Origin of the sequence: Cobetia sp. MMG027, from assembly GCF_027947415.1 — a bacterium.
Lineage (GTDB): Bacteria > Pseudomonadota > Gammaproteobacteria > Pseudomonadales > Halomonadaceae > Cobetia > Cobetia marina.
In genome coordinates this window covers 1-57,671 of the sequence record NZ_JAQJIO010000009.1, presented here as the reverse complement: position 1 = coordinate 57,671, position 57,671 = coordinate 1, and the positions used below count along the sequence as shown (strand labels likewise).

At 62.5% G+C, this 57,671-nt stretch carries 44 protein-coding genes and 2 pseudogenes (1 of these 46 running past the window's edge); 27 read left to right on the top strand and 19 right to left on the bottom strand.

Annotation, left to right across the window (positions count from 1 at the left end):
- The 3 genes from PJK54_RS13420 to PJK54_RS13410 form a co-directional block, all read left to right on the top strand.
- Positions 1-892: the 3' portion of an efflux RND transporter permease subunit gene (locus PJK54_RS13420; RefSeq protein WP_084207966.1), read on the top strand. 2,186 nt of this gene lie to the left of the window's left edge; only the last 892 of its 3,078 coding nucleotides appear in the window; its start codon lies beyond the left edge, outside the window; its stop codon occupies positions 890-892.
- A 321-nt stretch (positions 893-1,213) separates the two neighbouring features.
- Positions 1,214-3,844, top strand: coding sequence for a DUF1266 domain-containing protein (locus tag PJK54_RS13415; protein ID WP_271303146.1), 2,631 nt, complete (start codon positions 1,214-1,216; stop codon positions 3,842-3,844).
- Between the two features lie 354 nt (positions 3,845-4,198).
- Positions 4,199-4,714, top strand: a complete 516-nt coding sequence (locus PJK54_RS13410) for a C40 family peptidase (RefSeq protein ID WP_205632728.1) — start codon at positions 4,199-4,201, stop codon at positions 4,712-4,714.
- Between the two features lie 94 nt (positions 4,715-4,808).
- Here the strand turns inward: PJK54_RS13410 and PJK54_RS13405 are convergent, their stop codons facing one another.
- Entirely contained in the window at positions 4,809-5,726 is a 918-nt protein-coding gene (locus PJK54_RS13405; protein WP_176493515.1) for a LysR family transcriptional regulator, read from the bottom strand.
- Between the two features lie 265 nt (positions 5,727-5,991).
- Here PJK54_RS13405 and PJK54_RS13400 point away from each other — a divergent pair, with 265 nt between their 5' ends.
- Positions 5,992-7,332 carry an MFS transporter gene (locus PJK54_RS13400; RefSeq protein ID WP_271303145.1) on the top strand — a complete coding sequence of 447 codons (1,341 nt, stop codon included), beginning with the start codon at positions 5,992-5,994 and terminating at the stop codon, positions 7,330-7,332.
- A 96-nt stretch (positions 7,333-7,428) separates the two neighbouring features.
- Here the strand turns inward: PJK54_RS13400 and msrA are convergent, their stop codons facing one another.
- Entirely contained in the window at positions 7,429-8,106 is a 678-nt protein-coding gene (gene msrA, locus PJK54_RS13395; protein ID WP_141392648.1) for a peptide-methionine (S)-S-oxide reductase MsrA, read from the bottom strand.
- Positions 8,107-8,405: 299 nt separating this feature from the next.
- On the opposite strand from msrA, the gene PJK54_RS13390 reads away from it, so the two are divergent.
- From PJK54_RS13390 to PJK54_RS13370, 5 genes are all read left to right on the top strand, one after another.
- Positions 8,406-10,628 (top strand): FAD-dependent oxidoreductase, encoded by a 2,223-nt coding sequence (locus tag PJK54_RS13390; RefSeq protein WP_077375383.1) that lies wholly within the window; start codon positions 8,406-8,408, stop codon positions 10,626-10,628.
- A gap of 65 nt (positions 10,629-10,693) precedes the next feature.
- Positions 10,694-11,977: an ABC transporter substrate-binding protein gene (locus PJK54_RS13385; protein ID WP_271303144.1), complete on the top strand. Its 1,284-nt coding sequence runs from the start codon at positions 10,694-10,696 to the stop codon at positions 11,975-11,977.
- On the top strand, positions 11,953-13,713 hold the full coding sequence (locus tag PJK54_RS13380) for an ABC transporter permease (protein ID WP_271303143.1): 1,761 nt from the start codon (positions 11,953-11,955) through the stop codon (positions 13,711-13,713). Before PJK54_RS13385 ends, PJK54_RS13380 begins: the two co-directional genes overlap by 25 nt.
- A 44-nt stretch (positions 13,714-13,757) precedes the next feature.
- A complete protein-coding gene (locus PJK54_RS13375; RefSeq protein WP_271303142.1) occupies positions 13,758-14,405 on the top strand; it encodes a CDP-alcohol phosphatidyltransferase family protein in 648 nt (215 codons plus the stop codon).
- 89 nt (positions 14,406-14,494) lie between these two features.
- Positions 14,495-15,193, top strand: a complete 699-nt coding sequence (locus tag PJK54_RS13370; protein WP_271303141.1) for a DUF3047 domain-containing protein — start codon at positions 14,495-14,497, stop codon at positions 15,191-15,193.
- 219 nt (positions 15,194-15,412) lie between these two features.
- On the opposite strand, the gene PJK54_RS13365 is transcribed toward PJK54_RS13370, so the two are convergent.
- A complete protein-coding gene (locus PJK54_RS13365; RefSeq protein ID WP_065392558.1) occupies positions 15,413-15,895 on the bottom strand; it encodes an FKBP-type peptidyl-prolyl cis-trans isomerase in 483 nt (160 codons plus the stop codon).
- 624 nt (positions 15,896-16,519) lie between these two features.
- Here PJK54_RS13365 and PJK54_RS13360 point away from each other — a divergent pair.
- Complete coding sequence (locus tag PJK54_RS13360) at positions 16,520-16,804, top strand: hypothetical protein (protein WP_077375371.1); 285 nt, start codon at positions 16,520-16,522, stop codon at positions 16,802-16,804.
- A gap of 138 nt (positions 16,805-16,942) precedes the next feature.
- Here PJK54_RS13360 and PJK54_RS13355 read toward each other — a convergent pair whose 3' ends face one another.
- From PJK54_RS13355 to PJK54_RS13305, 11 genes and pseudogenes are all read right to left on the bottom strand, one after another.
- A complete protein-coding gene (locus tag PJK54_RS13355; protein ID WP_205632729.1) occupies positions 16,943-18,034 on the bottom strand; it encodes a lipid A deacylase LpxR family protein in 1,092 nt (363 codons plus the stop codon).
- Positions 18,035-18,485: 451 nt separating this feature from the next.
- Entirely contained in the window at positions 18,486-18,998 is a 513-nt protein-coding gene (locus PJK54_RS13350; RefSeq protein WP_077375365.1) for a glycine zipper 2TM domain-containing protein, read from the bottom strand.
- Positions 18,999-19,392: 394 nt separating this feature from the next.
- A complete protein-coding gene (gene aceA / locus PJK54_RS13345; RefSeq protein WP_077375362.1) occupies positions 19,393-20,703 on the bottom strand; it encodes an isocitrate lyase in 1,311 nt (436 codons plus the stop codon).
- Positions 20,704-20,895: 192 nt separating this feature from the next.
- Positions 20,896-21,669, bottom strand: coding sequence for a hypothetical protein (locus PJK54_RS13340; protein WP_191237593.1), 774 nt, complete (start codon positions 21,667-21,669; stop codon positions 20,896-20,898).
- A gap of 365 nt (positions 21,670-22,034) precedes the next feature.
- On the bottom strand, positions 22,035-22,466 hold the full coding sequence (locus PJK54_RS13335) for a GNAT family N-acetyltransferase (RefSeq protein ID WP_077375356.1): 432 nt from the start codon (positions 22,464-22,466) through the stop codon (positions 22,035-22,037).
- Complete coding sequence (locus PJK54_RS13330; RefSeq protein ID WP_084207975.1) at positions 22,463-23,716, bottom strand: cupin domain-containing protein; 1,254 nt, start codon at positions 23,714-23,716, stop codon at positions 22,463-22,465. The genes PJK54_RS13335 and PJK54_RS13330 overlap by 4 nt, the downstream gene beginning before the upstream one ends.
- Positions 23,717-24,057: 341 nt before the next feature.
- On the bottom strand, positions 24,058-25,425 hold the full coding sequence (gene purB / locus PJK54_RS13325; RefSeq protein ID WP_077375351.1) for an adenylosuccinate lyase: 1,368 nt from the start codon (positions 25,423-25,425) through the stop codon (positions 24,058-24,060).
- Positions 25,426-25,574: 149 nt separating this feature from the next.
- Positions 25,575-26,210, bottom strand: coding sequence for a high frequency lysogenization protein HflD (gene hflD / locus PJK54_RS13320; RefSeq protein WP_077375348.1), 636 nt, complete (start codon positions 26,208-26,210; stop codon positions 25,575-25,577).
- Entirely contained in the window at positions 26,207-27,388 is a 1,182-nt protein-coding gene (gene mnmA / locus PJK54_RS13315) for a tRNA 2-thiouridine(34) synthase MnmA (RefSeq protein ID WP_077375345.1), read from the bottom strand. Before mnmA ends, hflD begins: the two co-directional genes overlap by 4 nt.
- A 173-nt stretch (positions 27,389-27,561) precedes the next feature.
- A complete protein-coding gene (locus PJK54_RS13310; protein ID WP_136938838.1) occupies positions 27,562-28,011 on the bottom strand; it encodes an NUDIX domain-containing protein in 450 nt (149 codons plus the stop codon).
- A 227-nt stretch (positions 28,012-28,238) separates the two neighbouring features.
- Positions 28,239-28,820 (bottom strand): annotated as a pseudogene (locus PJK54_RS13305) (pseudouridine synthase); the annotation flags it as partial.
- Between the two features lie 100 nt (positions 28,821-28,920).
- Between PJK54_RS13305 and icd the strand changes: the two are divergent.
- From icd to clpA, 3 genes are all read left to right on the top strand, one after another.
- Positions 28,921-30,183, top strand: coding sequence for an NADP-dependent isocitrate dehydrogenase (icd, locus tag PJK54_RS13300; protein WP_065392420.1), 1,263 nt, complete (start codon positions 28,921-28,923; stop codon positions 30,181-30,183).
- 316 nt (positions 30,184-30,499) lie between these two features.
- The gene (gene clpS, locus PJK54_RS13295) at positions 30,500-30,901 is read left to right on the top strand and encodes an ATP-dependent Clp protease adapter ClpS (protein ID WP_077375336.1); all 402 of its coding nucleotides are present in this window, start codon (positions 30,500-30,502) and stop codon (positions 30,899-30,901) included.
- A gap of 33 nt (positions 30,902-30,934) precedes the next feature.
- Positions 30,935-33,199, top strand: a complete 2,265-nt coding sequence (gene clpA / locus PJK54_RS13290; protein ID WP_077375333.1) for an ATP-dependent Clp protease ATP-binding subunit ClpA — start codon at positions 30,935-30,937, stop codon at positions 33,197-33,199.
- A gap of 659 nt (positions 33,200-33,858) precedes the next feature.
- Here the strand turns inward: clpA and infA are convergent.
- From infA to aat, 3 genes are all read right to left on the bottom strand, one after another.
- The gene (gene infA, locus PJK54_RS13285) at positions 33,859-34,077 is read right to left on the bottom strand and encodes a translation initiation factor IF-1 (protein ID WP_024953359.1); all 219 of its coding nucleotides are present in this window, start codon (positions 34,075-34,077) and stop codon (positions 33,859-33,861) included.
- 351 nt (positions 34,078-34,428) lie between these two features.
- On the bottom strand, positions 34,429-35,232 hold the full coding sequence (locus PJK54_RS13280; RefSeq protein WP_084207979.1) for an arginyltransferase: 804 nt from the start codon (positions 35,230-35,232) through the stop codon (positions 34,429-34,431).
- A 120-nt stretch (positions 35,233-35,352) separates the two neighbouring features.
- Positions 35,353-36,075, bottom strand: coding sequence for a leucyl/phenylalanyl-tRNA--protein transferase (aat, locus tag PJK54_RS13275; protein WP_077375328.1), 723 nt, complete (start codon positions 36,073-36,075; stop codon positions 35,353-35,355).
- Between the two features lie 169 nt (positions 36,076-36,244).
- Here aat and PJK54_RS13270 point away from each other — a divergent pair, with 169 nt between their 5' ends.
- Positions 36,245-40,237: a DNA translocase FtsK gene (locus tag PJK54_RS13270; protein WP_271303140.1), complete on the top strand. Its 3,993-nt coding sequence runs from the start codon at positions 36,245-36,247 to the stop codon at positions 40,235-40,237.
- 196 nt (positions 40,238-40,433) lie between these two features.
- Positions 40,434-41,102 carry an outer membrane lipoprotein chaperone LolA gene (gene lolA / locus PJK54_RS13265; RefSeq protein WP_077375322.1) on the top strand — a complete coding sequence of 223 codons (669 nt, stop codon included), beginning with the start codon at positions 40,434-40,436 and terminating at the stop codon, positions 41,100-41,102.
- Between the two features lie 73 nt (positions 41,103-41,175).
- Here the strand turns inward: lolA and PJK54_RS13260 are convergent, their stop codons facing one another.
- Entirely contained in the window at positions 41,176-42,543 is a 1,368-nt protein-coding gene (locus tag PJK54_RS13260; RefSeq protein WP_271303199.1) for a replication-associated recombination protein A, read from the bottom strand.
- A 312-nt stretch (positions 42,544-42,855) separates the two neighbouring features.
- Here PJK54_RS13260 and PJK54_RS13255 point away from each other — a divergent pair, with 312 nt between their 5' ends.
- From PJK54_RS13255 to PJK54_RS13200, 12 genes are all read left to right on the top strand, one after another.
- Positions 42,856-43,404, top strand: coding sequence for a hemerythrin domain-containing protein (locus tag PJK54_RS13255; RefSeq protein WP_077375707.1), 549 nt, complete (start codon positions 42,856-42,858; stop codon positions 43,402-43,404).
- Between the two features lie 328 nt (positions 43,405-43,732).
- On the top strand, positions 43,733-45,250 hold the full coding sequence (locus tag PJK54_RS13250; RefSeq protein ID WP_375782205.1) for an NAD-dependent succinate-semialdehyde dehydrogenase: 1,518 nt from the start codon (positions 43,733-43,735) through the stop codon (positions 45,248-45,250).
- Between the two features lie 75 nt (positions 45,251-45,325).
- Positions 45,326-46,816 (top strand): aminotransferase, encoded by a 1,491-nt coding sequence (locus PJK54_RS13245; RefSeq protein WP_271303139.1) that lies wholly within the window; start codon positions 45,326-45,328, stop codon positions 46,814-46,816.
- Between the two features lie 3 nt (positions 46,817-46,819).
- Complete coding sequence (locus tag PJK54_RS13240) at positions 46,820-47,944, top strand: pyridoxal-phosphate dependent enzyme (RefSeq protein ID WP_271303138.1); 1,125 nt, start codon at positions 46,820-46,822, stop codon at positions 47,942-47,944.
- Between the two features lie 117 nt (positions 47,945-48,061).
- A complete protein-coding gene (locus tag PJK54_RS13235) occupies positions 48,062-49,051 on the top strand; it encodes a cyclodeaminase (protein ID WP_271303137.1) in 990 nt (329 codons plus the stop codon).
- Between the two features lie 156 nt (positions 49,052-49,207).
- Complete coding sequence (locus tag PJK54_RS13230; protein ID WP_271303136.1) at positions 49,208-50,080, top strand: HAD family hydrolase; 873 nt, start codon at positions 49,208-49,210, stop codon at positions 50,078-50,080.
- A gap of 4 nt (positions 50,081-50,084) precedes the next feature.
- Positions 50,085-51,095 (top strand): DMT family transporter, encoded by a 1,011-nt coding sequence (locus PJK54_RS13225; RefSeq protein WP_176493504.1) that lies wholly within the window; start codon positions 50,085-50,087, stop codon positions 51,093-51,095.
- Between the two features lie 263 nt (positions 51,096-51,358).
- Positions 51,359-52,846, top strand: a complete 1,488-nt coding sequence (locus tag PJK54_RS13220; protein ID WP_077375304.1) for a SulP family inorganic anion transporter — start codon at positions 51,359-51,361, stop codon at positions 52,844-52,846.
- A 244-nt stretch (positions 52,847-53,090) separates the two neighbouring features.
- Positions 53,091-53,981, top strand: a complete 891-nt coding sequence (locus PJK54_RS13215; protein ID WP_271303135.1) for a universal stress protein — start codon at positions 53,091-53,093, stop codon at positions 53,979-53,981.
- Positions 53,982-54,269: 288 nt separating this feature from the next.
- Positions 54,270-54,629 carry a RidA family protein gene (locus PJK54_RS13210; protein WP_271303134.1) on the top strand — a complete coding sequence of 120 codons (360 nt, stop codon included), beginning with the start codon at positions 54,270-54,272 and terminating at the stop codon, positions 54,627-54,629.
- Positions 54,630-54,711: 82 nt separating this feature from the next.
- Positions 54,712-56,022 carry an AAA family ATPase gene (locus tag PJK54_RS13205; RefSeq protein WP_271303133.1) on the top strand — a complete coding sequence of 437 codons (1,311 nt, stop codon included), beginning with the start codon at positions 54,712-54,714 and terminating at the stop codon, positions 56,020-56,022.
- Positions 56,022-56,969, top strand: coding sequence for a DUF4435 domain-containing protein (locus PJK54_RS13200; RefSeq protein ID WP_271303132.1), 948 nt, complete (start codon positions 56,022-56,024; stop codon positions 56,967-56,969). The genes PJK54_RS13205 and PJK54_RS13200 overlap by 1 nt, the downstream gene beginning before the upstream one ends.
- Here PJK54_RS13200 and PJK54_RS13195 read toward each other — a convergent pair.
- A pseudogene (locus PJK54_RS13195) lies at positions 56,966-57,671 on the bottom strand (hypothetical protein); the annotation flags it as partial. The gene PJK54_RS13200 and the pseudogene PJK54_RS13195 overlap by 4 nt on opposite strands.

The window sequence follows — 57,671 nt, the reverse complement described above, 5'->3', positions numbered from 1 at the left end:
TGCATTGCATGAGGCATTGCTGATCAACAGTGATGGCGAGAGCGTCGGCGTCTATCGCGAGGGCTCCGAACTGATCCCGATCCTGCTGCGCGGTGAGGAGCGTCAGCGCTTTGATCTCGACACCCTGGCCAGTCTCAACGTCTGGAGCGACGAACAGGAAACCTATGTGCCGGCGGGAGCGGTGATGGGCCCGCTCAAGGCCGAACTGCGTGATCCCCTGATCAAGCGGCGCAATCGCGAGCGCATGCTGGCGGTCTATGCGGAGCCGATGCCACTGTCCGGCGAGACGGCCGCCAGTGTATTGAGTCGCATACGACCCAAGGTCGAGGCCATCGAGCTGCCGGAGGGATATCATCTGGAGTGGGGCGGTGAATACGAGACGTCCACCGATGCGCAGAAGGCGCTGTTCTCCTCGCTGCCGATGGGGCTGTTGGGGATGTTCGTGATCACGGTGCTGCTGTTCTCCAACCTGCGCCAGGCGCTGGCCATCTGGTCCATCGTGCCGCTGACGCTGATCGGTATCGTCAGCGGGTTGATCGTGTTCGGGGCGCCATTCACCTTCATGGCACTGCTGGGCACCCTGAGCCTGGTCGGCATGGTGCTCAAGAACGCCATCGTGCTGGTGGAGGAGATCAACGTGCAGCTGACCGAACAGGAGGACCGCTTCCAGGCGGTGATGCTGGCGGCGGTCAGCCGCGTGCGGCCGGTCTCGATGGCGGCGATCACGACCATGCTGGGCATGATTCCGCTGTTCTCGGATGCCTTCTTCTCGAGCATGGCGGTGGCGATCGTCTTCGGTCTGGGCGTCGCGACGCTGCTGACGCTGGTCGTGCTGCCGGTGGCCTACTGTGCACTGTTCCGTATTCCGGCAGGCAAGCACGAGGCGGCGTAGTCACGTCCCCCATGGCCATCCTCCCGGGAGGGTGCCATGCCGTGATGCCAACCACTGATGCCAAGCACTGATGCCAAGCACTGATGGCAAGCACTGATGGCAAGAGCTGAGGCATGCCGTGCGCCCGATGACAGCGCCTGTCGTCGGGCGCACTGCCGTTGGCGAGTCAGCGGTGTTCTCACGCGTCATCGCGATGCAGTCGATCCCGCATGGGGGCATCGCCAACAGCGCCTTTCCGTTACACTATGCGCCGCCAGTGGTGTGTTTAGGGTCCGCTGCTGGCCCGTCGTCATCAAAACCTGTCGAGTCGTGAGGTGTGCCTTGGTCGAACCCCTGAGTGCCTGGTGGGGGCAGCAGCTGGTGTTGTGCGGTTGGCGTTTCAGTGCGACACCCGAAGCGGTATGGACATCCGAGGAGGCGCGTGCGCGCCTCAAGGCGCTGGAAGTGCCGGATGCCGGCGAGCTGGGCTGGCGCTTGCTGGAAGCGTTCCCCAGTGACATGCCCGACTCGCTGCGTCAGCTGGAAGCGCTGGAGCTGCTGGCGTTGGCGCGGACGGCTGGCTGGCTGTCCGAGGCGCGCACGCGTGCCTGGCTGGTGCGACTGCTCATGGCCATCGCATCACGTTTCACCTCGCTGGATGACTGGCTCAAGGCGCTGGCGCATTCGCGCAGCGATGCTGGCTGGACACGCGGCGATGACGGCTTCTTCGAGGCCAGTCTCGCGCTGTCCCGGCTGGAGCAGGAAGAGGCGGGCGTCACCTGGCCGCGTCTGCTGGAGGCGCTGGAAGGCCGTCAGCCGGTACCCGCCACCGAGCTGTGGCCGCAGGGTGAGCGTGACCGGGTGTGGATGGCGCGCGCCATCTTTGCGCCCTGGGTCGGCGGGACGACACTGACGTCGACGGATGACGGCCTCTGCGAGGCGAGTGACAGCGGTTTCGATGCGCAGGGTCACTGGCCCGACGTGCAACGCTGGCTGCGTGATACCTGGGCGATCCGCACTCGTGACGAATTGATCCGTCTGCTGTTGTGGCTGGCCTCGCAAGGGCATCGCTATGGCTGGGACATCGACAGCGCGCGCATGCTGTCGGCCAGTCAGGATGAGCGTGACAAGTGGCTCGACGAGCTGGAGTCTGACGCCGCCTCCGAGGAAGCCGAGCGCAAGGCTCAGGGGCTCGCCGGCACCCCGGCACATGCGGCGGCCAGTGCGGAGCTGGCGGCCGCTGCGGGTCTCGAACAGGGCCCGTCGCCCGTGGCCTACGGGGAGCTGCTGCTCCAGTATCTGGATCGTGGTGAGCCACTGGAATTCGCCGCCTGGGACTGGCTGCGGCTGGTGGATCTGGCCTTTGCCGGTCTGTGTGCCGGCTGGTTGAGTCGTGAGGAGGGCGAGGACTTCGCCGCGCATGGTATCGACCTGCTGGTGCGTCGCTACGCGGATTGGCAGGGCGTGGCGCGCGCTTATCAACGCGGACGCAGCCTGTTCGAGGGGGCGGATCTCACCGGCTCCACCGACAGTGACTGGCGGCCATTGATGGCCTCACCGGTGACGCCGCTGCGCTGCGAGCTGCACGCGTTGCTGCCGGAGGCCATCCGGGATCGCTCACGCACCGCCATGCGTCAATGGCGCAGTGACAGCCGCCACTGGGTGCTGGCCATTGCCAGCATTCGAGAGCCGGACCTGCTCTATCGTCAGGGGCTGCCTGCGGATGTGGCGGACGCGCGGCGTGAAGAGGCGCGTCAGTACCTCAACGAGACGCTGGCCCTGGATACCCGCGATGGCGTGGCCGGCATGGCGCGTTTCTGGCTGCCGGCGCAGGCCCATCACCTCAATCAGCTGGCGGCCGATGCCGCACGGGGTGGGCTGCCTGATCCTCAGACGCCTTTCGGTCGCGCCGATAGCGCCGAGCTGGAACGGCGACAGCGGCTGGCAGTCTGTCATCGTCATCCTGCCAGCATCGTGATGGCGGAGAAGTACGCGTTCTATCTGCTGATGGTGCAGGACAGCCGCGATTTCGATGCCGGTGAGCTGGCGCAGTGTGCCGAGCGCCTGCGCAGCGCACTGTGCCGCTTCTATCCGGACGCCGTCCGGCTGCTGGAGGCCTGGGCGGTATGGGAATCCGCGGTCCCGGAACTTGAGGACCACCCGCTGGTCAACGAGATCCGCTGGCATCTCGAGGACCCCGGCAGCCTGTTCCACTGGCTCGACTGGCGCGCCAGTGACTGGCAGGAGCCCGGCGAGCGCCCCAGTCTGGATCGTTTCACGGCGCTGGCACTCAGTGGCCCGCTCAATTCGCCGTGCTGGGGCGAGCCGATGGTCGAGCATGGCCGGGGAGTCGAGGAACTGACCGGCTGGCTGGAAGGTCATTATGGTCTGGCCAACGCCGAGATGCTGATCGGATTCCTCGATTTCCTGCGTGATGCCGGGGATCGGGACGAATATCAGATCAATTACGGCCCCTATACCCTCAATCGTGCGCGTCTGGACAACGAGATCGATGTGCTCGAGAGCGGTGAACGCGGCGAGGATGAGCAGGTGCACCTCGATCGCCTGCGCCGTGTGCGTGACAACGAGGCCCGCTGCAATGAGCTGGACATGGCAGCCTGGGACATCGCGCAGCTGGTGGATCTGGCGATTGCCGGCCGTCAGCTGGGATGGCTGGATGCGGCCACCTTCACGGCCTATCTGGACAGCGCCCATGCGATGGCGCGAGCACACTACGGCAGCTGGAAGGAATATGCGCGCGGGCTGTTCGCCGGCTATGCCTTCTTCATGGGCGATACCGATCAGCGTGACAGCTTCCTGCGCGGCTTCCGTGATGTATTGATCCAGTGGCTGACGGCGGCGCCGCCATTGGCCGGACCCTGGGCCAGTCTGGATTTCCCGGGCGCGCGTCCGGGGCATTGGCCGGCGCTGCATCTGGATACCCTGAGCGGTGATGCTCGTCTGCTGCATTGAGTATTTTCTGATGCTTTAGTCTATCTTGTGAGGCGATGGCATACGGATTGCGGCAATATGCACTACCCTGCTGCGAACGGCATTCAATTGCGTCACAGGTCTCAGGGCATGCCGTTGATCCTGTTGATTCACGTTTCAGGCATGCAGGCATCTCGTGATGACGGGATTCCTGCCGGCTTTCTGTCTTGTCATGCATCACCTGTTATCGCCGTCCGCAAGTGCTGATCACGTTTTGTCTCATGGCACCGGGCCCACGACGAGGAATGTTGGATGCGTCACACGTTATTGTGTTGTCTTTTACTGTTGCCGCTAGGTGTGGCGGGGTGTGCCAGCCATTCACAGCCTCCGAGTGACATGGCCTATTACGATGTCGATCTGCCGGAATTGCCCAAGCTCAAGCGTTACCGTCAGCAGGCCGGCCAACCGCAGGGCCCGGCAGAGCCGCAGCTGGCATCGGGTCCCAGTATCCGGGAAGTGTTGCTGGAAGAGCATGATCGCTGGGCGGGAACGCCCTATCGCCTGGGCGGCACCAACTCACGGGGCATCGATTGTTCCGCGCTGATGCAGCATGTGTTCAGTGACGGTTTCGGGATCGAACTGCCACGTACCACCCGTGATCAGGTCAAGCGGGGCAAGCGTATCGACAAGTCGCAGTTGAAGCCGGGGGATCTGGTGTTCTTCCGCCCGTCACGTCGTTACAACCATGTGGGCGTGTATGTGGGCAACGGCTATTTCCTGCATGCCTCCACGTCACGTGGCGTGAAGCTGTCGCGGCTGGACAATGTCTACTGGTCGCAGCACTACTGGCAGTCGCGGCGGCCCATGCCCCACGAGGCCATGCAGATGAAACTGGCCATGCGCAGTCAATGATGACACTCGCATGATGGACAACACCCGGCCCTGGCCGGGTGTTGTCGTTTTCGGCCCGCGAATTCTCGAGCCCCGCCATGTCCGGCAGCCCGCCTCATGGGCTTTCGCGTACCACGGAATGTTCGATCACGAAGTCGACGAAGGCCTGTTCGGCCCGCGACAGCCCGCGCTCACGTCGCCAGGCCAGCGACAGGTCCAGCCAGGCGGGTTCACTGAAGGAAATGGCGGTGAGGTTGTTTTCCTCACGGTCATCCTCCACCACGCGCTTGAGGAAGGTGGTGATACCGAAGCCGCGTGACACGATCGCCTTGTTGAGCGCGATCAGGTTGGATTCGAAGGCGATACTGGGAATCAGACCGTGCTGGCTTGCCAGACGTTCGATGAAATCGCGATGGAAATAACCGCGCTTGAAGACGACCAGCTCTTCAGCGAAGAACGCTTCGAGGCTGATGTGCTCCCGTGTCGCCAGTGGGTGGTCGTTGGGCAGGCAGACCACCATCTCTTCGCGCAGGAAGTGCTGGCTGACCAGCCCGCTGGTGGCGCTGCCGGGGTGTTCCTCGACGATGACGCCCAGATCCAGCTCGCCATTGTCGATCATCTTGCGAAGACTCAGGGTGCCGCCCTCGATCACGCTCAAGGTGATATCAGGGTGGCGCGCCTTGAAGGCCATCAACAGGGGCGGGAAATAGTAGGACCCCAGCATCGAGGACACGCCGATGCGTACCTCACCTTTGACCAGGCCATCCAGTTCGGCCATGGCCAGGGCCGCTCGCTGCGCCTGTTGCAGCAGAGAGCGTGCATGCACGAGCAATGTCTCACCGGCGGGTGTCAGACTCACGCCCTTGGTGCCACGTATCAGCAGCGGCTGGCCCAGCCGGGACTCCAGGTTGGCGATCGACTGACTGACGGCCGACTGGGCCAGTTGCAGCGCCATGGCGGCGGCGGTGAAGCTGCCGCGCTCCGTGACACTCACGAAGATCTCCAGTGCCCGCAGATCGAAGGGCAGTTTCATGTCGCGCTCTTCATGTCTGACGTCATCCTCATCCGTCTCCCTTGTCCCCGACCCTGACCGGCGTCCCTTGCGGCCATCACGCCGTCCAGTCCCCCGGACGTCATTCACCATGCGCAGGCGGTCTGACGGCGTGAGGCCTGCAGGCCGGTGGGTCAGGCTCATGGGTATCACTTTTGCTGATGGCTGGCATCATGTCGAGCTATTTTACTGATGGTGTTCGAGGGCGCAGACTCACGCCATCCCCATGATTGACTGCAGGTACCTGATGGCTTCATCGCTGAGTGCGTCTTCCACCGCCCCATCCGACTCGGGGCATCACGATACTGCCGGGCAGCCAGTGCTGCCGTCCCCTCTCAAGGCGCATGGCCGTGATTGGCGACGCATGACCCAGGCGTTGTGTCTGGGCTCCTTCGTCGTCTTCATCAATCTCTATGTGGTGCAGCCGATGTTACCGCTGCTGGCGACCGACCTTGGCCTGAGCTCGCTGCAGGCGAGTCTGTCGTTGTCGGTGACCACCCTCACGCTGGCACTGGCGTTGCTGGTCTTCGGCCCGCTATCGGATGCGCTGGGACGGCGACGTCTGCTGCTCTGGACATTGGCCGGGGGGGTGGCCTGCTCGGGACTTGCCTTGCTGGCTGAAGGTTTCTGGTCGTTGTTGGCAGTACGTGCGTTGCAGGGCTTTCTGCTCGGGGGCTTGCCGGCGGTCGCGGTCGCCTACATGAGCGATGAGATGGAACAGCCGGCGTTGATGGCTGCGGTGGGGCTCTATATCAGTGCCAATTCGCTCGGCGGCATCAGTGGGCGGGTCGCTGGAGGATTCGTGGCCGAGCACTGGGGCTGGCAGATGAGTTTCGCGGTGATTGGCGGTATCAGCCTGTTGCTGCTGGCGGCGCTGTGGCAGTTGCTGCCGCGTCAGCGACGTTTCGTGGCACAGCCCTTCCATCCGGCCAGCATGCTGGCAGGGCTGGGGCGCCATCTGCGCAATCCGCGGCTGTGGCCGGTGTTTCTGCTCGGTGGACTCAACTTCTTCATCTTCGTGAATCTCTACAGCTACATGACCTTTCGCCTGAGCGCGGCCCCCTGGTCTCTGGGGAGCCAGTGGTTGGGATTGCTGTTTCTGACCTATCTGGCAGGCACCTTCGGTGCCTCGCAGTCCGGCCGGTTGGCACAGCGTCTGGCCGCCGGGCGTGGGCAGTCACTCGTGCAGGGAGCGCAGCGACAGGAGGAGCAGGATGGTGCGCAACGCCGCGGCCAGGCACTGACCATGATGCTGGGCACCGCGCTCTTGATTCTCGGCACTCTGGTCACGCTGAGCCATTCGTTGATCGGCATGCTGGCCGGCCTGAGCCTGAATGCCTTCGGCTTCTTCCTGGCACATGCCACCGCGTCGGCCTGGGTCGGGCGCAATGCCGAAGGGGCGCGGGCCAGCGCCAGCGCGCTCTACCTGACGGCTTACTATCTCGGGGCGAGCCTGGGCGGCTTCTGGCTGGAGCCCTTCTGGCAGCAGGCAGGGTGGCCAGGGGTGGTGGTGGGTGGCGTCAGCGTTCTGCTTGTCACCCTGGGGTTGGCGATGCTGTGCTGGCGACGGGCCACGCCGCAGCATTGATATCCACCGTGAGATTCTTGCCTGACACGCAAACGGCTCGCCATCTGGCGAGCCGTTTGCGTGTCAGTGGCAGGCGAGGCGACTCGACGGTGAGACTCAGTGCGCCGGGGCGTCATCTCCCCAGATTTCCTCAAGACGGTCATCACGGCCACACCCCGCGCGATAGAAGCGATAGCGCACCGGGTTCTTCTGGTAGAAGTCCTGGTGATATTGCTCGGCGGCATACCAGGGGCCCGCTGCCTCGATCTCGGTGGCGATGCCTTCGGGGAATCTGTCCTTCAAGTCGTCGAGGCTCGCCTGGGCGGCGTCTTGCTGTGCTTCATCCACCGGATAGATGCCACTGCGGTATTGGGTGCCGGCATCGCAGAACTGACGATCCACCGCGACCGGGTCGATGTTGTGCCAGAAGACCTCCAGCAGGGTGTCATAGCTGACCTTTTCAGGGTCATAGACCACCTTGACCGCCTCCGTATGGCCCGTCCTGCCGGCCGAGACCTGCTTATAGGTGGGATTGTCCGTCTCGCCTGCCGTGTAGCCGGACGTCGTCGAGATCACGCCGTCAAGCTTGTCGAAGGGGCCTTCCATGCACCAGAAGCAGCCACCGGCGAAGATGGCGACCTCCTGGCCTTGAGTGACACCCTCGGCGACGCCTCTGGGCGCCTGTTCCGGGTCAAAGGCATTGGCGTGGCCGGCAATCAGCAGACCGCCAAGTAGGCTGGCAAGCGGTGTGAGACGTTTGAGCGCAGAGGAGGGGAATCGCGTGTATCGGGTCATGGTGTCTCCGGGAAAGGCGTCGTTCCTTCGAGGTGAGAACACGGAAATCTCCATGTCTCGATGGGCCGCGAGGTGGCTTGCCTTGCCATTCCCTCACTGCCTGTATCAGGGAACTACGCGAATCAACGCGGGATGGATGCGAAGATGTCGAATGAAACGGTACTGTTACCGTGATCATGATGAGGTCGTTCGCGTCATCATGACCTGATGAGTGCATCCAGTCAGCAACGCGTCTCGTAAGGACACGGTACATCCCAATGACATGCCCATGACGGCAGGAATCGAAAAGGAAATCGCCAGTGAATAAACGCAAGTTACTGCTTCTGGGCGCCATCGTCGCTGCCATCGTGGTCTTCTTTGCCAGTGGGGCACAGGACTACTTCACTCTGCAGAGCCTCAAGGCCAGTCAGTCGGAATTTCAGGCACTCTTCGAGGAATCGCCGTTCAAGGTCGCGGGTACCTTCTTCGTCGTCTACGTGGCAATGGCGGCACTCTCGCTGCCGGGTGCGGCATTGCTCACCCTGCTGGGCGGCGCTCTGTTCGGGTTTGGCTGGGGTCTGTTGTTGATCTCCTTCGCCAGTACCATCGGTGCCACCCTGGCCTTCCTCATCTCCCGCACGCTGTTGCGCGAAAGCATCGAAAAGCGCTTCCGTCGTCAGCTGGAATCCCTGAATCGCGGGGTCGAGCGTGAAGGCGGCTTCTATCTGTTCACGCTGCGTCTGGTGCCGGTCTTCCCGTTCTTCATCGTCAATCTGGTGATGGGCCTGACCCGCATGCGTGTGGTCACCTTCTATGTGGCAAGCCAGCTGGGCATGCTCGCCGGTACCGCCATCTACGTGAATGCCGGTCGTGAGCTGGGTCAGCTGGAGTCGCTGTCCGGCATCCTCTCGCCGGGGCTGATCGCCTCCTTCATCGCGCTGGGCCTCTTCCCGCTGATCGCCAAGAAGATCGTCGGCGTGCTGCGCAAGCGCAAGCAGCAGGCGGCCTTCGACAAGCCGAAGACCTTTGACTACGACATGGTCGTCATCGGTGCAGGCTCCGCCGGGCTGGTGACCAGCTATATCGCCTCTGCCGTCAATGCGCGTGTCGCGCTGATCGAGCGCCACAAGATGGGCGGTGACTGCCTCAACACCGGCTGCGTGCCCTCCAAGGCGCTGATTCGTGCCGGGCGTGCGGCTCATGAGATTCGTCAGTCCCAGCGCTTCGGGATCACCGCCAATGAGCCGGAAATCGACTTCGCCAAGGTGATGGGGCATGTGCAGGACGTGGTCGAGAGTGTCGAACCGCATGACAGTATCGAGCGTTACGAGAGTCTGGGCGTGGAAGTCCACACCGGCAACGCCAGACTCAGGACGCCCTGGGAAGTGGAAGTCGATGGTCGCGTGCTGACCACGCGCAACGTGGTGATCGCCACCGGTGCCCGCCCGCGTGTTCCTGCGATCCCCGGTATCGAGCTGATCACGCCGCTGACCTCTGACAATCTGTGGGATCTCAGGGTGCAGCCCAAGCGTCTGGTGGTGCTGGGCTCCGGCCCGATCGGCATGGAACTGGGGCAAAGCTTCGCGCGCCTGGGCAGTCACGTCACCATCATCGAGGGTGCCCCGCGGGTGATGCCGCGTGAAGACGAGGAAGTCAGCGCGCTGATGCACGAGCAGCTGGCCGGTGAGGGCGTCGATCTGCGCATCAATTCCACCGCCACGCGCATCGAGGTGCTCAAGGACAAGGACAGTCAGCCGATGCGCCATCTGGTCGTGAGTTCTCCCGACGGCGAGGAGAGCTGGATCGAGTTCGATGAGCTGCTGGTGGCCATTGGGCGCGAAGCCAACGTCGAAGGCTTCGGTCTGGAAGAGCTGGGCATCGCGGTCTCCGAGCGCGGCACCATCGATGTCTCCGAGTCGCTGCAGACGCTGCAGCCGAACATCTGGGCGTGTGGCGATGTCGCTGGCCCCTACCAGTTCACCCATGCGGCAGGTCATCAGGCATGGCACGCCGCGGTCAATGCACTGTTCGGCGGCCTGAAGACCTTCAAGGTCGATTACCGCATCATGCCGATGGTCACCTACACCGAGCCGGAAGTGGCGCGGGTCGGCCTCAACGAGACCGAAGCCAAGGCGCAGGGCTATGACTATGAAGTGACCCATTACGAGATGGGCGAGAGTGACCGTGCCCTGGCCGAGCGTGCGACGGAAGGCTTCGTCAAGGTGCTCACCGAGAAGGGACGCGATCGTATCCTGGGCGTGACACTGGTCGGTGCCTATGCGGGGGAATGGCTGGCGGAGTTCACCATGGCGATGAAGCATGGCATCGGTCTCAACAAGATCCTGTCCACCATCCATCCGTATCCGACACTGTCCGAGGCCAACAAGGCGGCAGCAGGCATGTGGAAGAACGCCCACAAGCCGGAAGGCGTGCTCAAGGTGCTGGATCGTTACTTCACCTGGCGCCGCAATGGACGCTTCGAGCCGACCAAGACACGCCAGGCGGATGACGCCACCCCTCCCGTGACGGTCGACAAGCACTGATCCTTTCCCATGCCGCGAACCTGCTCGTTCAGGGTCGCGGCATCTTGCTATCAGGAGAAACCTCCATGGCTACGACATGTCTGCCGGGGCGACGTCGCGCACTGGCATTGATGGGTGGGTCACTGGTGTTGATGGCCGGCATGAGTGCCATGCCCTGGGCCACGTCACTGGCGTACGCCGCCGATGCCGCCAAGGGGCGGGCAGTGCCGATGCTGGCTGCACTGGAGTGGAACGTGATCGCCGACAAGGCACGCGGTCAGCGCATCGACTTCCACGCCTGGGGCGGGAGTGAAGCCACCAACGCCTCTCTGCGCGCCCAGGCAGAGATCGCGGCACGTGAGCACGGTATCGAGGTGCGTCACGTCAAGATTGCCGATACCGCCGAGAGCGTCTCGACCTTGCTGGCCGAGAAGGCGGCGGGGCGCAGTGATGGCAGTATCGATGTCATCTGGATCAACGGCGAGAACTTCCGCGCGCTCAAGCAGGCCGAGCTGGTGTGGGGACCCTTCGTCGAACGCCTGCCCAACAGCGAGTATCTGCTCGAGGAGATCGGTGCGCGTGACTTCGGGCTCGCCACCGAGGGAATGGAGGCGCCATGGGGGCGTGCCCAGCTGATCTTCATGTACGACAGTGCCTTGCTGGAATCGCCGCCACGTTCGATGCGGGCGCTGCTGGACGTGGCGAAGGCCAACCCCGGGCGCGTGACCTACCCGCAGCCACCGAGCTTTCATGGCACCACCTTTCTCAAGCAGGCGTTGCTTGAGTTGATGCCAGGCGAGCAGCGTGAGCTGCTGGCTGCGCCGGTGGCGAGTGATGCTCTGTTCGCTGAGGTGACCGCACCGCTGTGGGACTATCTCGATGCACTGCATCCGCTGATGTGGGCGCAGGGCGAGCGACAGCCAGCCGGCGCCGAGGAGCAGATGAAACTGCTGGCTCAGCGCAGTGTCTGGATCGCGCTGAGCTTCGTGCCCCAGGAAGTGGCCAATGCCCGTCAGGAAGGGCGGCTGCCACCGACCATTGAGCCGTATATCCATGACGGCGGCACTCTCGGCAATGTGCACTATCTGGCGATTCCGGCCAGTGCGCCTCACAAGGCGGCCGCATTGGTGTGGGTCAACCAGCTGATGTCCGCCGAGGCACAGGCTGCCAAGGCGGACCCCTCACGCTGGGGTGACGAGACGGTGCTGGACGTGACGCGCCTGCCGGCGACACAGCGCGCTGCCTTCGACGCCTTGCCGGAGCTTGCGGGTGGCATGTCGCCCGAAGCGCTGGGCACGCCGCTGAGCGAGCCGCATCCCAGTTGGACCGATGCACTGGAGGCCGAGTGGGCGCGACGCTATCGCAACTGACGCAATGGCTTGCCGAGCGCTGGCGCGCTGAGCGCCCGGCGGGGCGCCTGGCATTGACACCGGCTCGCCTGCTGCGCTGGGCGGTACTGCTGTTGTTGCTCGGCCCCACGGCGCTGGGGCTGGCAGGACTGGTCGCACCGGCCTTCGGGCTGTGGCCGGCGCTTGGCTTCGAGGAGGTCTCGGCGATCGCCTGGCAGCGCTGGTGGGCCTTGCCGGGACTGGCCGACGGACTGCGCCTGACCCTGGTCAGCGGGATCGGCGGCACGCTGCTGGCGGTACTGCTGACCATGGGCTGGCTGGCCGCGGCCGCCGGTACCCGTTTCGGCGAGCGCCTCGAACGTTTGCTGGCACCGGTGCTGGCGATGCCGCATCTGGCGCTGGCACTGGGGCTCTTGTGGCTGGCCGCTCCCAGCGGCGTGCTGATGCGACTGCTGCTGGCACCCTTCGAGGTGCTGGTCCCCCCGCAATACCCTCTGCCGGACGCGCATGGCATCACGCTGGCGCTGGGACTGGCACTCAAGGAAGCGCCGTTTCTGATGCTGATGGCCCAGACGGCGCTCTCGCGTCTGCCGGTCACCGCGCAACTGCAGGCGGGCCAGGCGCTCGGCTACAACATCCCCCAGCTGCGCTGGCGAATTCTGATGCCGCAGGTGATGCGGGCCATCGCCCTGCCCATCGGTGCCGTGCTGGCCTATTCGCTGGCGGTGGTGGATGTCGCTCAGGTACTGGGGCCGACACGTACGCCGACCCTGGCGGTGCGTCTGGTCGAACTGTGGCGTGACAGTGACCCGAGCTCACGTCTACCGGCCAGTGTCGGGGCACTTCTGCTGGCACTGCTGGTCATCGTGGTGATGGCGCTGGGTGCCGCTGTGGGACGTTATCTGTTGAATCGCCATCGTGACTGGGTGCTCGACAATCCTGCACCTCGGGCGGCAGCACGCCCGGGGCGCAAGGGGCAGCGCGGGCGCGTGATCCGCGTCCTGCTCGGCACGGTGACGGCAGTCTCGCTGCTGGCCTTTGCCGTGATCGCCGTTCAATCGCTGGCCAGAAGCTGGTTCTTCCCGTCACTGCTGCCGGCTCGCTGGGGGCTGGAAAGCTGGCAACAGGCGCTTTCAGGACTGGGTGGAGCCTTCAGCAACAGCCTGTGGCTCGCCGTGCTGGTCGCCACCCTGGCGGTGATGCTCAGTGTGGCGGTCTTCGAGCGTGAGCGTGAGGTGGGTCGCCTGCGAGGCTTCGTGGTGTGCCTCTACCTGCCGTTGCTGCTGCCTCAGGCAAGCTTCCTGTTCGGTTTCCAGGTCGGCTGGCTGAGCCTCGGCGCGGATCCGGGCTGGGTGGGGGTGGTGATCGGCCATCTGCTGTTCGCCTTGCCCTATGCCTGGCTGACGCTGGCCGGCCCCTGGGCCCGCTTCGACGTGCGCCTCGAGCAGGCAGCACGACTGCTGGGGCGCTCGCGGCTTGAGGTGCTGATCGGCATCCGGCTGCGCTTGATGCTCAGGCCTCTGGCCATCAGCTGGGCAGTGGCCTTCGCGGTCAGCATCGCGCAGTACGTGCCGACGGTGGTGCTGGGCGGTGGACGCGTCCCCACCCTGACCACCGAGACGCTGGCGCTGGCCACGGGGGCGGATCCTCGCCTGACGGCGGTCGCGGCCTGTCTGCAGGCCTGTCTGCCGCTGCTGATCTTCCTGCTGGCGAGAGCCGTGCCTGCCGGGCGCGCGCTGGCACCGATACGTGGCTGATGCCTGACACCTTCCCCATTCAATCATTCTGGAGTCGATGAAGCATGCTGGACAAGTGGACCTCACGCTGGGTACAGCCACCCCTGAAGCGCCTGGCACGTAGCGCAGCGGAACGCGGTCTGCATCCTGACCAACTGACGCTGGCTGGCTTCGTCATCGGCATGCTGGCATTGCCGCTGCTGGCCTATGGGCAATTCGGACTGGCACTGATCGCGATCCTGATCAATCGGGTGGTGGATGGGCTGGATGGTGCCCTGGCGCGTCATGCGGGCTTGAGCTCGGACGCCGGCGGCTTTCTGGATATCTGTCTTGATTTCCTGTTCTACGCCGCCGTGGTGGTGGGCTTTGCACTGGCAGACCCGACCACCAATGCCATGCCGGCCGTGGCGTTGCTGTTCGCCTTCGTGGGCACGGGATCCAGCTTTCTGGCCTTTGCCATCATGGCGGCCAAGCACCAGCTGGAGCGCCCCAACTTCACCCGCAAGGCCTTCTATTATCTGGATGGCCTGACAGAAGGCACCGAGACGATCGGCTTCTTCGTGCTGGCCTGTCTGATGCCGCACCATTTCGCATGGCTGGCGTGGATCTTCGCGGCGGCATGCATCCTGACCACGCTGACGCGCGTATGGGGAGGGTATGTCACCTTGCGGGCCCAGGACCGCAGCGAGCAGCACGGCACCGACCCGGACTGATGCGTGCCAAGCGCGGTACCTGGCCCTGCAGGTGACTCGTCCCGTCATCTTTTTTCATCGCGTTGTTCAAGCGCTCCGGAGTCTTGCCAATGAAAACCACTTCCCGTCAGTTGTCTTGCTTCCTCCCCATGCTCGCGGCAGTCGCCTCCAGTGGCCTGCTGGCGGCGGCGATGCCCTCCGCGGCGCTGGCGGCTGACCAGACCTTCACGCCGGCCGAGATTCTCGCCTGGGGCGAGAAGACCTTCGAAGGCCAGACCGTGTATCGCGTGGTGGAGCGCGAAGGCCGGCCCGCTCTCGAGGCGCGTGCTCAGGGGCAGGCCTCCGCACGCTATCTTGAGGAAGATATCTCGCTCGAGGAGACGCCCTATCTGAAGTGGTGCTGGCAGGTGGACAGCATCTATCCGGGCGTAAACGAGAAGACCAAGGGAGGGGATGACTACCCGGCGCGCCTCTATGTGGTCAACAAGACCGGCATCCTGCCGTGGCAGGTAGAGGCCATCAATTACGTCTGGTCCAGCAGTGAAGCGAAGGACAGTCATTGGGACAATGCCTTCACTGACCGCGCCGTGCTGCTGGCGGTGGAGTCCGGTGACCAGAAGGTGGGGCAGTGGGTCGCCGAGGTACGCGACCTGCGTGCCGACTACTCGGCGCTGTTCGGTAGCACGCCAGACGAGATAGCCGGGCTTGCGTTGATGGCTGACGGTGACAATGCCGGAGGCGACGCCACGGCGCTGTTCCGTGGGCTGAGCCTTTCCAGTGATGCCACGCCGCCCAGCTGCGGCGCCTGATCTGCAGAGCGAGCCTTCGGGAAGCCTCATCACAGACAGCATCATCAGAACCGGGCTTCAGAACCGGGCCTCAGAACTGGGCCTCAAAACCAGGTTTCAGACATGAAAAAGCCCCGCGACCGAGAATTCGGTGGCGGGGCTTCAGGTTCAGGCGTCACACATTCTCGTGTGAAGCACTCATCAGGCGACAGAACCACCCGATGAGGGAAGGGGCGGAGCTTAGTGCTCCACGCCACCTTCACCGTGAACGTGGCCGTGTTCCAGCTCTTCGGCGGACGCTTCGCGCACGTTGGTGATCTCGACGTCGAAGTTCAGGGTCTCACCGGCCAGCGGGTGGTTGCCATCGACAGTGACGGTGTCGCCTTCGACCTTGGTGACGGTGACCATCAGCGGGCCACCCTGGGTCTGTGCCTGGAACTGCATGCCGGCTTCGATCTCTTCGACGCCCTGGAAGGCTTCACGCGGCACTTCCTGCACCAGCGCTTCCTGGACATCACCGTAACCTTCTTCCGGAGAGACAGCGACTTTCAGCTTGTCGCCGGAAGTCTTGCCATCGAGTTCCTTCTCGAGGCCCGGAACGATGTTGCCGGCACCGTGGATGTAGGCCAGCGGCTCACGGCCTTCGGAGCTATCCAGCACTTCACCTTCGTTGTTGGTGAGGGTGTAGTGGAAGGATACGACGGCATTCTGGGCGATTTGCATGTTGAGGGCCTTTCGATAGGTATATGAACGGTCAATGGTAACGTGACCCTGAGGTGGCTGTCAGGGGGCTACGAGGAAAAATCCCGCGTATCGCGTGGCTTGCAGCTTGTTGAACAGCCATCCTGCAGGGCATGTCATCCACGTCACCGTGTCTTGAAATACTAGGTGACGCCCTGAAGGAGACTTTTCAACCCGGTCCCCGAATTTTTTCTTGCCTGTTGCCCCGGGTGAGACTACACGCCTGCGCGAGCTTCCAGGGCGGGAAGGCGACGGGCATGGAGGAGAGAGGGGCTTGAGGAAAGATTGAGGGAAGAAGGAAAGGGGGAGGAACAGGAGAGAAGAAAGAGGAGAACACGAGAGAAGAAAGGGGGAGCTGGCCGCGCTTCGCTGTACGAGGCAGGGCAACTTCAGGCGCCAATCACGGTCTCATGACCAATGACCGACAATGGTTGGTGCTGTCCGCTTGCGAGGGCATCGGGGGGCCGTTACTCTGCCTGTTCAGACTGCGAATTCTGACGTGGGCCTTTCGTTACCGGCTCCGCTCGCAAGGTCTGCCCCGTGGCCGCTGGCGGGAAACGACAATCACATGTTCCATGCGACCCTATCTTTCAGGAGAGAATTTCGATGACCGTGACACTGATCTGGCTGGTGAGCTTCGCCGCGCTCTTCATGCTGTGCTTGAACCGTTGGGAGGGCTCGCTGGGTGCCACCGTCAAGCGCATCCTGCCGGATGCCCTGAGCATCGACAGCGGTGATCGCTATGTCTGGGGCGCAGCGCTTGCCGTGCTGGGCGCTACTTTCATCGTCAACCCCATTTCCATGCTGATGGCGCTGATCATGCTGGCACTGATCGCCTTCATCGGCGGCAAGCTGATCTGCTGGGGCATGAGCAAGGTCAAGATGCACTGATCTGCCTTTATCATCCCGGGAGGCTTCAGTCCGCGTGTGACGCGCTGATCCGTTGCCTCCCACGGACACACGAAGGCCGGGCATCTGCCCGGCCTTCGTGTGTCTGGCACGCCTGTTCTCACCGTCGGTCTCTGGTCTTCACAGCCAGGTGGAGAGCGTGATGGAGCCGAACTGATCGCTTTCCTGTTGGGTCTCGAATTCGTGCGTGCGCCAGACGTTGACGAAGGCGAGCTGCCAGCGCTGCCAGCTCAGGGCAAAGCCGAGCTGGACATCTCCTACCAGCGGGCGACGGTCCACCGAGTCACTGTCCTCAAAGCTGTTGCCGTCCAGCAGCATGTTGCGCGCCACGGCACGGCCTTCCAGATTGGCGAACAGATACCAGGCGAATTCACCATCCGGCTCGAAATACTGACGCCCACTCTGGGAGGGAGCGACGGTCGGGATGCCGTAGCTGCGTGACAGTCCCTGGCCGATGCGCACACCGCCCCCCACGCCAGCGTAGGTATACAGGTTGCCCAGCGCCATCGAGGCAGAGGGGCCGTACTCCATTTCCAGGCCCCCCAGGCTTGCCGGCAGCCACAGCTGGCTCTGCCAGCCGGCATTGACCACGGCTTCATTGTGAAGCTGATGGTCCCAGCCCTGCGGGTCATCACTGCCGGTGATCTCGTGGACTCCCTTCTGCGCCTTCTCGGCACCTGAGGCGGGACCGACGATGCCGAGATCCAGATTGAAGGTATCGACCCGTCGCCAATCCTCTCCCTCTTCACCGGCGAACAGCGAAAGGCCACCGAACAGATAGCCCGCATAGGGGCGGTCATCCTCGTTTGGTTGCTCGCGCGTGATGTCGTTGGGGGTATAGATCTGCTGTCCGAAGCGATAGGCCGTGGCATCCAGACGTGCAGCGCTGAAACCGGGCACCCAGTCCGCGAAGGCGCGAGACCAATGCTGATCCGGTGTCGCGAAGGTATAGCTCAGCGCAAACCCATTGGTGTAGTGGCCGTCATCGCCGGAGGCGAGAAGGTCATTCTCGACCTTGAGAGACAGCACGCCACCCTCGTCCTCGTCAGCCTCCACGATGGGGGCCAGCGCCACCGCGCCGAGCATGATCAGCGCCAGCCCCAGCCGTCGCGTGGAGAAGGCGGGAGCTATCTGCGGGACATGGCGGGTGACGATAGTCGCGCACGGACTCTCATTACCATAACGGCGGTGTCCGTGGGAGGAACTGGTCAAGGATGACGCGCTGCAAGGCGTCTGGCGGGCGCTCTGAGGAGAATCTGTAGGACGGGCAGTGACGGGACGCATCGCAACTCCTGGGACGAAAAGTTGTACACAGAGTCTAGTTAAGCTGCATGTGTATAACTTTGCACAAAAAATCACGATTTCATAGCCTGTTAATCAATAGATGACCAATGGATCACTCCGTACGGCGCGCCGCTCATGCGTGAGGAAGAGAAAGAGAGAGCAAGGGAAAGAGAAAGAGAGAGGAAAATATCGATACGCCAGCGTCAGGCGCGTGCGAGGGACCAGGCAAGCGCATGAATACCGGGAAGGCGAGGGCAGCAAGCAAAGTCGCAAAACGGCAGGAGCCTCTTGAGTGCAGAGAGGCCTGCAACAGAAGTCGTTCAGGGAGGGAAGACACTGAATGGCTGGCACCCGGCAAGGGCACCAGCCATCAAGAGGATCAATACGGGGCGACGCTCAGGTTGGCACCGTAGCCGACCAGGCGGACACGCTGGCCAACCGAGAAGGCGGTATCGGCCTTCTGGACGACGATGAGGCTGTCGCCAGCATCGCGACGCACCTCGATCTCGTAGGCGTCGATCTGGTCGACGTTGTCAGCGATAGACTTGCCCGCGACGCTACCGCCGATGGCACCGGCGGCGGTGGCGATCGCGCGGCCGGAACCGCCACCGATCTGGCTGCCGAGCAGGCCGCCGACGACCGCGCCACCCAGGCCGCCAAGCACGCCGCTGCCTTCATCCTGTGCCTGGATCTGCACCGGGCGCAGCGAGGTGATGGTGCCGTAGCTGACGGACTGTGCGCGCTTGGCCTGATCGCCGGTGTAGACGTTGCCGGAATAGATATCGCTGTTCGCGCAGCCACCCAGTGTCAGCAGGCCAATGGCGATCACTGGCAACCAGCGTGCCGAGCGTTTCGCGTCAGGACGTCGTTGTGAGTGGGTCGGGAAGCTCATGATGTATTTCCTCGCAGGAAGCGGTGCAACATTCGGTTGTGATGAGGTCATGGGGTGTGGAGGCCGATGACGACGGATGAGAGAAGCTGGCTGGCACGTCCGTTGGCCGCCACCGTGTCGTTGCGCTGTCGAGGGCCGAGGCAATGCCCTCGTGACAGTGCAAGAACACTGTTTCCTAACAGTATAGACCACGTCGCCATTCTCGGGTTCCCCTGCACGCCATCCCGGGCGGGAGCACCCGTGCCACTGTTGCGTCGCGCCCCATGCACCGAATTCTGGAACGACGAAGACACGCAAGCCCGCGTGAACGGGCTTGCGTGTCTTCGGATGGTGACCCTCGGTCAAGTCTCTGTCTCGCCGAGGGTTGTCTGCTGTCTGCAGGGAAGTGCTGGGATCAGAACTGGTCTTCCTCGGTAGAGCCGGTGAGGGCGGTGACGGAGGAGTTGCCACCCTGGATGACATTGGTCATGTCATCGAAGTAGCCGGTGCCGACTTCCTGCTGGTGTGCCACGAAGGTGTAGCCCTTCTCGGCTGCGGCAAATTCGGCTTCCTGTACCTTCTCGACGTAGTGCTTCATGCCTTCGCCCTGGGCGTAGTCGTAGGCGAGATCGAACATGTTGAACCACATGTTGTGGATGCCGGCCAGGGTGATGAACTGGTACTTGTAGCCCATGTCCGAGAGTTCCTGCTGGAACTTGGCGATGGTGGCGTCGTCGAGGTTCTTCTTCCAGTTGAAGGAAGGCGAGCAGTTGTAGGCCAGCAGCTGATCCGGGTATTCCTTCTTGATCGCTTCCGCGAAGCGGCGTGCTTCCTCGAGGTCCGGCTTGGCCGTCTCGCACCAGATCAGGTCGGCGTAGGGCGCGTAGGCCAGACCGCGTGCGATGGCCTGATCCAGGCCGGCATTGACGCGATAGAAGCCTTCGTCGGAGCGCTCGCCGGTCAGGAACGGCTTGTCGTAGTCGTCGACGTCAGAGGTGATCAAGTCAGCGGCGTTGGCATCGGTACGCGCGATGACCAGCGTCGGCACGCCGGCCACGTCAGCGGCCAGACGCGCGGCGACCAGCTTCTGCACCGCTTCCTGGGTCGGCACCAGCACCTTGCCCCCCATGTGACCACATTTCTTGACTGACGCCAGCTGGTCCTCGAAGTGCACGCCGGAGGCGCCCGCGCGGATCATGGCGGTCATCAGCTCATAGCCGTTGAGTACGCCACCGAAGCCGGCCTCGGCATCCGCCACGATGGGCGCGAAGTAGTCGACGAAGCCGGCATCGCCCGGATTGGCCCCTTTCTGCCATTGGATCTGGTCGGCGCGACGGAAGGTGTTGTTGATGCGCTTGACCACGGTCGGCACGGAATCCACCGGGTAAAGGGATTGATCCGGGTACATGGCCTCGCTGGTATTGTTGTCAGCGGCGACCTGCCAGCCGGACAGGTAGATGGCTTCGATACCGGCCTTCACCTGTTGCATGGCCTGGCCACCGGTCAGGGCGCCAAGACAGTTGACGTAGCCCTTCTTGGCATCACCATTGACCAGTTTCCAGAGCTTTTCGGCACCACGCGTCGCCAGGGTGTTGGCTTCCTGGACGGAGCCGCGCAGGCGCACCACATCCTCTGCGGAATACGGGCGTGTCACGCCTTCCCAACGTGCATTTTCGGCCCAGTCCTTTTCCAGCGCTGCAATCTGTTCGGCACGTGATTGAGTCATGGTGCATCTCCTGATGGCTTCGTCGCAGGGCCTCGAGGGCGCCTGGCATGTCGTGGTGTCTTGTGTCTGTTGCCGTGTCATCTGGTGAATCAGGGCGGGACCTGGTCAGAGACTGGCGTGCGGAAATGTCGTGAGACCCTCCGGGCTGCCTGCCGCTCATCGCCGCCAAGCGCTATCCATCATTTGTCATTGTCATCGTGGGATAGCGAGATCATCGTTTGTTGTTGTGGGTCTTGAAGTCGTGTCGGTCAGGCGAGTTCTCTCGAGCAGTACCTGATGGCAGCCCTCGCGCATCTCAGGATGAGGCTGCAGAGTCAGACGCTCGAGCCAGGGCTGCAGGAAGTAGAGGCTGGCCTCCAGGACTGGCACCGTGCAGTTCGCAAGTCTTGCCGTGACGCGGGGAGGGCGGCCATCCGGCGCTCTGAGGCGCGCGATGAGCTCCCCCCAGCAGAGCGCCTCTCGCACACTGCCGATGTGAGCGATATCGAGCCCGGCATGGCGTTCGCCGCGATGCCGCGCGGCGGCCAGCGTCCAGAAGGCCAGCGGGAGGGGGCGTCCGGCGATCATGAGCCCCTTCACGGCTTGCTCGAGCCCGGGTAGCGCGAGGCGTGAATCAGCCGCCAGTCCGTCACCCTGACGTGCCACCTGCCAGGTGTCGTCGCGCAATCCCGGCTCCGGTCTCGTCGACGCGGGCTGCGAGGTCCCATCGAATCGTTGCCATTGCCAGTCGTTGCCTGCCAGGTGCCAGCGCTTGTCACGGCTCAGGTGACAGATCGTCTGTGCCTGTGCAGCGGTCGGTTCTGGTGGAACGCTGGGCAGGAGGTCGATCATCGGGCGAGCCAGTCTGGCGAGGCGTGCCTGCATCTCTCGGGAGTGCCACAGCTCACTCTGGGCTTCCTCCAGTGGCTTCCCCGTGATGCCACTGGTGGCGCTGCGTCCCGGCACATGGCTGCTGACGTTGGCCATGGAGCTCCCGCTGGATGTGGCAAGCGTTGCAGAGGGTATGCCATGCATGGGGAGGCCTCCTGATTGGCGATGCCGCAATGCAGCGTGATGGGGATGACTCCTAGCATCGCTGTGAATCATCGCGTTGTCTTTCATTCCTTGGTCGTATTAAAACGCCCGTTTCATACCGTTTCAACGCTGATGATAATTCGCATGACAAACGAGTGTTTTAATATTTTCAATATCATCATCATGTCAGGTTTCATGAGCCCTGGGGAATGATGACTTGGTCACGTTTCACGTTGTAGCCAGACTACAAGATATTTCAAGGCATAAAAAAACCGGCCCCCACAGGGAGCCGGTTTCTGGTGACACAACGTCGCTTTTCAGTTGAGAATCAAGCGCATGCTGCGGTGCGGTATCCCGGCATCGATGAATTCCTCACCGAAGGCCGTGAAGCCCAGGCGTTGATAGAATTCCAGAGCGTGGATCTGGGCATCGAGCAGTACCTCTGCGTGACCCGCCTGGCGAGCGGCATGAATGGCCGCCTCCATCAGGCGCAGACCAAGCCCCAGCCCCCGTGCCTGGGAGAGCACGGCGACGCGACCGACATGGCCATCCGGCAGCAGGCGAGCGGTCCCGACGGCACGCCCTTCAAGGCGTGCCAGGAAATGGACGCACTGCTCGTCGCGGCCGTCCCATTCCTCGTCCTGCGGGACCTGCTGCTCTTCGATGAAGACCACGCGACGGATTTCGCTGGCCTCATCGGCGAGGGTCTGCCAGTCACCGCGTTCCAGACTGATCATGGCGTCACTCATGCGTCATCTTCCTCCTCGTCCTCTTCGTCCTGCAGGTCGCATTCCAGAATCAGACTGCCGCGATTGACCAGTGCCGTGAGCAGGCTGACCACGGCCTTGCGATCAAGGTCGGCCGTCGTGTAGTCAAGCAACACCGCCGTCAGGCGTTCGCTGGAGGCCAGCGCTTCCGCGAGCGCCGGGGTCGCGGGGACGCCATCGCCATCGACGAACAGGGTGCTGGTGTCATTCTCACCGTGACGGAAGGCGAAGCGCGAGCCCAGCGAGCGCACCAGTACGCCTTCATCTTCCAGATACTCGACCAGTTCATGCGTCTTGAGCGCCGGCTCACGGGCGGCGAGCTGCTCCAGATACTTGGGCTGGGTCATGTAGCGACCGAACCACTGTGCCAGCTGGGTCGGATTGTCCAGCGTGCTGAGCAGCAATTCGCGCACACGCTCGAGCGAGGCGTCGTCCAGTTCGCCGGCATTGGCGACCGGTGCCATGCCCTGATCACGGTAGCGCAGCGATTCCGGCAGGCTGGCACCCAGATAGTCGGCGTAGGAGGTGACGACTTCATCGGCGGAAGGTGCACGGAAGCCGACGGAGATGGTCATGCAGTCATCGGACTGGCTGACGCCGTGGTGCGCCAGGCGCGGCGGCACGTAGAGCATGTCGCCGGGTTCCAGCACCCAGTCCTCGCCCGGCGTGACCTCGAAGTGCTTGAGGATGCGCAGGTCGATGCCATCGATGATCTCGGCGTCATCACCGTGCATGCCGCCCAGCTGCCAGTGACGCTGGCCTTGCGCCTGGAGCAGGAAGACATCGTAGTTGTCCAGGTGCGGACCGACGCTGCCGCCGGTGGGCGCGTAGCTGATCATGATGTCATCGAGGCGCCAGCGCGGCAGGAAGGTGAAGGGCTCGAAGAGGGCAGCGACGTCCGGGACATAGTGGTCCACTGCCTGCACCAGCAGGCTCCACTGGCTGTCGTCCTTGGCATCGAGGCGCGCAAAGGTGGCGTCATCGAAGGGGCCGTGGCTGACCTGCCAGGCCTTGTCGGGACCATGCTCTTCCACCAGGCGTGCCTCGATGCCGTCCTCGCAGGCCAGTCCCGCCAGTTCATCGGCTTCCAGCGGCGTCTCGAAATCCGCGAAGGCGCCGCGAATCAGCAGCGGCTTCTGCTGCCAGTAGTCGCGCAGGAATTCGCGGATGCTCAGGCCGCCCAACAGTGCCAGTGGCGTGTCGGTGTCGTGGGGGGCGGGGGATGTGCTCATGCAGAACCTCTCGAACGTGAGCCGCGGCCCTTGGTGGGCCTGCGTGTCTCGCGATGACGTCGGTGAAGCCGCTTCCGGTTGGCTGGCGGCAATGCGATCCATGCCGACCCGCGTGGGGCGTGACATGTCGTGCGCACTGACGTGGATACGTCAGTGGTCGTGAATTCATGGTCGTGAATACATGGTCGTGCAACGAGCGCCGCGTGCAGCGCGTCGCCTGATGTCTGATGTGTAATACGTGATACGTGATACGTGATACGTGGTGCGTAATGCGTAATGCGTAATGCATGACGCCGGAGCAGAGGCCCCGGCGTCATCTGACATGCAGTGCGCAATGTCGCTTAGAGCGCCTTGGCCTGTGCAATGGCGTTGCCGATGTAGCTGGCCGGGCTCAGAGCCTTCAGCTCGGTCTTGACGTCTTCCGGCAGTTCCAGCGTCTCGATGAAGGCGGCGAAACCGGCCTGGTCGATGCGCTTGCCACGGGTCAGCTCCTTGAGCTTCTCGTAGGGCTTCTCGATGCCGTAACGACGCATGACGGTCTGGATCGGCTCGGCCAGCACTTCCCAGCTGTTGTCCAGATCCGCGTTCAGGCGTTCCGGGTTGGCTTCCAGCTTGCTGATGCCCTTCAGGGTCGCCTGGTAGGCGATCAGGCCCTGTGCCAGACCGGTACCGAGATTGCGCAGCACGGTGGAGTCGGTCAGGTCACGCTGCCAGCGGGAGATCGGCAGCTTCTGCGCCAGATGGCCCAGCACGGCGTTGGCGATGCCCAGATTGCCTTCGGAGTTCTCGAAGTCGATCGGGTTGACCTTGTGCGGCATGGTGGAGGAGCCGATCTCGCCGGCCACGGTGCGCTGCTTGAAGTAGCCCAGCGAGATGTAGCCCCAGACATCACGATCGAAGTCGATCAGGATGGTGTTGAAGCGGCAGACGGCATCGAACAGCTCGGCGATGTAGTCGTGCGGCTCGATCTGGGTGGTGTACGGATTGAAGGTCAGGCCGAGGCTCTCGACGAAGGTTTCGGCATTGGCCGCCCAGTCGATGGCCGGGTAGGTGGTCAGGTGGGCGTTGTAGTTGCCCACGGCACCGTTGATCTTGCCGAGCATCTCGATGCGCTCGATCTGGGCCAGCTGACGACGCAGACGCGCGGCGACGTTGGCCATTTCCTTGCCCAGGGTGGTCGGGCTGGCAGTCTGGCCGTGGGTACGCGACAGCATCGGCTGTTCGGCGTGCTGGTGGGCCAGTGCGACGATGGCCTCGGTCACTTCACGCATCTGCGGCAGCAGCACGTTGTCCAGACCGCCACGCAGCATCAGGGCGTGAGACAGGTTGTTGATGTCTTCACTGGTGCAGGCGAAGTGGATGAATTCGGTGACGGCGTTGAGCTCAGCGTTGCCCTCGACCTTCTCCTTCAGGAAGTATTCGACCGCCTTCACGTCGTGATTGGTGGTGCGTTCGATGTCCTTGATGCGCTGGGCATCCTCGACACTGAAGTCGCTGACGATGGCGTCCAGTACGGCGTTGGCTTCCTTCGAGAAAGCCGGCACTTCAGCGATCTCGGCGTGGGCGGCCAGGCGCTGCAGCCAGCGCACCTCGACGGTGACACGGGCACGGATCAGGCCGAATTCACTGAAGTGCTCGCGCAGGGCCTCGGTCTTGGCGCCATAACGGCCATCGACAGGAGACAGAGCGGTGAGGGCGGACAGCTGCATGATGAGAATCTTCCGATGGTGGCAGGACAGGACGTGCTGCCAGTTCAAGTGTCTCGGAACCCGCTTGACGGGTTCCAGCGTTGTTGAAGCGAATTCGGGGTGCGCGCGGTGTTGCCTGGCGGGCGTGCTGCCGGCCAGGCGAGCCGGCATCAGTCCAGCTGGCGCAGGGATTTCTTGAGCGCGGAGCGCTGGAAGATCAGCTTCCAGCGACGGCCGCCCTGCTGGTCCCACAGCAGCGCGAAGCGTACGCCGGCCAGCAGAGCGCAACGGATGCGCTCTGGCATCATGCGTTGCTGCAGCAGACCGGGATCGCCCTGCACCACGATCCGGTAACGGAAGGTGGAGAGGGTCTGCTGGTAGAGCTCGCCGAGGCTTGCGATCACGTTCTCGTGGGTCGGCCCGAAGTGCTCGGCCTGGCCCTGGATTCGCGTCAGTCCTGCCCCCAGCTTGTCCAGCATGTCCGGGTCCTGCTTGAGCTTGCTCATCAGCATCACCAGCGAGAAGCCATAGCGCATCACCACGGGGGAGACCTGACGCCGATCCATCACCGCACTCACGGTGTCGATGCCCAGGCGCAGGCGGTTGTGATGCCCGCCGTAGATGGCCTCGAAGCTTTCCGGGTTGGTGTCCAGAGTGGCGTTGACCAGGGTTTCCCAGGCGCGCTCATCGCACTGGCCATGACGGGCGAGCTCATCGACCAGCGCGGCCGCCTGGAAGACGCCCGCCAGCGAAAGCGCCTGGCGGGTGGTGGTATCAGTGACGGGACGGATCGGCACGCTGGTCATTGCGCGGCAGACTCCTCGGGGCCAGAGAGCGGGGCGGCGGCCATGCTGCTGGCCGCTGCCGGAAGTTTCCAGGCGGCATCGATCACGCCGCCACCCAGACAGATGTCGCCGAGATAGAAGACGGCTGACTGACCGGGCGTGACGGCACGTTGTGGCTCATCGAAGCGTACCTCGACACGCTGGCCGTCATTGACGATCAAGGTCGCGGCCTGATCTTCCTGACGGTAGCGATTCTTGCAGCGGATACGCAGTTCGCCGTTGGCATCGGCCGCGGGCGGCTCGCCCGCCACCCAGTCGACGGACTCGGTGCTCAGGACCTGGGTGTAGAGCAGCTCGTGGTGCTTGCCCTGCACGGCGATCAGCACGTTGCGCTCCAGATCCTTGGCACAGACGAACCAGGGAGCATCCGGATGGTTGCGCAGTCCGCCGATGCCCAGGCCCTGGCGCTGGCCGAGGGTGTAGTACATCAGGCCCATGTGCTCGCCGATGACCTCGCCGTCAGGTGTCTCGATCTTGCCCGGCTGGGCTGGCAGGTACTGCTTGAGGAAGTCGGCGAAGCGTCGCTCACCGATGAAGCAGATACCGGTGGAGTCCTTCTTGCGAGCGGTGACAAGCTCATGCCTTTCGGCGATGGCCCGCACTTCGTGCTTCTCCAGTTCTCCCACCGGGAAGAGGGTGCGCGCGATGGCGGACTCCGGCACGGCGTGCAGGAAGTAGCTCTGGTCCTTGTTGGTGTCCAGGCCCTTGAGCAGGCGCGCACGACCGTCACGCACGCCGCCACGCACGTAGTGGCCGGTGGCGATCAGCTCGGCACCCAGCATCTCGGCATACTCGAGGAAGACCTTGAACTTGATCTCCCGATTGCAAAGGATGTCGGGATTCGGCGTGCGACCGGCCTTGTACTCGGCCAGGAAGTGCTCGAAGACATTGTCCCAGTACTCCGCGGCGAAGTTGGCGGTATGCAGCTTGATGCCGAGCTTGTCGCACACGGCCTGGGCATCGGCCAGGTCTTCGATGGCGGTGCAGTATTCGCTGCCGTCATCTTCGTCCCAGTTCTTCATGAACAGGCCTTCGACCTGGTAGCCCTGCTCCATCAACAACAGGGCAGAGACAGAGGAGTCGACACCGCCGGACATGCCGACGATGACCTTGGTTCCGGTACCGGTTTCAGCGGTCATCAGTTCTCTCGTCACCCGCGTGGCCGCGAGTCGTCACAAACAGGGGAGGCGGCGGATACGTCATTCTGGCACCGCTTGATTGACCGCGATTATACCTGAAGGCGTGGGTGGGATTCACCCCGCCTGCAGCCTCTGACGCACGGCAGGCGCCTGAGCGGTCACGATGGCGCGCGTCAATCGTGGATGACGTCGAGCGGGAAGCGCTTGCCACGCAGGCTGTCGCGGATACGGCGGGTCACCAGCGGGCTGCGCAGGCGCCCCATGGCCTCCAGCTGCTCGATTTCCTCGAGAGTCAGCCAGTGGGTCCTGACGATGTCAGGGTCGAGTGGCGTGTTCAGGTGCTCCAGCGCCGCTGCCTCGAAGCCATGCGAGTGGAAATGGGTGCCATCCTCGGCGACGTGCACGTACAGGCCAAGATAGCCCGTCAGCAGGATACGCCAGGCCGTTTCCTCACGTACCTCGCGCTGCACGCCATCAATGATGCGCTCGTGGGGCTCGAGGTGGCCGGCCGGCTGGTTGAACAGCGTCGCGGGGCCGCCCTTGTCCTCTTCGACGATCAGATAGCGCCCGGCGCGTTCCACGACACAGGCAACGGTGGCATTCGGGGTCCAGCGTGCAGCCATCAGGATTTTCTTCCTTTCTTGTGGGAGGGGGGGCGTGAGGAGGAGGGACGCGAAGATCCGCCGCTGCGTTTGCCTGCGGCTGCCTTGCCCGACGCTGGCTTGCCGTCGGCATGGTGGCCGGCCTGCCTGTCGGACTGTCGAGGCTTGCGCTTGTCGGCACCCCTGGTGCGCTGCTTCGGCCCCGAGCCGTTCTTGCGCTCCCCGGAGCCGCCGCCAGCGTTCCTGCCACGAGCGGGCGGGCGCGCCTGGCGTGGCGGCACGGGCATCTCGACCTCCTCGCTGCGCCACTCGCCGGGTGCCAGGCCATCGAGCTTCCAGGGGCCGATGGCGGCTCGGACAAGGCGCAGTGTCGGCAGACCGACATGTGCGGTCATCCGGCGTACCTGGCGATTGCGACCCTCGCTGATGATGATCTCGAGCCAGTGGGTGGGAATGCTGGCACGAAAGCGCACGGGAGGTTGCCTTTCTGGCAACGCCGGTGGGTCGATGAGCCTGACCTGGGCCGGTCGGGTCATGCCATCCTTGAGCTCCACACCGGCTCTCAGCGCGGCGATGGCCTGCTCATCAGGGGCACCTTCCACCTGCACCCAGTAAGTCTTGGGTTGCTTCTTCTTCGGATGTGCGATCTGGTGGGAGAGCGCGCCATCACTGGTGAGCAGCAGCAATCCTTCCGAATCGTAATCGAGGCGTCCGGCGGCATAGACATCCGGCACGTCGATGAAGTCCGCGAGGGTCTGACGGCCCTGATCGCGGTCGGTGAACTGCGTCAGAACGCGGTAGGGCTTGTGTAGCAGATATATGAGAGACATGGTTTAGACTTTTGTCGCGGCTGCCGTATAAGCCTACTGTGAGAAGCGGCACGGGTGCTATACTCGCGCCTCCACTGAATCCATGACAGGGGAGTTATCAATGGGGTTCCAGAAGATTGTCGTCCCGGAAGGCGGTGCCAAGATCACCGCAAATTCCGACAATACCCTCAACGTTCCGAATAATCCGATCATCCCGTTCATCGAAGGCGATGGTATCGGCGTGGACGTGACTCCAGCCATGAAGATTGCCATCGACGCTGCTGTCGAAAAGGCCTATGGCGGTGAGCGCAAGATTCACTGGATGGAAGTCTACGCCGGTGAAAAAGCCACTCACGTCTATGACGCTGACACCTGGCTGCCGGAAGAGACTCTCGAGGCTGTCAAGGATTACGTCGTTTCCATCAAGGGTCCGCTGACCACTCCGGTGGGCGGTGGCATTCGCTCCCTGAACGTCGCGCTGCGTCAGAAGCTTGACCTGTACACCTGCCTGCGCCCGGTGCGCTGGTTCACGGGTGTGCCGAGTCCGGTCAAGAAGCCGGCCGACGTCGACATGGTCATCTTCCGCGAAAACTCCGAAGACATCTACGCAGGTGTCGAATGGAAAGCGGGAACGCCGGAAGCCGACAAGGTCATCAAGTTCCTGCGCGAAGAGATGGGTGTCACCAACATCCGCTTCCCGCAGAACTGCGGTATCGGCGTCAAGCCGGTGTCCGAAGAAGGTACCAAGCGTCTGGTCCGTCAGGCTGTCCAGTACACCATCGACAACGACCGTGAGTCGCTGACCCTGGTGCACAAGGGCAACATCATGAAGTTCACCGAAGGTGCCTTCAAGGACTGGGGCTACGAAATCGTCAAGGACGAGTTCGGCGGCGAGCTGCTGGATGGCGGCCCGTGGATGACCTTCAAGAACCCGAACAACGGCAAGGACATCGTGGTCAAGGACGTCATCGCTGACGCCATGCTCCAGCAGATCCTGCTGCGTCCGGCGGAATACGATGTCATCGCTACCCTGAACCTGAACGGTGATTACCTGTCCGACGCTCTGGCGGCGGAAGTGGGTGGTATCGGTATCGCGCCGGGTGCCAACCTGTCCGACACCGTCGCCATGTTCGAAGCGACTCACGGTACTGCACCGAAGTACGCCGGTCAGGACAAGGTCAACCCGGGCTCCGTCATCCTCTCCGCCGAGATGATGCTGCGTCACATGGGTTGGGTCGAAGCCGCGGATCTCGTGCTGAAAGGCGTCGAGAAGGCCATCGCCAAGGGCGAAGTCACCTATGACTTCCATCGCCTGATGGACGATGCCAAGCTGCTCAAGTGCTCCGAGTTCGGTCAGGCTGTCGCTGACAACATGGATGCCTGAGATCCGACACTTGTCTGACCGGGACTGACGTTCCGTTTCAGGCAGTGCAGGGTTCTCAGAAGAAGGCCCCCGGACGTGTCCGGGGGCCTTCTTGCGTCTTGAGATGTCGTTTCGTCTTCCAGGAGACGACATTCCGGCGCGCTTTGCGCCCGCTCGTGAGCACACTTGAGCGCAGGGCGCTTGCATCATGCGCGACATGCCCTCATCTTTTCCTTATCCCATCAACGTCAATGCCCGGCGATGGAAGTGGCCTTCCGTCGTGGCGCGTTGAGGCAATCAGCTTCGCCACTGCTTGTGTTCACCGGATCAGCCCCTTATGTTCAAGACAGACACATCGTGCAGCAGCTTCTCTTTCTCGCAGCTGTTGCGGATCAGGAATCAGGCTCCCTCGGCACAGGAGCCGTCGCACCAGGAGGATCAGGATGGCGATCTGGCGTTCGCTACCGCTGAGCCCGAACTGGCGCCACCGCCCATGTACAAGGTCGTTCTGCACAATGATGACTTCACGCCGATGGATTTCGTCGTGGAGGTGCTGACCACCTTCTTCAACAAGGATCAGGAGCAGGCAGTACAGATCATGCTCGCTGTCCATCATCAGGGAAAAGGAACCTGTGGCATCTTCAGCCGCGACATCGCGGAAACGAAATGCCACCAAGTGAATCAATATGCTCGAGAGTGCCAGCATCCGCTGCTGTGCGACATCGACCGGGCGGAGTGATCCGTCCAAGACGCGGCCTAGAGGGGACTTGCCATGTTGAGCAAAGAACTTGAACTGACCCTGAACACGGCCTTCACCGTGGCACGTTCCAAGCGCCACGAATTCATGACCGTGGAACACCTCCTGCTGGCACTGCTCGACAATGCCTCCGCTTCGGACGTCTTGCGCGCCTGTGGCGCCAATCTGGACAAGTTGCGAGTCGACCTTCAGGACTTCATCAACTCCACCACCCCGCTGATTCCTGAGGAGCAGGAAGACCGCGAGACGCAGCCGACGCTGGGCTTCCAGCGCGTGCTTCAGCGTGCTGTCTTCCATGTCCAATCCTCCGGCAAGAGTGAAGTGACCGGCGCCAACGTGCTGGTGGCCATCTTCTCCGAGCAGGAAAGCCAGGCGGTCTACTTCCTCAAGCAGCAGAATGTCGCGCGGGTCGATGCGGTCAACTACATCGCCCACGGCATTTCCAAGGTGGCGGGTCACACCCAGGCGCCTCAGGCGTCGGTCGAGAGCGAGGAAGGAGAGGAGAGCAGCAGCGAGAGCGGCAACAGCCCGCTGACCAACTACGCCACCAACCTCAACGACCAGGCACGTCTGGGCAAGATCGATCCGCTGATCGGCCGTGATGAAGAACTCGAACGCGTGGTGCAGATTCTGGTGCGCCGTCGCAAGAACAACCCGCTGCTGGTCGGCGAGGCCGGTGTCGGCAAGACCGCCATCGCAGAAGGTCTCGCCAAGCGAATCGTCGAGGAAGACGTCCCGGAAGTCATCAAGGAAGCCGTCGTCTACTCGCTGGATCTCGGCGCGCTGCTGGCGGGTACCAAGTACCGCGGGGATTTCGAGAAGCGCCTCAAGGCTCTGCTGGCGGAGCTGCGCAAGGAACCGAACTCGATCCTGTTCATCGACGAGATCCACACCGTCATCGGGGCGGGAGCGGCGTCCGGTGGCGTGATGGATGCCTCCAATCTGCTCAAGCCGCTGCTGTCTTCCGGTGAGCTGCGCTGCATCGGTTCCACCACCTTCCAGGAATTCCGCGGCATCTTCGAGAAGGACCGTGCGCTGGCACGTCGCTTCCAGAAGGTGGATGTCATGGAGCCGTCGGTGGACGACACCATTCGCATCCTTAAGGGGCTGCGAGGTCGCTTCGAGGAACACCATGCCCTCAAGTACACCGATGCGGCGCTCGAGACGGCAGTGCGACTGGCGGATCGCTACATCAACGATCGTCAGCTGCCTGACAAGGCCATCGACGTGATCGATGAAGCCGGTGCTCACCAGCGTCTGCTGCCCGAGAGCATCCGTGTCGATACCATCGACACCGAGCAGGTCGAGGCGATCGTGGCGTCCATCGCGCGCATTCCGCCGAAGACGGTCTCCAGCTCCGACAAGAAGCTGCTGTCCAATCTCGAGCGTGATCTCAAGATGCTGGTGTTCGGTCAGGACGATGCCATCACCGGTCTTTCGGCAGCCATCAAGCTGTCGCGTGCCGGGCTCAAGGCGCCGGACAAGCCGGTGGGCAGCTTCCTGTTCGCGGGGCCGACAGGTGTCGGCAAGACCGAGGTCGCGCGTCAGCTGGCAGCGTTGATGGGGATCGAGCTGGTGCGCTTCGACATGTCCGAGTACATGGAGCGTCACACTGTCTCGCGCCTGATCGGGGCACCGCCGGGCTATGTCGGTTATGACCAGGGCGGGCTTTTGACCGAAGCCATCACCAAGCAGCCGCATTGTGTGCTGTTGCTGGATGAGATCGAGAAGGCACACCCGGAAGTCTTCAACCTGCTGCTGCAGGTGATGGACCACGGCCGCCTGACCGACAACAACGGTCGCGAAGCGGACTTCCGCAACGTCATCCTGGTGATGACCTCCAATGCAGGGGCCGAGCAGGTGGCGCGTCGCTCCATCGGCTTCAAGCATCAGGATCACTCCACCGATGCGATGGAAGTCATCCGCAAGACCTTCTCGCCGGAATTCCGCAACCGTCTGGATGGCATCATCCAGTTCGGCGCGCTGGATCTCGCCGTGGTGCGCAATGTGGTCGACAAGTTCCTGGTCGAACTGCAGGCACAGCTTGACGAGAAACGCGTGCAGCTGGACGTGGCGGATGAAGCGCGAGACCTGCTGGCGACTCTTGGCTATGACCCGGCAATGGGGGCTCGTCCGATGGCGCGCGTCATTCAGGAGAAGCTCAAGAAGCCGTTGGCCGAGATGATCCTGTTCGGTGATCTGTCGGAGTCCGGTGGTATCGTGCATGTCACGGTCGACAACGGCGAACTGCACCTGGAGACCGAAGCTGAAATGGCCTGAGGGTCGCCCCGTCTCGTGATGTATTGATGCCCCGCAGCATCATCACAATGAACGGTCAGTGCTCAGGCACTGGCCGTTTTCTTTTGCCTGATAAGCGAGCCAGCGCAGTGATTCCGCTCCGCCGAGGGTCAAATGCCGACAGCAGGGTCCATGGCGGAAAGGACGGCCGATGGTGCAGTCGAGAGAAGCAAGAGGGCAGGGAAGAAGAGGGAGTGGGGACGGATTACGCAGAAGGGGAAAGGCGAAAGGCGCCCACGCCAAGGCCTCTGCCGCAAGGGCAGCGTGTCATGGCAGGGGCGGGGGCATGGATGAGCCGCTTGTCCTCATGGGATGGGAGCGAAGGCCAGACGGGCGTTCGGGCTCAGGACGCATCCACGGGGCAAAGCGGCATCATCGGAATACTCTGGCGCGCACCATCGAGACGCGCCTTCAATGTCACGAGGAGTCGTGTCATGAAGGGCTGGTGGTGCGCTGTTCCGGGTCCGAGCGGGGGGATCAGGCAGGAAAGGGCTTCCATGTCTGAAATGCCAGGACGGCCGGTTCAGCCAGGCGGTGTCACAGGGAGCATTGGCAAGTGGGGTGAGGGCAGATCTTGATTTGCCATGCCCCCGCAGCCTGATGCTCGATGTCGAGTGACCGGCAAGGCAGTCAGACCGTGCTCAGCGCGAACGGTAGACGATACGGCCCTTGGACAGGTCGTAGGGAGTCAGCTCAACCTTGACCTTGTCACCGGTCAGGATGCGGATGTAGTTCTTGCGCATCTTGCCGGAGATGTGTGCGGTTACGATGTGGCCGTTTTCCAGTTCTACACGGAAAGTGGTGTTCGGAAGGGTGTCGACGATGACGCCTTCCATTTCAATATGATCTTCACGCGCCATATAGGCTGATCCTCATCTGATACAGGGAGTAATGCGGTGGGTTCCGAGCCATCCGCGCACAGAAAAGTGCCGGATTCGGGACTTCGATAGGCGATATTGTGCCGCAAGGGCGGCAGCAAGGCAAAGTCGAAGCGAGATTGTACGCTCCTTGAGCGCTCGTGGGCAGGCCGCAGGAGCGATAAAATCGTATCCAGTGCCACCGACAGGTTCCGCTGGTGGCAGGGGCTGCCCCTGTCCACTCTCGAGCTCCCCTTTCGAATCCCCTCTCGAGAACCCGCTGCACCGAGGTTGGGCAGCGGCACTGCCATGAGGTTCCCCATCCTTTCAGGAGCGGGAAGGCGAAGGCGAGCCCTAGGCGTCGCGCTGCAGGCTGTCACCAGTCTTGATGAGGCTCAGGGGGAGGTGAGTATCATGGAAGCTGAAGGGGATCCGGCGACGCCAATGGCTGCCATCCAGGTATTCCAGCGGTTGGAAATGCTGCTTGTAGTTCATCTTGCGGCAATCCCGTATCCAGTAGCCCAGGTAAAGATGCGCCAGAGCCTCCCGGCGCGCCTGCTCTATCTGCCACAGTACGGCGTAGGTGCCGAGGGAGCGCGACTGGAAGGCTTCATCGGGGTCGTAGAAGGTGTAGATGGCGGACAGCCCATGGCTCATGCGATCCATGGCCGCGACCGCCACCAGCCTGCCATCGAGCCGGAAGCTGATCAGGCGTGCATATTCATCGCGTGACGTCAGAAAGGTACGGTATTGCTCGTGGCTTGGCGGGAACATGTCGCCATCGGCGTGACGGCTACGGATATAGTGCGCATACAGACGATAGTGTTCGGGATCGAACAGTGCCGGGCCTTCCTCGATGGTGAGGTCGGCATTGCGCTTGAGCAATTTCTTCTGGGTACGGTTGGGCGTGAAGTCGGCGATGGGGACTCGTACCGAGATGCAGGCGCGGCAATCGCCGCAGTGCGGTCGATAGAGGTGTGAGCCGCTGCGACGAAAGCCGAGCAGAGCCAGAGCATCATAGACGCCGGAGTTGGGCGCTTCCTGTGGGTCGAGGAACAGCGTGGTCGCCTGGCGTCCTTCCAGGTAGCTGCAGGCATGGGGCACGGTCAGGAAGAAGCGCAGATCGCGTTGCGGTTGTTTGGGGGTATTGCTGCTCACCTTCGCTTCATCTCCCTCACTGCATCAGTGTGGACGCTGGCAGCCCATCGTCGGTGATGACCTGCGCCAGGATGGCGGTATCGTTCCAAGGACCTGATGACCTTCACCTTGCGTTATGGCTCACAGGTCTTGATTGCCGTGTTTCAAGGGCTCGGTTGTCAGTGACCACTTGCCCTCATGCCCTTCGCCAGTGGCATACTGGTCAAGATAGCTGATGAATTCGCTGCGAGCGATGCTGCAAGCCCCAAGGCTCTCCAGGTGCGGGGTGTGCATCTGGCAATCGATCAGCGGAAAGCCGCGTGCTTCAAGTTCACGGCACAACACGACCAGTGCCATCTTCGAGGCATCCGTGGTGCGAGAGAACATGGACTCACCGAAGAAGACCCGGCCACAGGCCACGCCATACAGGCCGCCTACCAGGCTGTCACCCTGCCAGACCTCGACGCTGTGGGCGTGACCCATGGCATGCAGAGCGATGTAGGCCTGCTGCATTTCTGGCAATATCCATGTGCCGGCCTGCCCCTCACGGGAAATGCTGGCACAGGCATCGATGACGCCGGTAAAGTCGCGGTCGATGCTGAAGTGGAACCCGCCATTGCGCAGGCGTTTGGCCAGACTGCGACGTACGCGCACCTCCTCGGGTCTCAGCACCATGCGCGGGTCTGGCGACCACCACAGTATCGGGTCACCCGGGCTGAACCAGGGAAAGATCCCGCGAGGGTAGGCCGCCAGCAACCACTCGGGGCTGAGGTCGCCGCCCGCGCACAGCAGGCCATCGGGGTCGCTCAGCGCTTCGCTGGCATGCGGGAAGCGTACGGGGGCAGGAGGAAGCCAGGGCAGCATGGGCAGTCTCTTGTTGGATCGTGAACAGCTCAGTGCAATGCGCTCGTGACACCTGGATGTCATGGGCAGACGTGAATCGGCAATTGTGACGTCACTGCCATCGGATGGTTATGATAACCGGCTGAAGGTACATGGAAAATCGCCCACAAGGTGCAAGGGGGATGGCGACTTGACTGCCAAGAGTGCCAGAAAGACAAGTCGGGATCAGGCGAAGCCGGAGACCCGCAGCCGCCGCGCGGCAGCAACACCGAGAAAGCGTGCCCGCCAGAAGGCGGATGCGCCAGGCTTCTTCGCTCGTCTGCGGGGCGCTTCAGCGGCCAGCAAGCCCGCGCCCCGCAAGACGCCCAGAGTCTCGGGCAAGCCCGCGAAGAAGGACACGAGCAGGAATGAACCGCGCGAGATGAGCGCGGCGGCCCTGCGCCGTGAAGAGCGCCAGGCTGAACGCGAGGAGCGCAAGGCCATCCGTGCCGAACGACGCGCGGAAGCCCAGGCTCGCCCGCCTTCACGACTGACGACCACCTTGCAGGGTGTCAGCCGTGAAGGCGTGGTCATCCTCATGCTCAGCCTGTGCGTCTTCATGCTGCTGGCGTTGTTCAGCTACGCGCCGACGGACCCCGGCTGGTCCTACAGCGGTCCTGAGTCGACGACGAGCAACTGGATGGGCAGCATCGGTGCCTGGTTGTCCGACGTCCTGTATTCCCTGTTCGGTGGCAGCGCCCTGTGGTGGCCTGCCATGCTCGGTTTCGGTGCCTGGCGTCTGATGCGTCAACCCAGCACCGAGCTGGTGTGGGACCCGACCACCATCGCGGTGCGTGCCGGCGGGCTCTTCCTGTTGATCATGGCTACTTGCGTGATCGGCGATATCCAGTTCTACAGCCCTGACAGCCAGCTGACCAACGGTGCCGGCGGTATTCTCGGCAAGGGCATCGCAGGAGCGCTCACGCCGCTGATCGGCATGGGCGGCACCGTGCTGGCGTCGCTTGCCAGCTTCCTGTGTGGTTTCACGCTGTTTACCGGCATGTCGTGGCTGACGGTCATGGACGAGCTGGGCAATGGCTGCATGCGCCTTGGCGTCTGGCTGAAGGAGCGACTCAACAGTCGTCGTGATGATGAATACGATGACGAGGCGACCTATGCCGAGGAGGCGCTGACTCACGACGAGAACGATGCCGACAACGAGTCGGAGCGTGATGACGAGCGACTGAGCTGGTGGCAGCGTCTGTTGCCGCGCCGTCGAGACGAGCGTGTCGAGTGGGAAGAAGACAGTGACGAGATACTGCTTGGCGCAGCGCAGGCCGACGACACTCTGGAGGCTGAGCCACGTGGCAAGCGTCGGGTGGAACCCTCGCTTGGCGGTGACGACGATTTCGCCAATGATCGCAGCACGGATATCCCCTGGCAGACAGCCGAGACCACGCCTTCCGCCAAGGTACCGGGAGCTGCCTACACCGAACGCATGACGGTGCAGAGTGCCACGGTCAACATCGAGGGCGTCGAGCTTGCCAGCGCCGTGCAGGCAGCCGTGGCGTCCCAGGCTGCCGCGGCCCCCAGAACGGCAGCCTCGCTCGAGAGCGCCGCAGACTCACGCGCCGATGTGACCCGCTCGCGCCTGCCGGATGCCTCTGCCATCGAAGCCGAGCGTCAGCGCCACGCCTCGGCGACCCGTGACGCCGAGGCGTCGACGTCCGGCAGCACGCCGACAGTCGATAGCTCGGTGAGCGAAACCGCACCGGTGACAGAGTCTCGGCCAGCGAAGGAGTGGGACGCTGCGTCCGCCTTCGCACCTGCAGCGCGTCAGGACACCCGCCAGGCAGAGTCGACCTCCCGCGAAGCTGACAAGGCGCCGCAGAGCCAGGCAGACCGTGAGACTGAGGCGGCCCGCGAAGCAGAAGCGGCACCTGAGGCCGAGGCAGCGCGTGAAGCGGAAGCGGCCCGAGAAGCCAAGGCAGTCCGTGAAGCAGAAGCGGCACGTCAGGCCCAGCATGAGGCCGAGACCTCCCGTCAGGCCGCCGCGCAGGAAGCCGAACGCGCTCACAAGGCAGCCAATCCGGCGCTTCAGCCGCCTGAGCCGCGTGATGAAGAGGATGCACCGCTACCGAGAGAGTCCTCCCTGGCAGGCGCTGCGGTCGGTGCCGGCGTGATGGCTGCCGGTGTGGCAGCAGCGGCCTCGCGCAAGGCCGTCGTCTCCTGGGATGATGCCTTCGAGGCCCCCACCGGAAAATCCACCGATGCCACACCCACCGCATCGGGTTCGGCAACGGCTGGTGCGAGCGGTGCTGGTGGCGTCCCGACGTCAACTTCGGCTCCGACACCGGCAGAACCGACGGAGCCGGCGCCACGTGCGTCAGAGCCTGAGCAGGTTTCCCGAGAGCCAGCTTCTCGAGAGCTGGCCGCTCGTGAGTCGGCCGCCCCGTTGCAGCCGGCAGAGCCGCAGGTGCCGGAAGACGAGATCGAGCCGCAGCAGCCCCCCGCCAACGCGACGTCTGAGCGTCCGAGCTGGGCCTATGACGGCGATGAGTCCGGCATGGTGCCGGGTGCCGGGCGACTGGCGACGGCGGAAGATGCGCAGGAAGCGGTACGGGATCCCTCCGGACCGACTCTCTGGACCGTGGAGCACCTGCAGAGTCAGCGTCACGAGGGCTCGGATCACGAAGAGGCGCCGGAGGGCGATCTGCCACAGCTCAGCCTGCTGACGCCCCCGGATGAGCAGAAGCCCAACTACAGCGAAGAAGAACTCGACCAGATGGCCGAGCTGCTGGTGGTGCGTCTGCGCGAGTACGGAGTGAAGGCCGAGGTGGCGGATGTGTGGCCGGGGCCGGTCATCACGCGCTTCGAGATCCAGCCGGCGCCGGGGGTCAAGGCCTCCAAGATCTCCAACCTGTCGACCGACCTGGCGCGTTCACTGCTGGTCAAGAGCGTGCGGGTGGTCGAGGTGATTCCGGGGCGTCCCACGGTCGGCATCGAGATCCCCAACCCCAACCGCGCCATGATCCGCCTGCGCGAAGTCTTCGACTCGGATGCCTATCAGCTGGCGGATTCGCCGGTCACGCTGGCGCTGGGTCAGGACATCGGGGGCGCACCGGTGGTCGCCAATCTGGGCAAGATGCCTCACCTGCTGGTGGCCGGTACCACCGGTTCGGGCAAGTCGGTCGGCATCAACTCGATGCTGATCTCGATGCTGCTCAAGGCCACGCCAGATGAAGTGCGCATGATCATGGTCGACCCCAAGATGCTGGAGCTGTCGGTCTATGACGGCATCCCGCACCTGCTGGCACCGGTGGTGACGGACATGAAGGAGGCCGCCAATGCCCTGCGCTGGTGTGTCGCCGAGATGGAGCGTCGCTACAAGCTGATGGCCGCCATGGGGGTGCGTAACCTCGCCGGCTTCAATGCCAAGATCGATGAAGCCGAGGCGCATGGTGCCCAGATCGCTGACCCGCTGTGGGAGCCACAGCCCTGGGAGATGCACCAGCATCCGCCGGTGCTCGCCAAGCTGCCCTACATCGTGGTGGTGATCGACGAGTTCGCCGACATGTTCATGATCGTCGGCAAGAAGGTCGAGGAGCTGATCGCACGTCTGGCCCAGAAGGCGCGTGCCGCGGGGATTCACCTGATTCTGGCCACTCAGCGCCCGTCAGTGGACGTGGTGACCGGCTTGATCAAGGCCAACATCCCGACGCGCATGGCCTTCCAGGTCTCTTCCAAGATCGACTCGCGCACCATTCTCGACCAGGGCGGTGCGGAAGATCTGCTGGGCCATGGTGACATGCTCTATCTGCCGGCCGGTGCCGGCATGCCGACGCGTGTCCACGGCGCCTTCGTCGATGATGACGAGGTGCACCGCGTGGTGGATGACTGGAAGCGTCGCGGCACGCCGGAGTATATCGAGGAGATCCTCACCGGCGGCGTGCAGGCGGATGCGCTGGCCGGGCTTGAGGCCGAAGGCGAGGACGGCGATGCCGAGCAGGATGCGCTCTACGATGAAGCGGTCGCCTATGTGGTCGAGTCGCGTCGTGCTTCCATCTCCGCCGTGCAGCGGCGCTTCAAGATCGGCTACAACCGTGCCGCACGGCTGGTCGAGGCCATGGAAATGGCCGGTGTCGTCTCCGCGATGGGCACCAACGGCTCGCGGGAAGTGCTCGCCCCCAACCATAGCGGCTAGTGCAGCCAAGCGTTTGAGTTGAAACATGAAAGACACGAAGGGGAGCTTTTGGCTCCCCTTCGTGTCAAAGACGTCAGATCACCTGTCAGACTCGCGGCGAGACTGGCAGGCCACAACCCGAATCGCTGACATGAGGTGGATATCGCGCGTCGAGGCCTCAGGCCGCAGCCATGTCCGTCTCATTGCAAGGAGTGTCATGAATACACCGTCACGTTCTTTCGTTTCCTCATTGACCACCCGTCTGGCCAAGGGGCTGGGCGCCGCCTTGATGCTGGGCATGGCCAGCCTGCCGGCCCACGCCGATGACGCCGCCGGAGAGCGTCTTTCTCGCCTGCTGGAGCCCCTCAAGACCTATACCGCCGACTTCGATCAGCAGATTCTCGATGCCTCGGGCCAGCGTCTGCAGGAAGCCCACGGCAAGATGTGGCTGTCACGCCCGGGCAAGTTCCGCTGGAGCGTCGACGCGCCATACCGCCAGGAGGTGGTCTCCGACGGCAAGGAAGTCTATCTGCATGACCCGGATCTGGAGCAGGTCACCGTGCAGCCGCTGGATGAGCGCGTGACCCACACGCCGGCACTGCTGCTGTCCGGGCGTTCCAGCGAATTGACCGCCAACTACGATGTCGAGCGCCAGCAGCAGGGGGCCCGCGAGACCTTCACGCTGACGCCCAAGCAGGCCGACACCCTGTTTGAAAGCCTCAAGCTGACCTTCGACGGCGAGCAGCTCGACATGCTGCAGATGGCCGATTCCACCGGCCAGCGCACGGCCATCGATTTCCATGATGTCCAGTACAACCCGAGTCTGGAGGCCAGTCGCTTCGTGTTCCAGATTCCTGAAGGTGCGGATGTCATTCGCGAGCAGTGATCCGCGAGCAGTGACATGATGATCAGACGACAACGCCCGGGCCAGATGGCCCGGGCGTTGTCGTTTCTGACGCTCACGACTGGGCGTCAGGCGTGTGCCGGTCGGCGTGGTCATCCAGCTCGCGGCGCCAGCGCTCTATCTCGGCAAAGCGCTTCTCGCCGCCATACTGGGTCGGGCGGTAGAACTGCTGTACCGGCAGTTCCTCGGGCCAGGCGTTGTGCGCCGTGCCGGCGGGATAGCCGTTGGGCTCGTTGTGGGCATAGCGATAGCCTTCGCCCATGCCCAGCTCCTTCATCAGGGTCGTCGGCGCATTGCGCAGATAGACCGGCACCCCGAAATGCGGCTGCTGGCGCACGAAGGCTCTGGCCTCCTTCCACGCCGTGTCGATGGCGTTGCTCTTGGGGGCGATGGCCAGGTGGATCGCCGCATGCGCGATGGCACGCTGGCCCTCGTAGTCGCCCAGGCGCAGATAGGCGTCCCAGGCCGCGATGGTCAGCGGCAGGGCGCGCGGGTCGGCGTTGCCCACATCCTCGGAGGCAATCGCCGCCAGCCGACGCACCACATCCAGCGGATCCCCGCCGCCATCCATGAAGCGCGCCATGTACAGAAGCGCCGCGTCGGGGCGCGAGGAGCGTACCGACTTGTGGATCGCCGACAGCAGGTCGTAATAGTCATCGCCCTGCTTGTCGAAGCTTGAGGCCTGATGGCCCAGCACGGCCTCCAGCGAGCTGTCCTCAAGTATCTCGCGCGTTCCCCCCTGGGCATCTGGCTCACGGCGCACGAAGTCGCAGGCGGTTTCCAGAAGGCCCAGGGCACGACGCGCATCTCCCGAGGCTGCTCGCGCAATCCGGGTCAGCGTCTCGCGGCTGGCATCGATCTGACGCGTACCGAGGCCATTGACCTCATCGCGCAAGGCACGGGTCAGCACCTCGATCAGATCCTCCTCGTCCAGTGCCTTGAGCACATAGACCCGCGCCCGCGACAGCAGTGCCGAGTTGACCTCGAAGGACGGGTTCTCGGTGGTCGCGCCGATCAGCGTCAGCAGACCCGACTCCACATGCGGCAGCAGGGCGTCCTGCTGACTCTTGTTGAGGCGGTGGATCTCATCGAGAAACATCACCGTCTGGCGCTCGCTGGCCTGATGGTGGCGCGCTCGCTCCACCACCTCGCGGATGTCCTTCACGCCCGCCATCACCGCCGACAGCTGTTCAAGGTGTGCATCACAGCCGTGGGCCAGTATCTCGGCCAGCGTCGTCTTGCCGACGCCCGGCGGCCCCCACAGGATCATCGAGCGCACCACGCCGGATTCCACCATCTGGCGCAGCGGCATGTCAGGCCCGACCAGCGCCGCCTGGCCGATGTAATCTTCCAGCGAGCGCGGTCGCATGCGGTAGGCCAATGGCGCATGGGAATTCGAGGCGGTATCGGCAAAGAGATCCATCGGCGAGTCAGGCTCCGGCAGGCGTGGGCGGGGAATGCGCTCATCATGGCCGATCACGCAAGCCTGTACAAATCAGCAGGGCTGGCGCGGCCTGCCAACGGCATCAGGCCATCCGTGACTTCTTCACGGACTGTCATGTTTTCCTGACAGCATGCCTCGCGCATTCAGGCAATCCCGCCCAACGTCTAACGGGCGCTCATGGGATGTGTCCTACACTTCAGGATGACGACATTGCTACATTCGGTAGCAATGCCCGAGGCGGCAGCGCTGTCTGCCAGCATCGGCCACCTGTTCCGTCAGGAGGAGGAAGTCATGCCCAATGTGACTCAGCTGCGCCAGGACCACGCCAACATGGCGCGTCTATTGCACGTGCTCTCGCATCGCCACAGGACACTGGTCAGTGGCGAACGTCCGGACTTTCGCATGATGCGGGAAGTGGTGGATTACATTCTCGATTACATGCAGGGCTTCATCATTCCGCTGGAGCGTCAATGCACGCAGATGCTGTGCGAGCGCTCCGAGGACGCCTCACCCCTGTGTCAGCGGCTCATCCAGCAGTACCACACTCTGCACGGCCGTCTCTCCAAGCTGTCCGACAATCTCGACAGCATCCTGATGGATCAGATCATACCGATGGATCAGTTCATCCATGATCTGCGCGACTATGTCGAAGCGCATCGTGACTACCTGCGTGCCGAGCGTACCGAGCTGTTTCCGCTGATGCGGGACAATCTCAGTGATGAGGAATGGCAGCAACTGACCGACGCCATCCCGCATGCCCGTGCAGAGCTTGAGCGTCTGCAGGAAGCCTATCCGGAACTCTACGCCGAGCTGACCGAAAGTGAGGTCGTGACCGCCTGATCCCCCTGTACATGAAGGCCCTGTCGTCTCGTGAAGGTGAGGTCGCGCTCCAGAGCACTGCGCCGGAGCGCGCCCCCGTCTGACAGAAAAAAACCGTCATTTCGCCCGCCACAACAGAAAGAACGCCAAGCCTCTGGCGGGCATTCCCGAAAGTCTCCTCCCGTCACATCCCCCACACTGAAGTCACTGAAACGCGTCCTTCGCAGGCCTCGGGCTGCGCGAAGGACACTGCCCATGCAGTGCTCAGTGATGTGCATCCTTGCCGATATCCACAAGGGGCAGATCGTCTGAGTGTCCAGATGACGGCCCTTCGGCCGGGGAGAGCGCCATGAGTGTCCAGACCCTTACCCGTCAGTGGGCCAGCGCCAGCGATGGCATGGCACTGGAAGACCCGCGACTGTTTCGTCAGCTTGCCTACGTGAACGGCTGCTGGGTGCATGGTGAGGCAGGCCGTGAGGAAGCGGTCTTCGACCCCGCCACCGGCGAGCGCCTCGGTCAGGTGCCGTGGCTCGAGTCCACGCAGATCGATGCTGCCATTGCCGCGGCCGATGAGGCCCAGCGGGAATGGCGCAAGCTGCGGGCGGACCAGCGCGGCGAGCTGCTGGATGCCTGGTATGACCTCATCCGCGCCCACAAGCAGGATCTCGCCATGCTGATGACCCGTGAGCAGGGCAAGTCACTGGACGATGCCCGTGGCGAGGTGGAATACGGCGCAAGCTTCGTTCACTGGTTCGCCGAGGAGGGCAGCCGTGCCTTCGGCGAGACCATTCCCAGTCATATCCCGAATGCCGCGCTGGGCACCGTGCGTGAACCCATCGGCGTGGCCGCGCTGATCACGCCGTGGAACTTCCCGCTGGCGATGATCACCCGCAAGGCCGCGGCTGCATTGGCCGCTGGCTGCACCGTGCTGGTCAAGCCCGCCGGCGAGACCCCGTTCTCGGCGCTGGCGCTGGCGGAGCTTGCCGAGCGTGCCGGGATTCCCGCCGGTGTCTTCAGTGTCATCACCGGCGAGGCCGCGGAAGTCTCGAAGCAGCTGTGTGATGACCCGCGTGTCGCCGGGCTCTCGTTCACCGGTTCCACCCGGGTGGGGCGCCTGCTGCTTTCCCAGTGCGCCGACAGCGTCAAGCGCGTCTCGCTGGAGCTGGGCGGCAATGCGCCCTTCATCGTCGGGCCGGACATGGACCCCGAGGAGGCGGCGCGTGCCGCCGTCGATGCCAAGTTCCAGACCTCCGGCCAGGACTGTCTCGCCGCCAATCGCATCCTGGTGCACGACAGCCTGTATGAGGATTTCCTGAGCCACTTCGTGCGTCTCATGAAGCAGCTCAAGGTCGGCAATGGGCTGGTCTCGGGTATCGACATGGGGCCGCTGATCCACCGTGACGCCGTGGCCAAGGCGCAGACCATCGTCGATGACGCCGTCGAGCAGGGCGCGCGGCTGATCCACGGCGATCAGAGCATGGCCCCCGGCCCCAACTTCTTCATGCCGGTGCTGCTGGCGGATGTCACGCCGAACATGCGCGCCTGGCGCGAGGAGACCTTCTCGCCGGTGGCCGGCGTGACGGCCTGGCACGATGAGGAAGAGGTGATCGCGATGGCCAACGACACCGAATACGGCCTGGCCGCCTACGTCTACACCCACGACATTCGCCGCGTCTGGCAGCTGATGCGCGGCCTGCGCTTCGGCATGGTCTCGGTCAACTCGGTGAAGATGACCGGTGCGCCGATTCCCTTCGGCGGCGTCAAGCAATCCGGTCTCGGGCGCGAAGGGGGTCGCCAGGGGCTGGAGGAATATCTGGATATCAAGTACTACTGCCTGGGTGGGATGGAAAGCGCCTCCGGGAGTTGAGACGGACATCATTCATTGTCACGGGCGGTCAGGGCCACGGCGCGATCGCCCCTTGTGGACCATTCGGAGAGTCACATGAGCACCGATAACACCCAACGCCAGTCTGTCGGCTTCGATGACAGCATCAGCACCGACGAGCTGATTCGCCGTGACCGCAAGGTCACCTTCCATGCCTCCACCCACCTGCGTGATTTCGCCCAGGGCGATCTGCCGGGCCGCGTGATCACCGGCGGCGAAGGCATCCGCATCCGTGAGCGCGATGGGCGTGAGCTGATCGACGGCTTCGCCGGACTCTACTGCGTCAACATCGGTTACGGGCGCACGGAAGTCGCCGATGCCATTCACGAGCAGGCCCTCAAGCTCAGCTATTACCACACCTATGTCGGCCACTCGAACGAGCCGCAGATCGCGCTGTCCGAGAAGATTCTCGAACTGGCCGGACCTGACATGTCCAAGGTCTATTACGGCATGTCCGGCAGTGATGCCAACGAGACCCAGCTCAAGCTGGTGCGTTACTACCACAACGTGATCGGCAAGCCGGAGAAGAAGAAGGTCATCTCGCGCTGGCGCGGCTATCACGGCTCCGGCATCGCCTCAGGCTCGCTGACCGGCCTGGCGGCCTTCCATGATCACTTCGATCTGCCGATCGCCGGCATCCTGCATACCGAAGCGCCGGACTACTACCGTCGTCCCACGGAATGCGCCGAGATGAGCGAGCGTGAATTCTCCGCCTGGTGTGCCGACAAGCTCGAGGCGATGATCCAGGCCGAAGGGCCGGAGACCGTCGGCGCCTTCATCGGCGAACCGGTGCTGGGCACCGGTGGCATCGTGCCGCCGCCGGAGGGCTACTGGGAGGCCATCCAGGCCGTGCTCAAGCGTCACGACATCCTGTTGATCTGTGACGAGGTGGTGTGCGGCTTCGGGCGCATCGGCAGCCAGTTCGGCTACCAGCACTTCGGCATCAAGCCGGACCTGGTCACCATCGCCAAGGGCCTGACCAGCGCCTATCAGCCGCTGTCCGGGGTCATCGTCGGCGACCGCGTGTGGAAGGTGCTGGAGCAGGGCACCGGGGAATTCGGCCCCATCGGCCACGGCTGGACCTACTCCGGCCACGCGCTGGGCGCAGCGGCAGGTGTCGCCAACCTGGAGATCATTCGTCGTGAGGGCCTGGTGGACAACGCCCGCGATACCGGCGCCTATCTGCAGAAGGCCATGAAGGCAGCCTTCGCCGATCACCCCATCGTCGGCGACGTGCGTGGCATCGGCCTGCTGGCGGCGCTGGAGTTCTCACCGCAGCCGTCAGAGCGCAAGGCGTTCGATTCCGCACTCAAGGTCGGCCCGCGCATTTCGGCGGCGGCACTCGAGGAAGGGCTGATCGCCCGTGGCATGCCCCAGGGCGACATCCTCGGCTTCGCACCGCCGCTGGTGATCACCCCCGAGGAGATCGATGACATCATCGCCCGCGCGCGTCGCGCCGTGGACAAGGTGCATCAGGAGCTTCTCGACAACGGTGATCTGGCCTCTGGTGACCCCGCTTCTGGTGACCCCGCTTCTGGTGACAAGTAAGCCATGGCATTGACCCTGCCCCCGCTCAAGCATCCACGGGAAACGCCGCTGGCGCTGGCTGATATCCATGCCGCGCGCCAGCGGCTGTTTCATTCATCGACTGACACCGGTGTCGAGCGTACGGCGCTGGTGCCATCCCCGGCGCTGTCGCGACGCTTCGATGCCGAGATCCTGCTCAAGCTGGAAACCCGTCAGCCCACCGGCGCCTTCAAGCTGCGTGGTGCCAGCCACCTGCTGGCGGCCGTGGCCGAGCAGTCGTCGGGGGATGCCGTGACGCGCCTGGCGCGCGGCGTGACCACTGCCTCCACCGGCAATCACGGTCGGGCGCTGGCCTATGCCGCGATGCGCCGTGGCTTGAAGGCCATCATCTGTCTCTCCGAGCAGGTACCCGCCAACAAGGTACGGGCCATCGAGGCGCTGGGCGAACTGGGCGGCGCCTCCGGCGGCAGCGTCGAGGTACGCCGTGTCGGCCGCAGTCAGGACGAGGCCTTCCAGGAAGTCCATCGGCTGGTCGAGGAGGAGGGCATGCTGGCGGTGCCGCCCTTCGATGACCCGCTGATCGCGGCCGGTCAGGGCACCATCGGGCTGGAGCTGCTGGAGGATTGCCCGTCGCTTGATCACGTGCTGATCGGGCTCTCCGGCGGTGGACTGCTCGGCGGTATCGGGGCGGCGCTCAAGGCGATTCGCCCCGAGACCCAGGTGCATGGCATCAGCCTCACCGAGGGCGCCGCCATGTGGCACAGCCTGCAGGCGGGCGCCCCGGTGGAGGTGGAGGAGGTCGCAAGCCTCGCCGATTCACTGGGCGGCGGCATTGGCCTGGACAACCACACCACGCTGCCGCTGGTGCATCGCGTGATGGATCATCACCATCAGGTCAGCGAGCGCGCCATTGCCCGCGCCATGCTGATGCTGCTGGAGGAAGAGAAGCTTCTGGTGGAGGGCGCTGCGGTGGTCGGGCTTGCCGCGCTCGAGGCCTCGCGGCGAGGCGAGACCGACCCTGCGCTCGCGGAGTCGATCCGTGGCCAGCGCGTCGCGCTGATCATCAGCGGCAACGGCGTCAGCCTGGAAACGCTCGATCAGGCCAGAGCGCTGCTGGCAGACGCTCAGGGGCAAGGCCAGAGCGCCTGAAGACACCAGAACGCCTGAAGCACCAGAACGCCTGAAGACACCAGAACGCCTGAAGACAACAGAACGCCTGAAGACAACAGAGCGCTCGATGACACCCGAACCCCCGGAGGAGGACGCATGACGGAACCGACTCAGGACAGCATGCAAAGTTATTCACGCGAACAGATCGCCGAGGTCGTGGGGCTGGATACCACGGCACTCAAGGCCATTCGTGATGCCTTCATCGCGCTGGGGCAGGGCAAGGTGGTGCAGCCGCCGATCCTGTCGATGGCCATCGAGGAGGCCAACGGCGAAGTGGACGTCAAGACGGCCCACATTCAGGGGCTCAAGCACTTCGCGATCAAGATCAGTCCCGGCTTCTTCAACAATCCCGCCCGCGGCCTGCCGAGTCTCAATGGCCTGATGGTGGTGTTCTCCGCCGAGACGGGCCTTGCCGAGGCGCTGCTCAATGATGGCGGCTACCTGACGGCGGTGAGAACCGCGCTGGCCGGTGCCGTGGCGGCAGAGGCCCTGTCACGCCCCGACAGCAAGCGCGTCGCGCTGATCGGTGCCGGTGAGCAGGCGAGCCTGCAGCTGGAGGCGCTGCGGCTGGTACGCGACATCGAGAGTGTCGATGTCTGGGCACGCGACAAGGAGCGCGCCGAGCGCTTTGCGCGTGAGACGGAGGAGCGCCTGGGGCTGACGGTGCGCAGTCATGACAGCCTGCATGCGGTCTGTCAGAACGCCGATATCATCGTCACCGCCACCCCCTCGCGAACGCCGCTGCTGGACTACTCGATGCTGCCGGAGGGCGTGCATGTCACCGCGATGGGCTCCGACAGCCCCGAGAAGCGTGAGCTGGAAGCCGATGTGCTCCTCGAGTGCGATCATTTCGTGTGTGATACCCGCGCCCAGTCCGAGACCAACGGCGAGCTGAAAGGGCTGGAGGCCGAGCAGGCCAGATCGCGTGACGTGCATGAACTGGGCCGTCTGCTGGCCGAGGGGCGTGATCTGCGTTCAGGCGGGTCGGCTCCAGATACCTGCATCACGGTGGCGGATCTCACCGGTACCGGCGTGCAGGATACGGCCATCGCCAGCCTGGCGCTCTCGCGGCTCGTCCGGCGTTAGTACGGGAAGTGTCGGTACGGAAAACGTCGGTACTGGCAGCGTTAGCGCTGGAGCGCCTGAATGGTGCGGCGGACTTGCCCGCAGCGTCGCCGCATGCGAGGGTCACGCAGGTGACGGCAGGAAGCCGTTGACGCCCCTTGCCACTCGGAGCCTGTCGTGACTCGTACCTCGTCCTCATCTGCCGCCCGGCCGCGTGCCCTGAGCGCTGCGCCCGATGTCGAGATCTGCCGCACACCGCTGGCGGATCTCTGCGCCGACTGTGACGCCGTGACCCTGCTGCCGCCGCTCTCGCCGCCGGAGGAGGGCCATGTGCGCCACCACTGTGCGCTGGATGCCCCGCTGGCGGTGTTCGATCTCGACGATACGCTGCTCGATGGCGACTGCACCGGCATGTGGATGCGCTGGATGGTCGCCTGTGGCTGGATCAAGGATGTCGATGCCTTCATGGCCATCGGCGAGCGCCATCAGGTGCAATACCATGCCGGCACTCTGGACATCCACGAGCACACCGGCCATCTGCTCAGCCCGCTCGTCGGGCGGCATCGTGATGAGGTGCGTCGCGAAGTCGATGATTTCGTGGAAGAAATGGTCATGCCGCGACTGCTGGAAGGTGGCATCGCGCGGCTGGCCGAGCACGGCGAGGCCGGCCATCGCACCCTGATCATCTCCGCCTCCATGCATCATCTGGTCGGGCCCATCGCCAGTCGTCTGACCGCCGATGGGGCGCTGGCCACCCATCCGGCCTTTGATGAGCAGGGCTGCTTCACCGGAGCCACCAGCGGTATCGTTACCTTCCGCGAAGGCAAGCTGGCGGCACTCGATGACTGGCTTGCGGGTGCCGAGCGCATCCATCGCACGCCGCAATCCCTGTGGGGCTATTCCGATTCCCACAATGACCTGCCCCTGCTGGAGCGGGTCGATTTCCCCCACGCCACCCAACCGGACGCACCGCTGCGTCAGCTGGCCGAAGCGCGCGGCTGGCCAGTGGTCGACTGGCGCCTGTCGCGCCTGTCGCGCCTGTCGGACTGACGTCATGAACCCGCTGGCTGGGCGAGGGGCCGCCGCCCGTGCCTCGCGGCAGGCTCGCGGCGTCGCGCTGACGGCGCTGGGCGTGCTGCTGATCTCACCGGACGCGCTGCTGCTGCGACTCGCCGATGTCGCCGATGGCCCGTTGGTGTTCTGGCGCGGTCTGCTGACGGCCATCGGCTTTGCACTGCTCCTGCTGGCCCTCCAGCGCGGCACTCCCGCACAGCGCATCGCCAGCGCCCTGGCGCGCATGCGTGGCTGCGGGCGTACCGGCGTATGGGTCGCGCTGCTATTCACCGGCTCCACCCTGGGTTTCGTGCTCGCCAATCAATACACCCGCGCCGGCAACGTGCTGATCATCCTCGCCGCCAGTCCGCTGTTCGCGGCGCTGATGTCGCGCCTGTGGCTGGGCGAGCGTCAGCCACGGCATGTGTGGGGCGCGATTCTGGCCTCGCTGGCGGGCATCACGCTGCTGGTGCTCGATGAGGCCGGCAGCGGCACGCTCACCGGCAACCTGCTGGCGCTGGGCTGCAGCCTGTCGCTGGCCGGCAACTTCACGCTGTGTCGTACGCGCCCGGGGCATGACATGAGTCCGATGCTGACACTGTCCGGGCTGGTCACCGCGCTGTGCGGCCTGCTGGCGTGCCTGTGGAGCATGACGCAGGGCGGCGGTGACGTGCTGACGCAGCTGTGGCCCTCTCACGGTGCCGATTTCGCCCAGCGCGCCGGCTGGCTGGTGCTGCTGTGCCTGGTGCTTTCGCCGCTGGGCTTCACGCTGATCCAGCGTGGCCCGATCTATCTGCCTTCCGCGGAAGTGGCGCTGCTGATGTTGCTGGAAAGCGTGTTCGGCATCCTGTGGGTGTGGTGGGTGCTGGAAGAATCGCTCACCCCGCGTGGCTGGGCGGGCGGTGCACTGGTGCTGGGCGCGATGCTCATCAAGAGTCTGATCGACCGTCGTCACCGTCAATCGGTGACGGCGAGCGCGCGTTCTGCGGATGCGTCCACCGGTCGCAGCTGATACAATCCCGCCCATCCCCGAGTTTATTCACTGTCAAATGACAGCCCTCTGGACGCCTCACGGCGACCGGAGCGAATAGCTCATGGCGCGAAGAAAGCCACAGGGCGACCGGAAACGACAGCGGCATCACGACGCAAGCCAGGCGCGAGCGGCACTGCCCTGACGGCAGCGATGAAGATTGCCACAACCGGACGCTAGACTGACTCGACAGCGCCAGGATTCAGCACGCACACCACCTTCCCCAACCTGTTGCGGACGACTCGATGACAAGCAGCCTCAAACAGCAGTGGCTTTCCAACCTCCGGCCCGACATCCTGTCCGGCCTGGTGGTGGCATTGGCCCTGATCCCCGAAGCCATCGCCTTCTCCATCATTGCCGGTGTCGACCCCAAGGTCGGCCTGTATGCCTCCTTCTCCATCGCCGTGGTGACCGCCATCGCCGGTGGCCGTCCGGGCATGATTTCCGCCGCCACCGGTGCCATGGCACTGCTGATGGTCGACCTGGTCAAGGACCACGGCCTGGAGTACCTGCTGGCCGCCACCGTGATGACCGGCGTGATCCAGGTCATCTTCGGTTACTTCAAGCTCGGCTCCCTGATGCGCTTCGTCTCGCGCTCGGTGGTCACCGGCTTCGTCAATGCACTGGCGATCCTGATCTTCATGGCCCAGCTGCCGGAGCTGACCAACGTCACCTGGCACGTCTATGCCATGACGGCCGCGGGCCTGGGCATCATCTACCTGCTGCCGCTGGTGCCGAAGATCGGCAAGCTGCTGCCGTCGCCGCTGGTCTGCATCATCGTGCTGACCCTCTTCGCGATGGCCGTCGGTCTGGATATCCGCACTGTCGGTGACATGGGTGAGCTGCCGGACAGCCTGCCGGTGTTCCTGATTCCGGACATCCCCTTCAATCTGGACACCCTGTGGATCATCCTGCCGTACTCGCTGCCGCTGGCGGTCGTGGGCCTGCTGGAATCCCTGATGACGGCCACGCTGGTCGATGATCTGACCGACACGCCGTCCGACAAGAACCGTGAGTGCAAGGGCCAGGGCGCGGCCAACGTCGTCACCGGCTTCCTTGGTGGCATGGCAGGGTGCGCGATGATCGGCCAGACGATGATCAACGTGAAATCCGGTGGACGTACGCGTCTCTCCACCATGGTGGCCGGTGTCGTGCTGCTGATCCTGGTCGTGTTCCTCGGCCCGTGGGTCTCGCAGATTCCCATGGCCGCACTGGTCGCGGTGATGATCATGGTCTCCATCGGCACCTTCTCCTGGCAGTCGATCCGTGACCTCAAGAGCCACCCGATGTCCACCAACATCGTCATGCTGGGGACCGTGGCCGTGGTGGTCGCGACCCACAACCTGGCGATCGGCGTGCTGGTCGGCGTGCTGCTCTCGGCGCTGTTCTTCGCCAACAAGATCGGCCAGGTGCTGCATATCGGCAGCGACATGAATGCCGATGGCCGTACCCGCGAATACCGCGTGGTCGGTCAGGTGTTCTTCGCCTCCAGCGAGCAGTTCCAGGCTGGATTCGACCTCAAGGAGACCGTCGAGCGTGTCGTGATCGACGTCAGCCGTGCGCACTTCTGGGACATCACCGCCATCGGCGCGCTGGATACCGTGGTGGTCAAGTTCCGTCGTGAGGGGACCGAGGTCGAGGTACGTGGCCTCAACGAAGCCAGCGCCACGCTGGTGGATCGCTTCGCGGTGCATGACAAGCCGGACGCGGTCGAGAAACTGATGGGTCACTGATCACGCACGATTGACCCTGCGCGATCGAGTCACTTCGCTTGATCGCGCCGCGTGACAAGGTCAGACGGCGGGCAGTCCTTCACGGGCTGCCCGCCGTTTGCGTTCATGGGGCCGGAAAGTGGTAATCTCGAAACAGGCCGCGCCGGCATCGCGGGGGGAATGTCACTCCTCCTTCTGCGTCGCCCCGGTCGGCACGCCATCTCCGTTGTCAGTACTTTTTGTTGTCAGCACAAGGAAGCCCGCCATGAGCCAATCCTCTGCCAGCGCCGCGACAGGCCATGACAAGGTCACCGCCTGCATTGACGGCTCCGCCTTCGCCGCCCCCGTGTGTGACGCCGCCGTCTGGGCCAGCCAGCGCCTGTCGGCACCTCTCAGCATCCTGCATGTGATCGACCGCAATGAAAGCGTCGAACCCGCCAATGGCGATCTCTCCGGCAGCATCGGTCTCGGTGCCCGGGAGCACCTGCTGGAGGAGCTCGCCACCCTCGATGAGCAGCGCGGGCGCATCGCCCAGGAGCAGGGCCGCCTGATGCTGGAAGCCGCCTGTGAGCGCGCCACCCAGGCCGGTATCACCGAACCACGCCCTCGCCAACGCAATGGTGAGCTGGTCGAGACACTGGCCGAGCTTGAGGACGAGATTCGCCTGCTGGTGATCGGCAAGCGCGGGGAAGGGGCGGAGCAGGCCAGTGAGCATCTCGGCTCCAATCTGGAGCGCGTGATCCGCAGCCTGCATCGTCCCGTGCTGGTAGTGCCGGGCGAGTTTCAGACGCCGACACGCGTGTTGATCGCCTTCGATGGCAGCGCCACCATCAAGCGTGCCATCGAGGTGCTGGCGGCCAGCCCCTTGCTGCAGGGCGCCGAGCTGCATCTGGTGATGGTCGGCGCGGACTCGGTGGAGCATCAGGCTCCGCTTGAGACCGCGCGTGACACCCTCCAGTCAGCGGGCTTCAACGTGCAGGCCAGCCTCAAGGCCGGTGAAGTGGAAGCCTGTCTGCGCGAATACGCCAAGGAGCACGCCATCGACATGCTGGTGATGGGCGCCTACGGCCACTCGCGCATCCGTCAGTTGCTGGTCGGCAGTACCACCACCGAGATGATCCGCAATGCCACGGTGCCGCTGCTGATCCTGCGCTAGCACGTTCAGCACACGCCCTGCCGGGCAATGAGAACGCCGCGCCTTCCCGTGTCATGTCGGGATGGCGCGGCGTCTTTATTTCCGCCCCTTGGGCAGTGGCTACAGGTACGCAAGGCAGAAACCCTCACGACGACTGGAAAATACCCCGCAGGTCGCGTTGCGCCGCCCGCCGGAATCTGGAACGCTGATGGCCGCTTATCCTCATTGCGCGCCATGCCGCTGAGGGGCTTTCCCTTACACAGGCGCGTCTTTCACCACTCCAAGAAGAACGGCACAAGGACACTCTCCATGAGCGATATCCAACGTCACGACACCAAGGCACGCATGAGTCGCGCCGTCATCCACAACAATACCATCTACCTGTGTGGCCAGGTCGCCGGGCCGGAACAACGCTTCAGTGATATCACCGATCAAGCCAACAGCATGCTCGCGCGTGTCGATGCGCTGCTGGAAGAAGTCGGCACCGACCGCGAGCATCTGCTCTCCGCCACCGTCTATCTCAAGACAATGGATGACTTCAAGACCTTCAACGACATCTGGGATACCTGGGTGCCGGAAGGTCACGCTCCCGCCCGCGCCTGCATCCAAGCCGCTATGGCCAGCCCGGAACTGCTGTGTGAAATTACCGTGGTCGCCGCCGTTAAGTAACTCGTAATATGGTTTTTCTAAGCCCGCCAGAGCTTCCTCTGGCGGTTTAAGGCCAAAATTTAATTTTATCAGGGTGGTCACGTTGATTAAAAATTTTTATATAGATAATCTTTTTAATGAAAAAGATGTAAATATAGATTTTCCTGAACAATATAAGATACTTGTGTCTGAAAATGGTTGTGGTAAAACCACAATATTGAATGCCTTTTATTCTTTGGTTTCTGGTGATTTATCAAGGTTAAGGAAAATTGAATTTGATAATATTGGTATAGTTTTTGATGACGATGATATTATTTGGTTTACAAAAGAGGAAATTAATTCTATCAACAAGCGAGTTTATAATTTTGCTAAAAGGATGCTTGGTGATAATCTTAGCGAAAGTCGGTTGCATTCATTACTAGATACCGTGGTAAATACTGACAATGGCTATAGCTACAACTCTAGCTTGATTCGAGATACTTCTAGTGAAATAAATGTTTCAGCTTCTAGAATACATAGAACAATTAAGCATATAATGGAAATGGACGAGTATGATTTCGATATCGGCGCACAAAAAAAGATAAGTCAGATAAAAGCTAAACTCGATTATGATGTCTTGTACTTACCTACATATCGTAGAGTAGAAAGGTTAGTAGATGGAATTACTGTGCATGATCAAAATGAAGGAATGAATCTGCAAATAAACTTTGGTATGGCGGATGTCGAAGAAAGTATAGAACGTATTACTTCTGAGATTAAGACTTCCTCGATTGAAAGTTTTTATAAGCTAAATGGTCAGATGCTTGCCCAGCTAGTCGGTGATTCCTCTGTGACAGAAGATATGAAGTTGAATGTAATCAACTCTCCAGAAATTAAAATAGTGCTTGATAGGTTGTCCGAAAGTATACCTTTAAATCATAAAAACACCATTCTTGGTTTAATCGACAGTCACGAGATTCTAAATTCGCACGATACCTTAGTATACTTATTAAATGAATTGCTAAAAGTATATAAACAGCAAGCTGACAATGATGCGGCTATACGGGATTTCTCAGATAGCTGCAATAATTATCTCAATGGGAAGAAAATAATTTACGACGAGAGTACCGTTACAGTTAAGGTTGTAAGAAATAAAAATCGTAGCGAAGTTAATCTTGAGGATCTTTCTTCGGGCGAGAAGCAGATTCTATCTATTTTCTCATTACTTTATCTAAGTCGTAAGAATAAATTGGCCATTTTCTTTGATGAGCCAGAACTTTCGCTGTCTATAGAATGGCAGAAAACATTGTTGCCAGATATATTGAGTTCGGGGAAATGCGCGTTTTTACTGGCAACTACTCATTCTCCTTTTATTTTTGCTAATGAGCTGAAGAATAATACTGTTGACCTATTGCATTATGTTAAGGAGCTCTAATGGATAGGGTCGATTATATGATGCTAGAAGAGGGCTCTGAAATCGTTGGTTTTATGGAATTCACCAGACTAGATGCTAAAAATAAGGTGGTTGCTTTTTTTGAGGGCGAAGATGAAAAATATTACGCTTCTAAGATAGATGTTTGTTGTCGTGGGCTTTTGTGGGGGAGCGTTCGGTGTGGAGGTAAGTCTAAAGTTATTGGAATTAGAGATGCCATAAGAGCGCATCCGATTTACAATAGTAAAAAATGTATGTTTTTTGTTGACCGTGATTTCGACGATAATAGCAAAGTTTTGCAGTATGATGATGTATATATCACACCTTACCACTCAATAGAGAATTTTTATTTTTCGAGGGATTTAATTGAGCGAGTTCTGAGTGCTGAGTTTAATTTAAGTGAAGGAGGGCCAGAGCATCAATGTTTTAACAAAGCAATGAATGTTTATGATAAGACTGCAAGTGAATATATTGCAGCTATACGCCCATTTAATGTGATGGTCAGTTTTTATCAAGATGCAATAGATCGCGAAATTATAAAAGGGCAGTTAAATTTGAAAAACATTAAATTTGACTCCTTAGTTAAAGTGGAACTTGGAAAAGTTGTAAGATTGAAAGAGTACGAGGATGTGAAATCTATATTTCCAAACTTGGAAGATAGCTGTGATAAGTTAAAAGTAGTTGATAATTTTGATGTGGAAAACCCTGCCATGAGTTTTAGAGGTAAGGAGAATTTAGAGTTTGTTAGAGTTTTTTTATTAAAGCTTAAAGCAGATCGATGTGAGCCGGAACAGATGAAGAGGACAGTTTTCCGAAATAAAAGTAATGTCAGGCTACAGCTCTCAAAAGCTAATTTATTGACTGAACTTAGTGGATATGCATCGGTACCAGATTGCTTAGTGAATTATTTAGAAGAATTTTATTGTAATTTAGCGATTGAAGCCCTTTAGATATTTGTGATGAATTGTGATTTTACATTCGCCTCATACCTCACCCATTCCCGATAAAACCCGTCAAGCCGTTCTGTCTCGCTGAGGTGTGATACCTCGGCGAGGCGTTCGCGTGCCTCCAGGGGCAGCATGGCGATGCGGGCGTCGAGGTCGTGGGCGTGGCGGGGATTGCGGTATTCGAGGTCCAGCCCGAGCGGGGCGGTGGCGAGGCCAACGAGGACATGGCCGTGGCGGTGGGCGATGGAGACGTGAAAGCCTGATGGCAGTGCAGGGTGATGGGGCGCCTGGCCACGTGGTGACCAGTCAGCCAGTGGCAGCACAATGCCTTGGGCCGCGGCGAGTTCACCGAGCAGAAGGCGGGCGAGGTGGGATTCGGCTTCACGTTGCTGGCGACGGCGGGTCTTGGCAGATGACACGGGTATGTCCGCGTTATCCACAGCCGCCTGTAAATTGCGCATCGAGCGACGGCTGGAGGCATCCGTCGAGGAGCTGGCAGAGGGAGCAGCCGAATCAGCACAAGACGTAGGCAGCACACAGGCCTCGGCCAGCCACAGGCGGGCTGGCCGAGAGGTGGCGTCAGAGCTGTCATTCGGCAAGTCGCGCACAGCGCTGCCAGTCGCGGACGCCAGGGCGGCGGCGAGGGCATGGGGATCATGCGAGATCAGCGGTTCGCCGTTGGACAAGTCGGCGCTCGGCGAACCG

Excerpts from the sequence above, each read along its gene's own strand:
- mnmA (WP_077375345.1), bottom strand. The coding sequence starts at position 27,388 with ATGACCGCTGAAACCGGTACCGGAACCAAGGTCATCGTCGGCATGTCC.
- aceA (WP_077375362.1), bottom strand. The coding sequence starts at position 20,703 with ATGACTCAATCACGTGCCGAACAGATTGCAGCGCTGGAAAAGGACTGG.
- PJK54_RS13335 (WP_077375356.1), bottom strand. The coding sequence starts at position 22,466 with ATGAGTGACGCCATGATCAGTCTGGAACGCGGTGACTGGCAGACCCTC.
- PJK54_RS13375 (WP_271303142.1), top strand. The coding sequence starts at position 13,758 with ATGCTGGACAAGTGGACCTCACGCTGGGTACAGCCACCCCTGAAGCGC.
- PJK54_RS13215 (WP_271303135.1), top strand. The coding sequence starts at position 53,091 with ATGAGCCAATCCTCTGCCAGCGCCGCGACAGGCCATGACAAGGTCACC.
- PJK54_RS13200 (WP_271303132.1), top strand. The coding sequence starts at position 56,022 with ATGGATAGGGTCGATTATATGATGCTAGAAGAGGGCTCTGAAATCGTT.
- PJK54_RS13260 (WP_271303199.1), bottom strand. The coding sequence starts at position 42,543 with ATGGATCTCTTTGCCGATACCGCCTCGAATTCCCATGCGCCATTGGCC.
- lolA (WP_077375322.1), top strand. The coding sequence starts at position 40,434 with ATGAATACACCGTCACGTTCTTTCGTTTCCTCATTGACCACCCGTCTG.
- PJK54_RS13340 (WP_191237593.1), bottom strand. The coding sequence starts at position 21,669 with ATGGCCAACGTCAGCAGCCATGTGCCGGGACGCAGCGCCACCAGTGGC.
- PJK54_RS13310 (WP_136938838.1), bottom strand. The coding sequence starts at position 28,011 with ATGGCTGCACGCTGGACCCCGAATGCCACCGTTGCCTGTGTCGTGGAA.
- PJK54_RS13400 (WP_271303145.1), top strand. The coding sequence starts at position 5,992 with ATGGCTTCATCGCTGAGTGCGTCTTCCACCGCCCCATCCGACTCGGGG.
- PJK54_RS13330 (WP_084207975.1), bottom strand. The coding sequence starts at position 23,716 with ATGAGCACATCCCCCGCCCCCCACGACACCGACACGCCACTGGCACTG.
- clpA (WP_077375333.1), top strand. The coding sequence starts at position 30,935 with ATGTTGAGCAAAGAACTTGAACTGACCCTGAACACGGCCTTCACCGTG.
- PJK54_RS13240 (WP_271303138.1), top strand. The coding sequence starts at position 46,820 with ATGGCATTGACCCTGCCCCCGCTCAAGCATCCACGGGAAACGCCGCTG.
- PJK54_RS13370 (WP_271303141.1), top strand. The coding sequence starts at position 14,495 with ATGAAAACCACTTCCCGTCAGTTGTCTTGCTTCCTCCCCATGCTCGCG.
- PJK54_RS13365 (WP_065392558.1), bottom strand. The coding sequence starts at position 15,895 with ATGCAAATCGCCCAGAATGCCGTCGTATCCTTCCACTACACCCTCACC.
- PJK54_RS13220 (WP_077375304.1), top strand. The coding sequence starts at position 51,359 with ATGACAAGCAGCCTCAAACAGCAGTGGCTTTCCAACCTCCGGCCCGAC.
- PJK54_RS13255 (WP_077375707.1), top strand. The coding sequence starts at position 42,856 with ATGCCCAATGTGACTCAGCTGCGCCAGGACCACGCCAACATGGCGCGT.
- aat (WP_077375328.1), bottom strand. The coding sequence starts at position 36,075 with ATGCTGCCCTGGCTTCCTCCTGCCCCCGTACGCTTCCCGCATGCCAGC.
- msrA (WP_141392648.1), bottom strand. The coding sequence starts at position 8,106 with ATGACCCGATACACGCGATTCCCCTCCTCTGCGCTCAAACGTCTCACA.
- infA (WP_024953359.1), bottom strand. The coding sequence starts at position 34,077 with ATGGCGCGTGAAGATCATATTGAAATGGAAGGCGTCATCGTCGACACC.
- PJK54_RS13410 (WP_205632728.1), top strand. The coding sequence starts at position 4,199 with ATGGCCTATTACGATGTCGATCTGCCGGAATTGCCCAAGCTCAAGCGT.
- purB (WP_077375351.1), bottom strand. The coding sequence starts at position 25,425 with ATGCAGCTGTCCGCCCTCACCGCTCTGTCTCCTGTCGATGGCCGTTAT.
- PJK54_RS13235 (WP_271303137.1), top strand. The coding sequence starts at position 48,062 with ATGACGGAACCGACTCAGGACAGCATGCAAAGTTATTCACGCGAACAG.
- icd (WP_065392420.1), top strand. The coding sequence starts at position 28,921 with ATGGGGTTCCAGAAGATTGTCGTCCCGGAAGGCGGTGCCAAGATCACC.
- PJK54_RS13245 (WP_271303139.1), top strand. The coding sequence starts at position 45,326 with ATGAGCACCGATAACACCCAACGCCAGTCTGTCGGCTTCGATGACAGC.
- PJK54_RS13360 (WP_077375371.1), top strand. The coding sequence starts at position 16,520 with ATGACCGTGACACTGATCTGGCTGGTGAGCTTCGCCGCGCTCTTCATG.
- PJK54_RS13210 (WP_271303134.1), top strand. The coding sequence starts at position 54,270 with ATGAGCGATATCCAACGTCACGACACCAAGGCACGCATGAGTCGCGCC.
- PJK54_RS13385 (WP_271303144.1), top strand. The coding sequence starts at position 10,694 with ATGGCTACGACATGTCTGCCGGGGCGACGTCGCGCACTGGCATTGATG.
- PJK54_RS13250 (WP_375782205.1), top strand. The coding sequence starts at position 43,733 with ATGAGTGTCCAGACCCTTACCCGTCAGTGGGCCAGCGCCAGCGATGGC.
- PJK54_RS13405 (WP_176493515.1), bottom strand. The coding sequence starts at position 5,726 with ATGAAACTGCCCTTCGATCTGCGGGCACTGGAGATCTTCGTGAGTGTC.
- PJK54_RS13225 (WP_176493504.1), top strand. The coding sequence starts at position 50,085 with ATGAACCCGCTGGCTGGGCGAGGGGCCGCCGCCCGTGCCTCGCGGCAG.
- hflD (WP_077375348.1), bottom strand. The coding sequence starts at position 26,210 with ATGACCAGCGTGCCGATCCGTCCCGTCACTGATACCACCACCCGCCAG.
- clpS (WP_077375336.1), top strand. The coding sequence starts at position 30,500 with ATGTTCAAGACAGACACATCGTGCAGCAGCTTCTCTTTCTCGCAGCTG.
- PJK54_RS13350 (WP_077375365.1), bottom strand. The coding sequence starts at position 18,998 with ATGAGCTTCCCGACCCACTCACAACGACGTCCTGACGCGAAACGCTCG.